At 69.6% G+C, this 55,794-nt stretch carries 50 protein-coding genes and 1 pseudogene (2 of these 51 only partly in view); 29 read left to right on the forward strand and 22 right to left on the reverse strand.

Annotated features, from left to right (window positions below):
* From AVAK2825_RS05570 to pbpC, 6 genes are all read right to left on the reverse strand, one after another.
* On the reverse strand, positions 1-114 hold the 5' end (the start) of the coding sequence (locus tag AVAK2825_RS05570; protein ID WP_284394963.1) for a response regulator transcription factor. Its footprint begins 573 nt before the window's first position; 114 of the gene's 687 nt are visible here — the first part of the coding sequence; it begins with the start codon at positions 112-114; the stop codon falls past the left edge of the window.
* Positions 115-169: 55 nt separating this feature from the next.
* Positions 170-679: a hypothetical protein gene (locus AVAK2825_RS05575; protein WP_284394966.1), complete on the reverse strand. Its 510-nt coding sequence runs from the start codon at positions 677-679 to the stop codon at positions 170-172.
* A gap of 1 nt (position 680) precedes the next feature.
* Positions 681-1,514 carry a MipA/OmpV family protein gene (locus AVAK2825_RS05580; RefSeq protein WP_284394968.1) on the reverse strand — a complete coding sequence of 278 codons (834 nt, stop codon included), beginning with the start codon at positions 1,512-1,514 and terminating at the stop codon, positions 681-683.
* Positions 1,515-1,769: 255 nt separating this feature from the next.
* Entirely contained in the window at positions 1,770-2,930 is a 1,161-nt protein-coding gene (locus tag AVAK2825_RS05585) for an alpha-hydroxy acid oxidase (RefSeq protein WP_284394970.1), read from the reverse strand.
* Between the two features lie 189 nt (positions 2,931-3,119).
* Positions 3,120-3,980: a DMT family transporter gene (locus AVAK2825_RS05590; protein ID WP_284394972.1), complete on the reverse strand. Its 861-nt coding sequence runs from the start codon at positions 3,978-3,980 to the stop codon at positions 3,120-3,122.
* A 94-nt stretch (positions 3,981-4,074) separates the two neighbouring features.
* Positions 4,075-6,384, reverse strand: coding sequence for a penicillin-binding protein 1C (gene pbpC / locus AVAK2825_RS05595; RefSeq protein WP_284395324.1), 2,310 nt, complete (start codon positions 6,382-6,384; stop codon positions 4,075-4,077).
* A gap of 624 nt (positions 6,385-7,008) precedes the next feature.
* Here pbpC and AVAK2825_RS05600 point away from each other — a divergent pair.
* Together AVAK2825_RS05600 and AVAK2825_RS05605 are read left to right on the forward strand one after the other, a co-directional pair.
* Complete coding sequence (locus AVAK2825_RS05600; protein WP_284394974.1) at positions 7,009-7,380, forward strand: Rap1a/Tai family immunity protein; 372 nt, start codon at positions 7,009-7,011, stop codon at positions 7,378-7,380.
* A complete protein-coding gene (locus AVAK2825_RS05605) occupies positions 7,377-7,871 on the forward strand; it encodes a T6SS effector amidase Tae4 family protein (RefSeq protein WP_284394976.1) in 495 nt (164 codons plus the stop codon). Before AVAK2825_RS05600 ends, AVAK2825_RS05605 begins: the two co-directional genes overlap by 4 nt.
* Positions 7,872-7,937: 66 nt before the next feature.
* Here AVAK2825_RS05605 and AVAK2825_RS05610 read toward each other — a convergent pair whose 3' ends face one another.
* Both AVAK2825_RS05610 and AVAK2825_RS05615 read right to left on the reverse strand, forming a co-directional pair.
* Complete coding sequence (locus tag AVAK2825_RS05610; protein WP_272564504.1) at positions 7,938-8,426, reverse strand: nuclear transport factor 2 family protein; 489 nt, start codon at positions 8,424-8,426, stop codon at positions 7,938-7,940.
* A gap of 173 nt (positions 8,427-8,599) precedes the next feature.
* Entirely contained in the window at positions 8,600-8,941 is a 342-nt protein-coding gene (locus AVAK2825_RS05615) for an HPF/RaiA family ribosome-associated protein (protein ID WP_284394981.1), read from the reverse strand.
* Positions 8,942-9,170: 229 nt separating this feature from the next.
* Between AVAK2825_RS05615 and AVAK2825_RS05620 the strand changes: the two genes are divergently transcribed.
* Together AVAK2825_RS05620 and AVAK2825_RS05625 are read left to right on the forward strand one after the other, a co-directional pair.
* On the forward strand, positions 9,171-9,347 hold the full coding sequence (locus tag AVAK2825_RS05620) for a hypothetical protein (RefSeq protein WP_284394983.1): 177 nt from the start codon (positions 9,171-9,173) through the stop codon (positions 9,345-9,347).
* A gap of 57 nt (positions 9,348-9,404) precedes the next feature.
* A complete protein-coding gene (locus AVAK2825_RS05625; RefSeq protein ID WP_284394985.1) occupies positions 9,405-9,836 on the forward strand; it encodes a TerB family tellurite resistance protein in 432 nt (143 codons plus the stop codon).
* A gap of 28 nt (positions 9,837-9,864) precedes the next feature.
* On the opposite strand, the gene AVAK2825_RS05630 is transcribed toward AVAK2825_RS05625, so the two are convergent.
* On the reverse strand, positions 9,865-10,755 hold the full coding sequence (locus tag AVAK2825_RS05630; protein ID WP_284394987.1) for a LysR substrate-binding domain-containing protein: 891 nt from the start codon (positions 10,753-10,755) through the stop codon (positions 9,865-9,867).
* A gap of 108 nt (positions 10,756-10,863) precedes the next feature.
* Here AVAK2825_RS05630 and AVAK2825_RS05635 point away from each other — a divergent pair, with 108 nt between their 5' ends.
* Positions 10,864-11,274 carry a hypothetical protein gene (locus AVAK2825_RS05635; RefSeq protein WP_284394989.1) on the forward strand — a complete coding sequence of 137 codons (411 nt, stop codon included), beginning with the start codon at positions 10,864-10,866 and terminating at the stop codon, positions 11,272-11,274.
* A 51-nt stretch (positions 11,275-11,325) separates the two neighbouring features.
* Here AVAK2825_RS05635 and AVAK2825_RS05640 read toward each other — a convergent pair whose 3' ends face one another.
* The 3 genes from AVAK2825_RS05640 to AVAK2825_RS05650 all read right to left on the reverse strand — a co-directional run bounded on the left by AVAK2825_RS05640 (position 11,326) and on the right by AVAK2825_RS05650 (position 18,925).
* The gene (locus tag AVAK2825_RS05640; protein WP_284394991.1) at positions 11,326-12,288 is read right to left on the reverse strand and encodes a TRAP transporter substrate-binding protein; all 963 of its coding nucleotides are present in this window, start codon (positions 12,286-12,288) and stop codon (positions 11,326-11,328) included.
* A 277-nt stretch (positions 12,289-12,565) separates the two neighbouring features.
* Positions 12,566-12,913 (reverse strand): STY0301 family protein, encoded by a 348-nt coding sequence (locus AVAK2825_RS05645; protein WP_502870487.1) that lies wholly within the window; start codon positions 12,911-12,913, stop codon positions 12,566-12,568.
* Positions 12,914-12,943: 30 nt separating this feature from the next.
* The gene (locus AVAK2825_RS05650; RefSeq protein ID WP_284394994.1) at positions 12,944-18,925 is read right to left on the reverse strand and encodes an alpha-2-macroglobulin family protein; all 5,982 of its coding nucleotides are present in this window, start codon (positions 18,923-18,925) and stop codon (positions 12,944-12,946) included.
* Between the two features lie 243 nt (positions 18,926-19,168).
* Here AVAK2825_RS05650 and opgC point away from each other — a divergent pair.
* A pseudogene (gene opgC, locus AVAK2825_RS05655) lies at positions 19,169-20,143 on the forward strand (OpgC domain-containing protein); the annotation flags it as partial.
* A gap of 194 nt (positions 20,144-20,337) precedes the next feature.
* On the opposite strand, the gene AVAK2825_RS05660 reads toward opgC, so the two are convergent.
* Entirely contained in the window at positions 20,338-21,171 is an 834-nt protein-coding gene (locus tag AVAK2825_RS05660; RefSeq protein ID WP_284394996.1) for an SGNH/GDSL hydrolase family protein, read from the reverse strand.
* Between the two features lie 113 nt (positions 21,172-21,284).
* On the opposite strand from AVAK2825_RS05660, the gene AVAK2825_RS05665 reads away from it, so the two are divergent.
* A complete protein-coding gene (locus AVAK2825_RS05665) occupies positions 21,285-22,622 on the forward strand; it encodes a tetratricopeptide repeat protein (RefSeq protein ID WP_284394998.1) in 1,338 nt (445 codons plus the stop codon).
* A 118-nt stretch (positions 22,623-22,740) separates the two neighbouring features.
* Here AVAK2825_RS05665 and AVAK2825_RS05670 read toward each other — a convergent pair whose 3' ends face one another.
* From AVAK2825_RS05670 to argH, 3 genes are all read right to left on the reverse strand, one after another.
* Positions 22,741-24,216, reverse strand: coding sequence for a rhomboid family protein (locus tag AVAK2825_RS05670; protein ID WP_284395000.1), 1,476 nt, complete (start codon positions 24,214-24,216; stop codon positions 22,741-22,743).
* Between the two features lie 83 nt (positions 24,217-24,299).
* A complete protein-coding gene (locus AVAK2825_RS05675) occupies positions 24,300-25,265 on the reverse strand; it encodes a Bug family tripartite tricarboxylate transporter substrate binding protein (protein ID WP_502870495.1) in 966 nt (321 codons plus the stop codon).
* A gap of 84 nt (positions 25,266-25,349) precedes the next feature.
* Positions 25,350-26,819, reverse strand: a complete 1,470-nt coding sequence (gene argH, locus AVAK2825_RS05680; protein ID WP_284395004.1) for an argininosuccinate lyase — start codon at positions 26,817-26,819, stop codon at positions 25,350-25,352.
* A 50-nt stretch (positions 26,820-26,869) separates the two neighbouring features.
* Here argH and AVAK2825_RS05685 point away from each other — a divergent pair, with 50 nt between their 5' ends.
* Both AVAK2825_RS05685 and AVAK2825_RS05690 read left to right on the forward strand, forming a co-directional pair.
* Positions 26,870-27,931, forward strand: coding sequence for a sensor histidine kinase (locus AVAK2825_RS05685; RefSeq protein WP_284395006.1), 1,062 nt, complete (start codon positions 26,870-26,872; stop codon positions 27,929-27,931).
* Positions 27,932-27,953: 22 nt separating this feature from the next.
* Positions 27,954-28,700 carry a LytR/AlgR family response regulator transcription factor gene (locus AVAK2825_RS05690; RefSeq protein WP_284395008.1) on the forward strand — a complete coding sequence of 249 codons (747 nt, stop codon included), beginning with the start codon at positions 27,954-27,956 and terminating at the stop codon, positions 28,698-28,700.
* Positions 28,701-28,811: 111 nt separating this feature from the next.
* On the opposite strand, the gene AVAK2825_RS05695 is transcribed toward AVAK2825_RS05690, so the two are convergent.
* Entirely contained in the window at positions 28,812-29,678 is an 867-nt protein-coding gene (locus AVAK2825_RS05695; RefSeq protein WP_284395010.1) for a ZIP family metal transporter, read from the reverse strand.
* 133 nt (positions 29,679-29,811) lie between these two features.
* Positions 29,812-30,720, reverse strand: a complete 909-nt coding sequence (locus AVAK2825_RS05700) for a dienelactone hydrolase family protein (protein WP_272564527.1) — start codon at positions 30,718-30,720, stop codon at positions 29,812-29,814.
* A gap of 189 nt (positions 30,721-30,909) precedes the next feature.
* Here AVAK2825_RS05700 and AVAK2825_RS05705 point away from each other — a divergent pair, with 189 nt between their 5' ends.
* The 5 genes from AVAK2825_RS05705 to AVAK2825_RS05725 are packed head-to-tail and all read left to right on the forward strand — an operon-like array spanning position 30,910 to position 33,758.
* On the forward strand, positions 30,910-31,458 hold the full coding sequence (locus AVAK2825_RS05705) for a GbsR/MarR family transcriptional regulator (protein ID WP_284395015.1): 549 nt from the start codon (positions 30,910-30,912) through the stop codon (positions 31,456-31,458).
* A 53-nt stretch (positions 31,459-31,511) separates the two neighbouring features.
* The gene (locus tag AVAK2825_RS05710; protein ID WP_284395018.1) at positions 31,512-31,982 is read left to right on the forward strand and encodes a thiol-disulfide oxidoreductase DCC family protein; all 471 of its coding nucleotides are present in this window, start codon (positions 31,512-31,514) and stop codon (positions 31,980-31,982) included.
* A gap of 35 nt (positions 31,983-32,017) precedes the next feature.
* Positions 32,018-32,920, forward strand: a complete 903-nt coding sequence (locus AVAK2825_RS05715; RefSeq protein WP_284395020.1) for an NAD-dependent epimerase/dehydratase family protein — start codon at positions 32,018-32,020, stop codon at positions 32,918-32,920.
* Positions 32,917-33,285, forward strand: a complete 369-nt coding sequence (locus AVAK2825_RS05720; protein ID WP_284395022.1) for a DoxX-like family protein — start codon at positions 32,917-32,919, stop codon at positions 33,283-33,285. Before AVAK2825_RS05715 ends, AVAK2825_RS05720 begins: the two co-directional genes overlap by 4 nt.
* A complete protein-coding gene (locus AVAK2825_RS05725; RefSeq protein ID WP_284395025.1) occupies positions 33,282-33,758 on the forward strand; it encodes a DUF2269 family protein in 477 nt (158 codons plus the stop codon). The genes AVAK2825_RS05720 and AVAK2825_RS05725 overlap by 4 nt, the downstream gene beginning before the upstream one ends.
* 7 nt (positions 33,759-33,765) lie before the next feature.
* Here AVAK2825_RS05725 and AVAK2825_RS05730 read toward each other — a convergent pair whose 3' ends face one another.
* Both AVAK2825_RS05730 and AVAK2825_RS05735 read right to left on the reverse strand, forming a co-directional pair.
* Positions 33,766-34,566: an aspartate/glutamate racemase family protein gene (locus AVAK2825_RS05730; RefSeq protein WP_284395026.1), complete on the reverse strand. Its 801-nt coding sequence runs from the start codon at positions 34,564-34,566 to the stop codon at positions 33,766-33,768.
* 35 nt (positions 34,567-34,601) lie between these two features.
* Positions 34,602-35,489, reverse strand: coding sequence for an amino acid ABC transporter substrate-binding protein (locus tag AVAK2825_RS05735; protein ID WP_284395027.1), 888 nt, complete (start codon positions 35,487-35,489; stop codon positions 34,602-34,604).
* A 273-nt stretch (positions 35,490-35,762) separates the two neighbouring features.
* Between AVAK2825_RS05735 and AVAK2825_RS05740 the strand changes: the two genes are divergently transcribed.
* Positions 35,763-36,986, forward strand: coding sequence for a D-amino acid dehydrogenase (locus AVAK2825_RS05740; protein WP_284395028.1), 1,224 nt, complete (start codon positions 35,763-35,765; stop codon positions 36,984-36,986).
* Between the two features lie 48 nt (positions 36,987-37,034).
* Here the strand turns inward: AVAK2825_RS05740 and AVAK2825_RS05745 are convergent, their stop codons facing one another.
* On the reverse strand, positions 37,035-37,961 hold the full coding sequence (locus tag AVAK2825_RS05745; protein WP_284395031.1) for a LysR substrate-binding domain-containing protein: 927 nt from the start codon (positions 37,959-37,961) through the stop codon (positions 37,035-37,037).
* A gap of 257 nt (positions 37,962-38,218) precedes the next feature.
* Here AVAK2825_RS05745 and AVAK2825_RS05750 point away from each other — a divergent pair, with 257 nt between their 5' ends.
* Genes AVAK2825_RS05750 through AVAK2825_RS05760 form a run of 3 tightly spaced genes read left to right on the forward strand, consistent with a single transcriptional unit; the run spans position 38,219 to position 39,885 of the window.
* Positions 38,219-38,761 (forward strand): hypothetical protein, encoded by a 543-nt coding sequence (locus AVAK2825_RS05750; RefSeq protein WP_284395033.1) that lies wholly within the window; start codon positions 38,219-38,221, stop codon positions 38,759-38,761.
* Complete coding sequence (locus AVAK2825_RS05755) at positions 38,751-39,407, forward strand: hypothetical protein (RefSeq protein ID WP_284395035.1); 657 nt, start codon at positions 38,751-38,753, stop codon at positions 39,405-39,407. Before AVAK2825_RS05750 ends, AVAK2825_RS05755 begins: the two co-directional genes overlap by 11 nt.
* 46 nt (positions 39,408-39,453) lie before the next feature.
* Positions 39,454-39,885, forward strand: coding sequence for a hypothetical protein (locus AVAK2825_RS05760; protein WP_502870488.1), 432 nt, complete (start codon positions 39,454-39,456; stop codon positions 39,883-39,885).
* 43 nt (positions 39,886-39,928) lie between these two features.
* On the opposite strand, the gene polA is transcribed toward AVAK2825_RS05760, so the two are convergent.
* The gene (gene polA, locus AVAK2825_RS05765; protein ID WP_284395036.1) at positions 39,929-42,739 is read right to left on the reverse strand and encodes a DNA polymerase I; all 2,811 of its coding nucleotides are present in this window, start codon (positions 42,737-42,739) and stop codon (positions 39,929-39,931) included.
* A 60-nt stretch (positions 42,740-42,799) separates the two neighbouring features.
* On the opposite strand from polA, the gene AVAK2825_RS05770 reads away from it, so the two are divergent.
* From AVAK2825_RS05770 to AVAK2825_RS05820, 11 genes are all read left to right on the forward strand, one after another.
* Complete coding sequence (locus tag AVAK2825_RS05770) at positions 42,800-43,153, forward strand: hypothetical protein (protein ID WP_284395038.1); 354 nt, start codon at positions 42,800-42,802, stop codon at positions 43,151-43,153.
* Between the two features lie 134 nt (positions 43,154-43,287).
* On the forward strand, positions 43,288-44,238 hold the full coding sequence (locus AVAK2825_RS05775; RefSeq protein ID WP_284395040.1) for a homoserine kinase: 951 nt from the start codon (positions 43,288-43,290) through the stop codon (positions 44,236-44,238).
* Between the two features lie 78 nt (positions 44,239-44,316).
* On the forward strand, positions 44,317-45,150 hold the full coding sequence (locus AVAK2825_RS05780; RefSeq protein WP_284395042.1) for a BPSS1780 family membrane protein: 834 nt from the start codon (positions 44,317-44,319) through the stop codon (positions 45,148-45,150).
* 324 nt (positions 45,151-45,474) lie between these two features.
* Positions 45,475-47,418, forward strand: a complete 1,944-nt coding sequence (locus AVAK2825_RS05785) for a PhoX family protein (RefSeq protein ID WP_272564549.1) — start codon at positions 45,475-45,477, stop codon at positions 47,416-47,418.
* Between the two features lie 496 nt (positions 47,419-47,914).
* On the forward strand, positions 47,915-49,114 hold the full coding sequence (locus tag AVAK2825_RS05790) for an imelysin family protein (protein ID WP_284395045.1): 1,200 nt from the start codon (positions 47,915-47,917) through the stop codon (positions 49,112-49,114).
* Positions 49,115-49,125: 11 nt separating this feature from the next.
* Positions 49,126-50,595, forward strand: a complete 1,470-nt coding sequence (locus tag AVAK2825_RS05795; protein WP_272564551.1) for a di-heme oxidoreductase family protein — start codon at positions 49,126-49,128, stop codon at positions 50,593-50,595.
* Positions 50,592-51,698 carry an imelysin family protein gene (locus AVAK2825_RS05800; protein WP_284395047.1) on the forward strand — a complete coding sequence of 369 codons (1,107 nt, stop codon included), beginning with the start codon at positions 50,592-50,594 and terminating at the stop codon, positions 51,696-51,698. Before AVAK2825_RS05795 ends, AVAK2825_RS05800 begins: the two co-directional genes overlap by 4 nt.
* 4 nt (positions 51,699-51,702) lie before the next feature.
* Complete coding sequence (locus AVAK2825_RS05805; RefSeq protein ID WP_284395048.1) at positions 51,703-52,905, forward strand: DUF1513 domain-containing protein; 1,203 nt, start codon at positions 51,703-51,705, stop codon at positions 52,903-52,905.
* 127 nt (positions 52,906-53,032) lie between these two features.
* On the forward strand, positions 53,033-53,938 hold the full coding sequence (locus tag AVAK2825_RS05810; protein ID WP_284395049.1) for a hypothetical protein: 906 nt from the start codon (positions 53,033-53,035) through the stop codon (positions 53,936-53,938).
* A 34-nt stretch (positions 53,939-53,972) separates the two neighbouring features.
* Positions 53,973-54,818 (forward strand): aspartyl/asparaginyl beta-hydroxylase domain-containing protein, encoded by an 846-nt coding sequence (locus AVAK2825_RS05815; RefSeq protein WP_284395050.1) that lies wholly within the window; start codon positions 53,973-53,975, stop codon positions 54,816-54,818.
* On the forward strand, positions 54,806-55,794 hold the 5' portion of the coding sequence (locus AVAK2825_RS05820) for a sulfotransferase family protein (protein WP_284395052.1). It continues 61 nt past the right edge of the window; the window shows 989 of its 1,050 coding nt (coding positions 1-989); it begins with the start codon at positions 54,806-54,808; its stop codon lies off the right edge, out of view. The genes AVAK2825_RS05815 and AVAK2825_RS05820 overlap by 13 nt, the downstream gene beginning before the upstream one ends.

A 55,794-nucleotide genomic window follows, 5' to 3' on the forward strand; every position in this document is an offset into this window, starting at 1 on the left:
CCAGGCCGATTCGATGTCGGAAAAGGCATCCACGGCAATGCCGGCCCCCGCCATGGCCTGGCGGATGAGATCGGCCAGCCGTTCGTGGTCTTCTACCAGTGCGATGCGGTTCATCCTCGGGTCCATCCAAAAATACCTGGCGGCCTGCGCGCGGCGCAGGCCCCGAAAATCAGCGGGCCGTCAGCGACAGCAGCCGGTCCACCAGGGGGCCGATGCTGCTGCCATCGCCGGACACCCGCCCCTGCACGAGGTCGAGCCGCAGGCCTTCGATGGCATACCGGCACACCCTGTGCGTGGCGAGGTCCACCGAATCCGTGGCGCACATCTCCTCGACGAAATCCGACCAGATCGCCGGATACTGCGGATCGCCGAGCACGGCAGCCACCGCCCGGCGCTGGTGGCTCCGCAGGGCCGCCAGGCTCGCCCCCATGGCGCGCAGGTAGGCCCGCAGATGCCGTGCCGGGCCGCAGGGCTCGGCGGCCAGGGCGTCGTCCAGGAAGCGGCGAAAGTCTGCCACGTAGTCGTCGAAGACCTCCTCGGAAAAGCCCTTCGGCCCGCCGCGCCGGCCCCGCCGCGCGCACGCCCGGCCAGGGGATCGCCACCAGGGCAGGCCGCTGCCCGGCCCGAAGGCCGGCCCGCCCGGCACGGGCCCGCCGAAAATGCGCGCAGCGCCACGCATCTCAGAACCGGTGGATGTAGCCGACGGTGGCGCGCGACATGCTCGAGCGCCCCACGATGGGGCTGTTCTTGATCTCGTCGGGCAGGCTCGTCGCGCTGACGTCGAGGAACACCATCTGCCGAGGCCGGATCGCGTAGTCCAGCCGCAGCCCCAGCTCCATCGTGGTGGCTGCCTTGCCGGTGTACTGCGCGCGGCCGGGCTGCGCCTCGTTGGGCCGCACGCCGAAGTAGTAGTCCACGTACTTTTCGTCGAGCCACTGCGCCTGCACCCGGGGCGTCAGCCCGAAGCTGCCGAAGCCGAACCGCCGGTCCACCTGCAGCTGCAGTTTCTGGCCCTTGCTTTTGCTGGACAGGTCGGACAGCCACTCGCCCGAAACGCGGGCGAAGCCGGTGTTCCAGGTGACGGCCGCGCCGCCCCACACACTGCCATCGCGGTCGGCCATGCCGGCGAGCCGGGGCGAATCGCCGGCCTCGTAACCGCCATCCTCGTACTTGATGCGCCCCGTCAGGCCGATGCTGCTCTGCGGGCCGAACTCCTTTTGCAGCAGCTTGACGTCGGCCGTAGCGCCGCTGACGCGAAACCAGCGGCTCTCGTAGAACAGCAGCGGCACGGCGATGTTCTTGCTCTCCGCCCCCGCGTAGGGGCGCCGCACGGCCGAGGCACCGATGCCGATGCCCCAGCTGGACGCAGCATCCGGCGCACCGGCGGCGGATGCGGCGTCGGTGCGCCGCTCCTGCGCGGCGGCTTGCGTCGCGGCCAGGAGGCACAGGGTGGCGGTGGCGGCGCCCAGGCAGGCGCGCGGGCATTTCTTGAGGGGCGTGAGAGAGAGGGTCATGGGCGGGAACAGGGTTGCTGGAAAACCGATGTTCGGCGCCCCCGCATTACCGGCGACTTACTGGGCGCCCTGCCCGCCGCGAAAAAGCCGGTGTGCCGGCACAAAACCAGAGAGGCCGGCGAGCGCCCGCCGGCGCAAGGGGGCATACAGCTATATTTTTTATAGCAATACGCCCTAGTAAAACATGCACTGGAGCCGTTTTTTGCTCCAAACGGCCCTGGCGAGCCCTACCGGCGGGCAGCGGCCCGCCGCGCCTCACACCGGATAGGTGCCCGGCAGCAGGATCGAGCGGTCCACGCGGTGGATGTCCGTGTGGCCGCAAAAGGCCATGGTCACGTCCAGTTCCTTCTGGATGATCTGCAGCGCGCGGGTCACCCCGGCCTCGCCGAAAGCGCCCAGGCCGTACAGAAAGCTGCGCCCGATGAGCGTGCCGCGCGCGCCCAGCGCCCAGGCTTTCAGCACGTCCTGCCCGCCGCGGATGCCGCCGTCCATCCACACCTCGATCTCCTGGCCCACCGCCTCGACGATGGCCGGCAGCGCGTAGATCGACGAGGGCGCGCCGTCGAGCTGGCGGCCGCCGTGGTTGCTGACGATCAGCGCATCGGCGCCGCTGGCCACGGCCAGGCGGGCGTCCTCGGCGTCCATGATCCCTTTGAGGATCAGCTTGCCGCCCCAGCGCTTCTTGATCCACTCCACGTCGCGCCAGTTGAGCTGCGGATCGAACTGCTCGGCCGTCCACGACGACAGCGACGACAGATCGCCCACGCCTTTGGCATGGCCCACGATGTTGCCGAAGCTGCGCCGTTGCGTGCCCAGCATGCCCAGGCACCAGCGCGGCTTGGTCGCCAGGTTGAGCAGGTTGGCCACCGTGGGCTTGGGCGGCGTGGACAGGCCGTTCTTGATGTCCTTGTGCCGCTGGCCGAGGATCTGCAGGTCCAGCGTGAGCTGCAGCGCCGACACGCCCGCCGCCTTGGCGCGGTCGATCAGGCGCTCGATGAAATCGCGGTCGCGCATCACGTACACCTGGAACCAGAATCCCGGCCCGGCGTGCGTGGAGACGTCCTCCAGCGAGCAGATGCTCATGGTGGACAGCGTGAACGGCACGCCGAACGCCTTGGCCGCGCGCGCGCCCAGGATCTCGCCGTCGGCATGCTGCATGCCCGTGAGCCCCGTGGGCGCGATCGCCACGGGCATGGCCGTCTCCTGCCCGACCATCCGCGTGCGCGTGGTGCGGCCTTCCATGTTGACCGCCACGCGCTGGCGCAGCTTGATGCGCTGGAAGTCTTCGCTGTTGGCGCGGTAGGTGCTCTCAGTGTAGGAGCCCGAGTCTGCGTAGTCGTAGAACATGCGCGGCACGCGGCGCTTGGCGACGACGCGCAGGTCTTCGATGCAGGTGATTTTGGACAGGTCGGCCAAGGGAAACGCTCCTGGGTGTTTTTATGGGATGGGGAGGCCACGCCCCTCCACGGCGAAGGGATAGCGCAGCGCACGGGCATCGTAGCGGCGGCCCCGCCGCATGGGTGCTGAAGACTTTTCCCCGGCCCCTGAGATTTTTTGACGGGCCGGACGCGCGGGCCCTGCCCGGCCCCTGCCCCGCCGGGTGGCCTACCGGCGCGCCAGCGCCACGCCCAGGATGGCGACGACGAAGCCCACGATCTGCAGGCCGGTGAGCGTCTCGCCGAAGATCCACCAGGCCTGCAGCGCCGACAGCGGCGGCACAGCCAGCACCAGCGCCGCGGTGCGCGTGGCCTCGCCGTGGCGCATGAGCCAGATCAGCAGCGTTGCGCCGCCGATGGACAGCACCAGCACGGCATAGGCCAGGTAGCCCCACAGCAGCGGCGAGCCGTCCCAGCGCGGCTCGCCGAAGACCAGCGCCATGAACACCAGCACCGTGACGGCCCCCACGTTCTGCACCGCGCTGGCACTGCGCAGGTCGCCAGCGGCCAGCGGCGACTTCTGCACCATCGATCCCACCGTGAGCGCCAGGATGCTCCCGGCCGCCGCCAGCAGCACCGGCAGCGTCAGCCCGGCCGCCCCGGCACTGACCGCCAGCCGCGGCCACAGCACCATCGCCACGCCGCTGAAGCCCAGCGCGAGGCCCGCCCAGGTGGCGGCCCGCAGGCGCCCACCCAGCAAGGTGACCGCGATGAGCGCGGTGAACAGCGGCTGCAGCGCACCGATCAGCGCCATCACGCCCGAGGGCAGGCCCTGCGCCATGGCCCACCAGCTCGGCCCCACGTACAGGCCGCTCATGAGCGCCCCGGCCACCAGATGCAGCGCGATGCGGCGCTTCCCGCGCGGCCAAGGCACGCGCGCCCACAGGGCCGCCGCGCCGAAGAGCACGGCCACGCCGATGAAGCGCACGGCCAGAAACCAGAACGGATCGGCGTGCGCCGACACGCCCCGCCCCACCAGGAAGCCCGTGGACCAGATGACGACGAAGAGCAGCGGCGCGATGGCGGTCATGCCGCCCTCCCGCACGCCACGGCCGGCGCCCGGCGGCGCCGCGCGCACCGGCCGTCGGGGAGCTGCGCACAGGCGCCGAACGCAAAGCATGGTTTCATTTCTTGAGTCCTGCGCCCCGCACTTCGAGGCTGATCGTGTCCAGCACCTGCCCGCCGCCGTCCAGCAGCTCCACGCGGTGCCGCCCGGGCCACGGGAGCCACGCCCACTGCGCGCCCCGGCCCTGCACCCGGCCGTCGATGCGCCAGCGCAGGCCGGCGTGCGCCTGGGGCTGCGCCGAGGTCGCCGCGAACTGCAGCCGCTGACGGTCGGGCGGAATGTCCGGGTCCAGCGCCACGATGGTGCCGGGCGCGGGCGAGAGGATGCGCGGCGACGGCGCCTGCAGGCCGTCTTCGGGTGCGCTGGAGGCCGGGTTGGGGCGATTTGGGCCGGACGCCAGGGCTTTCATTGGCTGTTCTGCTACGTTATCGATAGCAAAAAGGGGCTGCTGCGTGCCGGCGATGAACCACTCCTGCCGCGCGCTTTCGATCAGGCGCGCGCCGCCGGGCTCGGGGCCGAAGCGCACGGCCGCCTGCACCAGCCCCTCGGGCGGCGCGGGCGGGCGGCTGCGCACGCCCGCGCCGGCGCGGTGCAGCCAGCCCATGATCTCGGCCCACACGGGCGCGGCGCCGCTGGTGCCGCTCACGTCGTGCATGGGCGCGCCGCTCGCGTTGCCCACCCACACGCCCACCGTGTAGCGGCGCGACCAGCCCAGCGCCCAGTTGTCGCGCATGTCCTTGCTGGTGCCGGTCTTCACGGCGGTCCAGAAACGGGTGGCCAGCACGCTGTCGGTGCCGAAGGTGCGTGCGCGGGCATTGCCGTCCGACAGGATGTCGCCCACCAGAAAGGCCGCGCGCGGGTCCATCGCCGGCGCCGCTGGCGTGGCCGCGCGCGGTGCACCGGCGCCCTGCTGCACGGGCGTCACGGCCACCGGCCCGTAGGGCCCGCCGTTGGCCAGCGCCCGGTAGGCATTGGCCAGGTGCAGCAGCGGCACCTCGGCGCTGCCCAGGGCCAGGCTGTAGCCGAAATAGTCGCCGCTCTCGCGCAGCGGCAGCCCCAGCGCGCGCAGCTGGCGAAAGAAGGCATCGGGGGACACCATGACCAGCGTGCGCACCGCCGGCACGTTGAGCGACGCCGCCAGCGCCGTGCGCGCGGACACCCAGCCCTTGAACTGGCGGTCGTAGTTCTGCGGAATGTAGAGCCCGCTGGCCGTCGGGATGTGCGCGCTCGAATCCTCGATGAGGGACGCCGCCGTCAGACGCTGCTCGGCGAACGCCTGCGCATACAGGAACGGCTTGAGCGTGGAGCCCGGCTGGCGCGGGGCCAGCACGCCGTCCACCTCGCCGGCCTGGCTCAAAGCGCCGGACGACCCCACCCACGCCAGCACCTCGCCCGTGGCGTTGTCCAGCACCACGACGGCGCCGTCCTCCACGTTGCGGCCCCGCAGCTCGCGCAGGTGCTGGTGCAGCGTCTGCACCGCAAAGCGCTGCAGCGGCGCGCTCAGGGTGGAGGTGACGCGCTCGCGGCGCGCTGGCTCGGCGTCCGCGGCCGGGGTGTCCGAAGGCACCGCTTGCGCCGCCACGGGCTGGCGCAGCAGGTAGCGCGCGAAGTGCGGGGCTACGCCATCGGCGCCGTCGAAGGCCCGGCGCTGCAGCGCGGCGGTGGTGAACAGGTCCAGCGCATCGCAGGACGGCACCACCGGCTTTTGCATCTCGCGCAGCACCCCGCAGGCGCGCTGCGCGACCAGGGCGGGCCGGGCATTGGGGGCGCGCACCAGCGCGGCGGCCACGGCGGCCTCGCGCTCGTCCAACCCGTGCGCGGCCTTGCCGAACAGCGTGCGCGAGAGCGCGTCGATGCCCACGATCTCGCCGCGAAACGGCACCAGGTTGAGGTAAGCCTCCAGCACCTGGTCCTTGCGCCAGCGCCGCTCCAGCACCTGGGCGGCCACGGTCTGCCCCAGCTTTTGCACCACGCTGCGCCCGCCCGCGCCCTGGCGCCAGTCGCCGTCGAGCAGGCCGGCCAATTGCATGGTGAGCGTGCTCGCGCCGCGCGTGCGCTGGTTCCACAGGTTGCCCCAGGCGGCGGCCGACACCGCGCGCCAATCCACGCCGCTGTGCTCGTAAAAGCGCTTGTCCTCGCTGAGCACCAGCGCCGTGCGCAGCGCGGGCGAGACCTCGGCCAGGGGCACCCATTGGCCGCGCCGCACGGTGGCATCGGTGCGCAGGCGCTGCAGCACCTCGCCCTCGCGCGAGAGCACCAGCGTGTCGGAGGGGCGATAGTCCGCACGCACCTCGTTGAAGGTGGGCAAGGCCCACGCAGCCGGGGCGGCGATGCCGGCCAGACCCAGCGCGAGCAGCGCCCGCCCCACGGCCACTGCGCCATGGCGGACGGTGGCGGTTCCGATACCGGCGCAGACCTCGTGGCGGCCCCGCCCATTGCGACGCCAGGTGGCGATGCTGCGCACGACCGCGAGAAAATCCATGGGCATGGGAAGAAGGAGGATGGGTCGGAGAAAAAGAGAGTGAAGGCCGGCCCGCAGGCCGGCGGCGACCGGGGATTGTCGCCTCCTCCCGTGACGCCGTCCCACCCGGCGTTGCACCGGGCGATGGCCGCGCCCCGGATCGCAGACGCAGGGCGGGCCCTTCCGATTCTCGCGCAGAAGCCGCCCCGCGCCGCGCAGGACCCGAACGGACCCTGGGGACTTTCGCGCATCGCGCCGCACCCTCGTGTAACCTTTGGCGCAACGCCACTTCGCTCCGGCATTGGTCACGGAGCCAGCTGGCGGGTCCTCTCCGGCGGGCCTTGGTGCCATGCCCCAGGGGACCTCCCGCTTTCATGTTCGCCGTGCCCCGGGCCGCAGCCCGCGCTGCGCTGGCGGGCCCTCCATGCGCCCTTCTGAACCGTGCGGCACACGCCCCGCACCTGCGCACCACCCCATTGAAAGGCCACTGCTTTGCCTTGCTTTACCGCACCCCGCTTCCTGGCCGCTGCCATGGCAACCGCCGCCGGCCTGGCCGGCAGCGCCGCGTTCGCCCAAGCCATGCCGCCGCGCCTGTCGGCCCCGCTGCCCACCACGCAGAACGCGATGATCAACAACACGCAGATCACGACGGACGATTTCCGGCAGGCCTACGTCAGCCAGACTCCGCAGGTGCGGCAGCAGGCCGAGCTCTACCTCACGGGCGTGCTCGACGCCACCGAGGGGCGTGCGTGGTGCGGCTACCCCACGCTCAAGACCATCACCATCGACGAGCGCCTGTTCACCGAGCTGAAGAAGGTCGAAGGCCCGGCCCTGCAGCAGCGCGCCTCCAAAACCCTGGTCGCCATCCTGTCCAAGCAATTCCCTTGCCGGAGCCCGCGTTGACCAAGCCCATCTTCGAGAACCTCAAGTCCCACCACTATTCTTCCGACCGCATGCAGCCGACCCGATTCATGGACGGCGACAGCGTGTACCGCGAGATCGGATACGACATGGGCCAGCTGAAGCGGCAGAACGCCGGCTACGAAAACACCTGCGCGGTCCGCATGAGCCTGGCGCTGCTGAAGTCGGGCACCGGCATCACCGGGCGCCTGAAAATCAAGGAGGGCCCGCTCAAAGGCGGGTTCGTGGAGCCGGGCGCGAAACTGCTGGCCGACCAGCTCATGCAGCGGGGCGTACTGGGCTACCCGCAGATCCTCACGCCAGAGAACGTGCAGGCAAAGATCCAGGGAAAGCGCGGCGTGATCTTCTTCTGGAAGATGGCCAGCTACAACGGCGGCCACATCGATCTGGTGGAGTCCACCAACGCTGCGGCCGTCTGCAGCTCGGCCTGCTATTTCGACTCCAAGGAAATCTGGTTCTGGCCGCTGGACTGACGGGCCGCAGCGCGGGCCACTTTGCGTGGCCGCGCGCCGCGCTCGGGGTCCGTCGTGGCGACCGCGTCAGTTCTTGGTGGCCGCGTCCCAGTGCTCGGCGATCTTGCCGTTCTCGATGCGGAACATGTCGAACCAGGTCGTCGTGTATTTCTTGGTCGGGTCCTGCGGGTCCGTCATTTCGCGCACGAAGCTCAGGATGACCTTGTCGCCCTCGGCCGTGATCGCCACCAAAGGCGCCTTCACGCGCGGCTCGATGGGCGTGGGCGGCACGAACTGCGAGAAGAAGGCGATGAAGGCCGCGCGGCCCGTGGCCACCGTGGGGTTGTGCTGGATGTAGTCTTCCGCCATGTACTTGGGCGCCAGGTCCATGTGGCCCGCCTCGAACACCTCGCGCCAGAAGTTGTAGACCAGCCGCTTGTTCCACGCCAGCCGCCAGTCGTGGCTCATGAGCAGTTGCTCATGGTCCGGCTGCTCCACCACCGGCACCTGGGCGTGGGCCGCCACCGGCAGGACGATCGCCGCCGCGAGAACGCAGCGGGCCAATAGTTGCTTCATGAAACTCCCCTTCCAGAATCGATGGACACGGCGGATTTATATCTGCCGGCCGCGCCGGCGGCGCGGGCCCGCCGATCTTTGTGGTGAGGCAATGTTTCAATCCTCAAATTTGCTCAGTGCCCTGGCCAAACGTCGTGCGGTGGGGTATAGCCCCAAGGCTTGCCGGCAGGCCGTCATGGCCCGATCTCAGGCGCGCGCCGGCTCGGCCTGCGGGCCGCGTTCGCGCGGCGCCACACGCGCAGCACATGCCGGGCCGCGCGGGCCAGGGCTTCGTCGAGCGCAGTGCGCCAGTCCCTGGCCACCGACGAGACCACCACGGGGCTCGCGCCGTCGGTGCGCAGCTCGATCCGGCAGCGCTTGTCCACCCCGCCCCGGGGGCCGTTCACGTCGGCCAGCTGAATATCGGCACGCGGCACCTGCGCACTCAGGCGCCGGAGCACGAACCGCACGCGGCGATCGACGGTTTCGCGCATCGCGGTCGCTTCGGGATGGCGGGACTGGAAAAAAATCTGCATCAGCGTTCTCCTTCGTTGGAGCAGGCACCTTAGCCCGCGCGCCTGCAGGGGCACAGCAGTTTTCCTCTGCCGACACCCTCTGAAAAACCTGCTGCCTTGCAGCCAGCCCGTCGGTCGCAAGGCTTCGGTCAAACCGATGCAGCCATCTCAGAAAACCTGCTTCTTCCATCGGCCACCCGGCCGCACATTCAAGGCTGTCACCACCCCAGGAAACCCCATGAATCGCCCCATGAAGCCATTGCCCCTTGTCTCCCACCTGCTCTCCTCCCTGCGCGCCCGGGCCCTGCAGTGGCTGCAGCAGGTGTCGCACGGCAGCGGCGCGTTGCGTGCACCGGTGCGCGTTCCCGTGCGGATCGACGCCGCACGCCCTACACAGCCGGCGCGCCACCGCCGCTACCGCGACTGACGCGGCCTGCTCGCCCAGCACCGTTCGCCCCCACAACACTTCACAAAGGAACACCCCATGCGCAGCTACCCCACCAACAGCCCCGAAGCAGCGGCCCGGATCGTCGGCCTGCTGCTGATCTCGGACGGCCACGTCAGCCGTTCGGAAACGGATGCCCTGCAGCGGCTGGACATCGAACGCGAACTCGGCCTGGCGCCCGGCGACTTCGCCCAGGTGCTGCACGCGCTGTGCGAAGACCTCTTGATGGGGGCGCGCGAGCGCCGCCTGCTGACCGGAAACCTCGACGAAGCCGCGCTGGCCGCCCTGATGGCCGAGGTGACCGAACCGGAACTGCAGCAGCGCGTGCTGCACTTCGCCTGCACGGCGGCGACCGCGGACCACCACCTGGCGGCCGCCGAGGCCTGGATCATGGAAGCCGCGCTCAAACACTGGCGCATGGGCGAGGCATCCGATGCGCCCAAGGCCGCGCCGGTCGCGGCCGGCCTTTGAACAGGGCCGCGCACGGGCCCGCCGAAGGCTAGGCCGCCGCCGCGTGGGCCGCCGCGACCATCTGGCGCACCAGCGGATGGTGCTGCCCGCGCCGCGACCAGATGGCGTGCACTTCCTCGCCGATATCAGGGCAATCGCCCAGCAGGCGCAGGCCCCGCACCAGCCCCACGTCCTGCGCGCCCAGTTGGCTCACGGGGAACACCCCGAGCCCGCGGGCCGCGAAGACCGCGAGCAGCGCGCTGTCTTCGAACTCACCCACCACCTGGGGCCGCACGCCAATGTCCTCGAACCAATGGTCCAGCGTGGACCGCAACGGCGAATGGGACGTGGGCAACAGCACGGGAAGGTCCTGCAGCGACTGGGGGAACCGGTCGCGCGCGTGTTTCCTGACCAGCGAGGCCGGCCCATACCACTGCAGCGTGGACCGCGCGATCCGCTCGCTGGTCAGGCGCTGGGTGGGATTGCGCGGCGCGGCCTGCCCGGCCAGCACCACGTCCAGCTGGTGCAGGGCCAGCTCGGACAGCAGCTCGTCGAACTCGCCCTCGTGGCACACCAGGCGAAGGTGCGGTGTGGCGAGCACCGGCTCCAGCAGGGCATGCGCTGCCAGCTTGGAGATACCGTCCGACAGCCCCACCGACAGCCGGGCGACCTTGGCGCTCGCCGCCTCGCGCACCTCGTCGGGAATGCCCTGCCCCAGCTGGAAGATCTCTTCCGCCCGCGCATAGGCTGCCTGGCCCGCCTCGGTCAGCACCATCCCTCGGCCCGAGGGCTTGAGCAACTGGTGGCCCAGGTCCTTCTCCAGATCCCGCACCTGCGCGCTGATGGTCTGCACCGCCATCTCCAGGCGGTCCGCGGCGCGGGCAAAGCCGCCTTCCTTGGCGACCATCCAGAAATAGTAGAGATGGCGGTAGTTCAACATGCAGCCTCCGGATCGGAAAAACCGAATGCTATGTTCGATAAAAGCTGGTGTCCATCGAATGCCGCCTTGGCCATACTGGGCGCTCGCCCATTCGAAAGGACAACCTCCATGTTTTATGCCATCAGCTGGTTTCTCTCTCTATCGCTTCTCGCCCTTTGGTCGCTGGCCTGCTGGGGCATGCATGCCATGGCGGTCTGGGCAGTGTCCAGCGCAGGCGCGCTGGCCGGGGGCACGTCTGCCATGAATGCCATGGTGGTGCCCGACTGGATCAGGGGCTGGATACCGCCCGAGCTGGCCCGAGAGCTCGCGGCCATGATCGCTTCCGCCGGCCCGATGGTTCAGGCGGCGCTGGACACCGTGCCCGCCTTGGCCGGCGCCGTGACCGTGCTAGCCTGGGCCTTGTGGGGCCTGGGCGCCGTGATCTTGCTGGCGGTTGCCTTCGGGGTCCACGTCCTGATCGCGCTGCTCAAGGGCCGGCGGACCGTGCACGGCACGCCGCGCGCCACGGTCGTCCAGTAACAGGCCCGCTCCCGGCCCCCCCGCGCGCCCTGCGCCGGGGCCGGGCGGTGCTCACTGATTGGAGATGATGGTGAGCAGATCGCCCCGCACATCAGGGTTGTCGGTGTATTTCTTGTACAGCGGCGCCATGCGGCGCACATAGGGAGAGAAGTCGGACACAGTCACGAACTGCACGCCTTCCTTGGCCACATTGGCACGGGCCGAGACCACGCGCTTTTCCCATAGGTTGCGCATCAGCAAGGCAGAGGCCTTGCCCGCTTTTTGAAAGGCCTGCTGGTCCTGCGCACTCAGCCGGTTCCAGAGCTTGGTGGACACCACCAGGGCCTCGGGAGAGATGGTGTGCTGGTCCAGCAGCATGTATTTGGCCAGCTTGTAGTGGCCGGTCGATTCGTAGGAGACCAGGTTGCCCTCGGCGCAATCGATGGTGCCGTTGCGAAAGCTGTCGAGCACTTCCTTGTAGGGAACGACCACCGGCGTGGCGCCGAGCAGTTTCACCATCTCGATGTAGGTGTCCGACTGCTGCACGCGCACCCGCTGGCCGGCCAGGTCTTCGCGCCGGGTGATCGGCTTGTTGGCGCAGTAGAACGAGCGCGCGCCGCCGTTGTACCAGCCCAGGACCACGAAGCCGGAGGCCTTGAGCTTCTCGGACAGGCGCTCGCCCATGGCGCCGTCGAGGTATCGGAACATGTGGGCGGCATCGCCGAACAGGAAGGGCAGGTTGAACGCCTGCAGGCCGGGTGCGGCCTCGGCCAGCGGGCCCAGGTTGAATTCGGCCAGGTCGATCTCGCCGGCCTTCATCATCGTGACCGCCTTGCCCTGGTCGCCCAGCACCGCATCGGAAAACAGCTTGATGGTGTAGCGGCCCTGGGTGGAGGCTTCCACCTCACTGATGAAGCTCTTCATCGCCTCGGTGACCGGGTAGCCGTCGGGGTGGGTGTTCCAGGCCCGCAGCGGCGTCTGGGCCCCCGCGGGTACCGACGCCGCCATGGCCATCACCGCCGCCGATGCAAGCATCGGAAAATTCATCTTGCGCATCGTGTCCCCCAAGTGTTCGAAAAATGCCTGTCCGCCAGCACGGCATCGTGCCCTGGCAGCGCATTTCGCTGGGGGCGCGCCGACATGGCCTGCGCATTCTCCGAGGGGGACTCAGCCGTAGCAAGCGCTTCTCACGGGAGGTGCGACGGGCAAACCACAGCCGCTCGAAAGGAGCAGTTGGCGAGCGGAGCGGGATGTGATAGCCCGGGCGCTTACCGCTGCCGCGCCGGCTTCTCGAACGGCTTCATGGAACGGCTTACTTGCAGCGCAGATCGAGCATCTTGCGGGCGTCGATGCGGTAGTCGCAGCGTTCCACTTTCTGGGTCAATTCAACATCCACCGTGCGCGCATCGGCGTAATGGCAGCGCACGTTGACGGTGCGCCCCGCCGCATACACGTACCCGAGCTGCCAGTGCCCCGCGCGCTCCTTGGCGACGTCGGGCACCAGGGTTGCCAGGTCTTCGACCGGGCCGTCGAACACATCGACCTGCCGCAAGGGCTGGCCGGGTTGCGCTGGACAGACCCCGGCGGCCTGCGAGGTCGGCATGCCGCCGTTGGCTGCGGCGAACAGCAGCACACCCAGGATCGGCCGGGCCCATGGCATGGGCAATCGTGTGCAGCGCGCACCGCCCGCTCAGCGGGCGGCGGCTTCCACCTTCACCCGGGCGTTGGGCGTCTCGCCGAACATCTCGGGCGCGTACATGGCTTCCACGCGGCTCGGGGGCAGCGCGAAGTCGCCCACGTTGTTCAGCCGCACGGTGTATTCCGCCTTGATGGTGCCCTTGGGCAGGTACTCGTAGTAGCTGCGGTAGGCCTCGAAGCTGCGCTCCTCGAAGGCCGCCCAGGCGCTGCCAGAGCGCTTCTCGCCCTGCGTGGCGATCTCGGAATCGCGCCCCAGGCCGCTGCCCAGGATGGTGGCGCCGCCCGGGATCGGGTCGGTCAGGGCCACCCAGGTCATGTCGGCGCTGGCGTTCACCTCCAGCGTCACGCGCAGCACGTCGCCGCGCGTGTACTTGCCAGGCACGGCCTGCTCGACCGGGGTGATGGTCTTCTTGATGGCGTAGCCGGCCGCGAACGGCGCCTTGAGCTGAATGGCCGCGACCGACTGCAGCGTGAGCCACGGTTTGCCGGTGCCCTGGTGGGTGACCGCCAGGTTCTCCTTGCCGCCCGTGGCCGACCAGGGCAGGAACATGCTGTTGTTCTTGAAGTTGCCGGGCGATGCGGGTGCGCCGAACCAGGTGGTCTGGTGCGCCGCGCCCGTGGCGTCGCTCGCCTTCACGCGCTCGACCTTCGCCCAGTCCACGCTGGCGTTGCCGCTGCCCAGGGCCGCGCGGGTGACGCCCGCGACGGGCGTGGCCTCGAACTTGGCGCTGAATTTCTCCAGCGCCAGGCCGCCCCACAGGTTGGCGGTGGTGGTGTGCCATGCGCCGTTCTGCTGGCGGCTGATGAAGCCGTTGGCCAGGCGGCCCATGTCGTCCTTCCAGGCCGGGTCGTCCATCACCGCGAGCATGAGGCGGGCGGTGTTGACGTCACCGTTCTGCATCAGCCACCACCAGTAATCGTCGCGCTCGGTGCTGAAGATGAGCTTGGTGCCCTGGTAGCTCAGGCGGGCCTTCAGAACCTGCGTGGCCTCGGCCAGCCGCTGGTCGCGCTGGGGCACGTCGTTCACGCGCTTGAGGATGTTCAGCCAGTCGATCACCGTGTGCGTGGGCCACTGGTTGGGCGCGATGGTGACGCTGCCCAGCATGCGGCCGGAGGCCTTGCCGTAGCGCGACAGCGCCTCGATGGCCGCGATCTTGCGCATGTCCAGGTCCTTGCGCGGGCTCCAGAAGTCGCGCTGGATGCGCCCTTCCACGAACGCGGTCAGGCCGCGCTCCATGGCGGCACGGGCTTCGTCCGGCAGGGCGAACTCGGGATGCAGGCTGGCGGCTTCGTGCGCCGCCGACAGCAGGTAGGCGGTGAGCGTGTCGCTGCCCCGGTTGGCGCTGCCGGCCTGGGGCGGGAAGTAGTTGGCCAGGCCATCGGCGTCCAGGTAGGTGGGCAATTGCGCCACCACGGTCTGCCAGAGGGTGCCGTCGCGCAGGCCCACGGCCTTGCTGGTCTTTTGCTCCAGGCAGGCGAAGGGGTAGTTGGCGAACCAGTCGCGCACGCCCGGCAGGCCTTCGGCCAGCTTGGGCTGCAGCGACATCTTCAGCCCACCGCGGCCCGGCAGCGCATCGGCCGGCGGGTTCACGTCCAGGTTGAAGCTGCCGTCCACCTGCACCAGCGTGGCCTGCTGCACCGTGAGCGGCACCGCGGGGATGATGCGCTGGGTGGCCTTGAGCGCGTCGCGCGCGCCGTTGGCGCCCGCCGTGTCGCGGGCTTCGATCTCCCACAGGATGGCCTCGGTGCGCGTCTGCGCCAGCTGCGCGGGGGCGGTCACGGTCCAGGCCACCTCGCGGGATTCGCCGGGCGGGATGTCCACGCTCTGCTTGTCCAGCTGCAGCAGGGTGGCGCGGGCGGCCACCTCGACCTTCATCGCGGCCTGCGTCGTGTTGCGCAGGGTGATCTGGGCTCGGAACTGATCGTCCTCGCGCACCAGCGGCGGCAGGCCGCTGATGATCTGCAGGTCCTGCGTGGCGCGGATCTGGGTCGCACCGGTGCCGAACAGGCCCGTGCCGGCATCGGCGACAGCCACGATCTTGAACGTGGTGAGTGCATCGTTGAGCGGCACGGTCACCTTGGCCTGACCGTTGGCATCGAGCTGGATCGCGGGCTGCCACAGCAGCAGCGTGTCGAGCAACTCGCGCGCCTGGCTGTGGCCGCCCCCGCCACCCGCTGGCACGGCCTTGCGGCCGTAGTGGCGCCGGCCGATGATTTCCATCTGCGCGGTGGAGGTCTGCACGCCCCAGGAGCGGCGCTGCAGCATGGCATCGAGCAGGTTCCAGCTGGTGTTGGGCATCAGCTCCAGCAGCGCCTGGTCCACGGCGGCCAGGGCCACCTCGGCGCCGGCCGCGGGCTTGCCGCCGGGCAGCGTGGCGGTGATGGTGACCTGCGCCTTGCCGCGCACGGGGTAGCTTTCCTTGTCGGCCACCACCTTCACCTGGATCTGGTGGGCCTGCGTGCCCACGCGGATCTCGGCCACGCCCAGGCGGTAGGCGGGCTTGGACAGATCGACCATGGCGGTGGGCGCGACGTATTCCTTGCCCTCGTACCAGAAGGCGCTCCACCACTCGGTCGGCGCCTTGAAGCCCCAGGTGAAGAAGCTGTACCACGGCACCTCGCGCAAGCGGCCGCGCAGGGCGAGCACGCTCACGTAGACGTTGGGGCCCCAGCCCTCCTCGATCTTGACCTGCACGGTCGGGTCCTGGCCGTTGAGCTGCACCACGCGCGTGTCGATGATGCCTTCGCGCTCCACGCTCACCAGCGCCGTCGCGTGGCGGAACGGCATGCGCACCTGCAGCTTGGCGGTCTCGCCGGGCTGGTAGGTTTTCTTTTCGGGCAGCAGGTCGATGCGGTCGTGGTCTTCGCCGCCGAACCAGATCTCGCCCTGGCGCGTGACCCAGACGGACGAGGCCGCCTCGGACGTGTTGCCGTCCTTGTCGCGCGCGGTGGCCACGAGCTCCACTTCGCCGGCTTCTTCGAGCTTGGTCTCGCACAGCAGCAGGCCGCGCGAATCGCTCTTGCCCGTGCAGACGGTGCCCAGGTCTTTCGTCTCGGTCTTGTTGTCGTAGCTGTAGAAGCCGCCCACCATGCGCTTGCGGCTGGTGGTGGTGATGCGGGCGATGGCCTGCACCTGCAGCGGAACGCCCTCCTGCACCTTGCCGTCCAGCCCCAGCGCGAGCGCCTGGAAGCGGATCTTCTGTGCGGCGGAGACCCAGCCTTCGGTCTTGATGCCCGCCACCACGGCAGCGGGCCACAGGGTCTGCGTGCTTCGCAGCGTCTGCACCTCGCCGCTCGGGTCGGCGTAGGTGGCCTCCAGCACCAGCTCCTGCGGCCGGCGCGCCAGGGGCACGTTGTCGATGGCCAGCTTGCCGGCCCCGTTCTTGTCCAGTGTCAGCGCGAGCTTGTCGGCGATGACGCGGGCGTCCTGGCCGGCGGCCGCTTCTTCGTCGTCGCTATGGCTTTGCGATTGCGCGCCGCGCTGGTTGGGCGGCATGAAGCTGAAGGCGTCGAAATCGCTCCACTGGGCGGATTTTCCGCGCACCAGCGCCGACACGCGCACGGGCAGGTTGGCGGCGCCGCCACCGGCCACGTAGTTCACCTGCACGTCGGTGGGCACCGAGCGCACGCGCACCAGGGGCTTCTTGTCGGTGGGCGTGATGCGGCCTTCCAGCACGGGCAGGCGGAACTCCTCGACCCGGAACTGGCCCGACTCGAAGCTGTTGCGGCTGTGCGAGCCGCCCTGCAACTGCACCTGGTACACGCCGAGCTTGGCGGCGGGGGGCACGGCGAAGGTGTTCTCGGCGCTCAGGCCCCCCGTGGCGGTTTTGCGCCAGGTGAGGTCCTGCGTGTATTGCTGGCCGCTGCCCACGTGGGTGATGACCAGGGTGTCGGGCTGCTCGTCCGGCAGGCCGAAGCCCTTGCGGTTCTCGGTGCGCAGCAGGTGCTTCATCGACACGGTTTCGCCGGCACGCAGCAGGGTGCGGTCGAACACGGTGTGGGCGCGCTCGTCGGGGCGGGGTTCCATGCTGGTGGGCAGGTTGAAGCGCCAGGGCTCGATGCCGCGCTGCCAGTCACTCCAGGTGAAGGCCATGTCCTGCACGCCATCGGCGCCCGGAGCGCGCGCGCTCACGAAGTAAGCCTGCTCGCCGCCATCGTCACCCTGGCAGGACGGCGGCTCGGGCGAGAGGCCGTCGAACAGCGCCACGCCCTGCGCGTTGGTCGTGCCCGTGGCCAGTTCGCGGCCGTTGCAGTCGGACACGCGCACCTTGGCGCCCGCCACCACCTGGCCCTTGTCCAGCGTGGTCACCCAGGCGGCCGAATTCTCGCGGCCGAGCTTGAAATGCACGCCCAGGTTGGTCACCAGCGCCGAAGTGCGCACGTACATGGTGCGGCCTTCGCCGTGGCGTTCGTCCAGCAGCGACTTGCCGAGCAGCGGCGAGGCGATCTCCACCACATGGAAGCCCGTGGGCAGCGGAATGCCCACCACCTCGAAGGGCCGCGGGTCGTTGTTGACCGGCTTGGGCAGGTCCAGCGTCTTCACTCCGCCCTGGCCGGACAGCAGCGAGACCATGCGCGACTGCACGTACTCGCTGCTGTCGCTCTCCAGCGCAGCAGGCAGCGCGCCCTTCACGTCGCGGCGGGCGCTCTTGCGACTCACGAGGTAGCCGTCGTAGCGGCGCACCTTGCGGTACCAGGCAATGATGTCGGCGTCGCTGCCGGGCTGCAGGGTGCTCACCTTGGCGGGCGCCGCGCCATCGGCGGGCTTGCCGGCTTCCAGGCCCTGGATCTTGAGCGCGGCCTCGACGTTGCGCAAGGTCACCGGCAGCAAGGCGGGCTCCTTGGGGCCCTCCGCATAGCGCTCGACCACGCCGAACGGCGAGGCGGCGAACTTGGCCAGGGGCGGCATGGCCCCCGTTCCCACCTTGAGCGGGAAGCTGTCGGCATTGCGCAGCGTGCGGCCCGAAGCGTCCTTGAAGTCCTTGGGCAACTGCACCGTGAAAGCCGTCTGCGCCGTGAAGGGCGGGTCGAAGCGCACGCCGTTCACCACGGTGTCGCCATCGCCCTCGCCGTCGATCCGGGGCTTGAGCGTTTCCTTGTCCGAGCGCAGGCGCACCGCCTCGGCCAGCTTGCGCGGCACGGGTGCGTTGAACGACAGGAACATCGGGCGGATCGGCAGGCAGGCCGACTGGGCGTTCTCACGCTCGCAGCGGAAATCGGCGGCGAAGGGCTCGCGCACCTTGTACTCGTAGCGCTTTTCGATGGTGTTGCCGACGCCGCTCGGCGTGGCCACGCCCTTGCCGAAGACGAGTTGCACCCGCCCGCCCGAGGTCAACCGCCGGTTGCAGGCCAGGGTGACGTATTTGAGCGGCTCCTTGGCGGCTGTCTTGTCCAGGCCCTGGGAGGCCAGCAGCCCCTCGCGCTGGGCGCCTTCGATCAGGCGCACCGGAACCCGCTCGCCCACGCCGTCGGCCACGCACCAGACGTTGGCCTGCACGCTGGCCAGGGTCGCCGGGCCATTCAACTGCAGCATGAAGAACTGCTCTTCGTCGATGGGCTGGTAGGTGCCGGGGCGGATGTTCTGAACGTACGGGCCGCCGGTATTGAATGCATAGCTCTTCGTGCCCGACAGCTCGGCGCCGGCCGCCGATTTGAACCCCGACTTCACCTGGGCCGTGCAGCGCACGCCGGGCGGCAGGTCGCTCTTGAAGTCGTAGACCCATTCGCGCTCGCTGGTCCAGCGGCCCGTGCCCTGGCCGGCTTCGGCGTCGGAGCAGCTCACGGAGAGCGGGGCCGGGGCCTTGGGATCGCCGAAATTGACCGCTGGGCCATCGAACTTGGCCACCGCCTGCCGGACGCGGGACACCTCGCCCTGGGGCGAGAAGCTGATGATGGACAGGGCATGGGCCTGGGCGGCCGCGCCCAGGGCCAAGGCCAGCGCCAGGGCGCGGAAGGAATGCGTTGTTGTTGTCATGGCTTTTGCAAAAACGGCGACGGGCCCGGCCCAACGGACCGGCACCCTTTCGAACCCGGCAGCGTAGCCCATCGGCAGGCGGCGAACCACCAGCGCAGTGACGCAGTTGTAAATGGCCTACACCGCCCGCCCCCCTCGCTCCGTGAGAATGGTTTCAATTCCACCCCGGGCGCGCCCATGCCCCCCCCCTCCTCCACCCGCCGCTGGGAAATCGATGCCGTCCGGGGCCTGATGCTCGCCCTGATGACCGTCACGCACCTGCCCACCCGGCTCACGCAGCCGCTGGGGCAGCCGTTCGGCTTCGTCTCGGCGGCCGAGGGCTTCGTGCTGCTCTCGGCGTACATGGCCGGCATGGTCTACGGCCGGCTCGCCTGGCGCAAGACCGTGGCGGACATGCGCCAGGCCTTCTGGCGCCGCGCCCTCAAGATCTATGGCTGCCAGGCGGCCACGCTGCTGTTCCTGTTCACGGTGATCGCCTTCATCGGCATCCGTGTGGACGAGCCCGCCATCAAGGGCATGATGACCTTCTACCTGCTGCACCCGCTGGAGGCCCTGGTGGGCGGGCTGCTGCTGGTGTACGAACCGCCGCTGCTGGACATCCTGCCGCTGTACGTGCTGTTCATGCTGGCCAGCCCCTGGCTGATGACGTTCGCGCTGCGCCGCGGCTGGGCGCCGATCATGGCCGGCAGCGTGCTGCTGTGGCTGCTGGCGCAGTTCGGGCTGTCGCGCTGGTTCTATGACGGCTTCGCGGCGGTGCTGCCCATGCCGATCCCCTTCACCGAAACCGGCGCCTTCGTGATGTGGAGCTGGCAGTTCCTGTGGGTGCTGGGCCTGTGGATGGGCGCGAGCCGCAACGACCCCGAGGCGCCGCCGTTCGATTTCCCGCGCTGGTCGCTGTGGGTGGCCGGCGCCATCGCCGTGGTGTGCATGGTGTGGCGGCATGTGGTCGGCCAGGTGCCGTTCGGAGACGCCAACCCGCAGCTCAACCTGTTGTTCGACAAATGGGCTCTGGGCCCGCTGCGCCTGATCGACCTGATGGCCCTCACGGCGCTGACCATCCGTTTCGGGCCGGCGCTGGCGGCGAAGCTGCCGCGCCAGCACTGGCTGGAAACCCTGGGCGCGGCTTCGCTGCCGGTGTTCTGCGCCCACCTGGTGGTGGTGCTGCTCACCCTGGTGTTCATGGGAGCGGACTACGAGCGGCCCTGGCCGCAGGACATCGCCCTGCTGATCGCCTGTTTTGCTACCCTCTATGCCGTGGCCCGCGTGAGCCTGTGGGTGGACAAGCCGCCCAACGACGATGGTCGCCCGGTGCAGCCCGCACCCGATGCCGGCGGCGGCCCCTCAGCCGCGGGGGCCAGCGGCGCACTGCCGCCAGGCGGCGCCGGTGCCGGCCGGGACGACCCGAGCGCGGCTCAGCGCCCGGTGCTCACCCGCACCAGTGCGGGGTTGCCGGTGGCCACCGTGGCGGCAGGCATGGCGGCCGTGGCGGTAGTGGGCGAAGCGCCGCCCGCCTGCATCGCGGGGGCCGGCGCCACGAACGCGCCGATCACCGTGCGCCACAGGTCGTAGCCGGCATCGTTCATGTGCAGGCGGTCGGGGCCGAAGAGTTCCGCGCGCGGCTGGCCGGAGGCATCGAGCATGGCCGAGAAGACGTCGATGTAGTCGCTGTTGGGCACCGTGCGCACGTACTGCGCCAGCAGGGTGTTGGCCTGCTGCATCTGGGGCATCAGCGCCACGCGCGAAGGGCTGGGCTTGATGGAGATGTAGCTGATGCGGGTGTCGGGAAGTTCGGTGCGTACCGTCTGCACGAACGAGCGGAAGCTCTCCAGGATCTGCTCGGGCGTGCGGCCCTCGGCCAGATCGTTGTCGCCGGCATAGACCATCACATGGCGCGGGCGGTACTGGAGCACCAGGTTTTTCACGAAATGGTTGCAGTCCGCCATGGTGGAGCCGCCGAAACCGCGGTTGATCACCACGGGCAACTGGCGGAAGTCCTCCGCCACGTCGGTCCAGAAACGAATGGTCGAGCTGCCGACGAAGAGAACGCCGCCGGCCTGCGGGAGCCGTTCCTTGTCGGCTGCGGCGAAGGCGTCCATGCTGGACTGCCAGCGCGCATAGGCCGAGGGCGACGTGGCAACCGCCGATGGAGCGGTAGAGTCGGCGGGGGTCGCCTGGGCGGCGAATCCCGCACAGGCCAGGGCCAGGGTCACGAGGGAACGCGTCGGGAAAGCCCGAAGAGAATGCATGGCGACTCCAAAAAGGACTGCAGCGGCGTGTGAGCGATTGTGCTGGCCCGCGTTCCGCAAGCATACAATTTTTACAAATTTACACCAACACCGGCCGCCGGGTTTCCATCGACATGTCTTCCGCTTCCCAGGCCCCAGCGGGCCCTGTGCCGTTCTGGCACCGGCTCAACCAGTTCTTCGCTTTCCCCCTGCAGCGCAAGCCGCTGTTCTACAGCACCGTGCTGGCCGTGTGCAGCATGCTGTACGGCGTGCTGTTCTTCCTGCCGGACGTGCTGGCCGTGCTGCTCATCGAGGTCGGCATCCTGCTGGCCGCGTCGCGCTACGGCTTCAAGGTGGTGGCGATGGGCTCGCGCGGCCTGCAGCGCGCCGAGGATTTCCCCGACCGGCTGGACGACGAATGGACTGCCCTGCCCTGGAAGCTGTTCGGCATCCTGCTGGTGCAGGGCATCGTGGTGGGCTGGCTGCAGCGGGTCAGCACGGGCCTGGCGGAACTCGCCTGGCTGGCCGTGAGCTTCCTGCTGCCGGCCACCATGATCCTGCTGGTGCAGACGGGCAGCCTGTTCGCGTCGCTGAACCCTGCCGCCGCCTGGGGCGTGGTGCGGATCATCGGCTGGCCCTACGGTCTGCTGTGCTTTTTCCTGTTTCTGCTCAGCCAGGGCGCAGCCATCGCGCTGGCGCTGCTGATGCCGCTGTTCAAGGGCTGGCTGCTGCTGCCGCTGGGCAACTGGCTGTTCATCTATTTCGGCTGGGTGATGTGCAGCCTGCTGGGCTACGCCATGTACCAGAACCACGAGGCCTTCGGCATCGACCTGCTGCCCGGCGGCGGGCTGGACGACGATGCCCCGCCCGACCGGCGCACGCCCCGGCAGATCGCGCAGGAGGCGACCGACGCGCTGGTGGCCCAGCAGATCACCGACGGCGACCTGGCCGGTGCCCTGGGCACGGCCTACGAAGACCAGCGCATGCATGGGGATGAATTGCCCGCCCAGCGCCGCTACCACCGCGTGCTGGCGCTGACCGACAAGACCGACACCCTGCTGCTGCATGCCCAGCGCTTCATCCCGCTGCTGCTGAACGCGGGCCAGACGACCGAGGCGCTCAAGGCGTTCCTCACCTGCCGCGAGCGCGACGCGCAGTTCGTGATCACCGACGCGGGCCACACCCTGGCCCTGGCCAACACCGCGTGGAACGGCGGCGATGCCAGGCAGGCCATCGCGCTGCTGGGCGGGTTCGACCGGCGCTTCAAGGGGCATGCGCTGGTGCCCAAGGCCTACGAACTGGTCGCGCGCGTGCTGCTGCAGGGCATGAACCGCCCCGACATGGCCCTCAAGGTGCTCGCCACCCTGCAGGCGCGGCATGCGGACAGCCCCTCGGTGGCGGAGGTGCAATGGCTGCTGCGCGCCCATTTGCCGCAGCCGGCGGCAGGCGGCGAAGCGCCCTCCACGCCTTGAGGCGACGCAGGCAGGCGCCATCGATTTGCTACTGAATTAATAGCAATACGCCCTAGTACTGATTGTGCTGGAACGGGTTTTTGCTTCAAATCCAGGGTTGCCTGGCAGGCGGCCCGCCCTACCGGCCTTCGAGCAGCCGCAGCGGCGCGCTGCCGGGTGCCAGTTGCTGCAACTGCGGCAGCCAGGCCATGGCCTGCTCGCGCCGCCCGGACTGCAGCAGCGCCGTGACCAGCATGCCCACCAGTTCGCCCAGCGCCGCATGCTGCGGCGCGGTGCGGTGCAGGGCCGTGAGCAGCTTCTCGGCGTCGCTCCACTGCCCCGCACGCACGAAGCGGCGCGCCAGGCCCGCCATGTCGTCGGGCACCAGGCGGGCGCTGGGCCGGGCATGGTCCAGGTAGGTGCGGTAGCTGGCGTGCTGGAAGTCCAGCGTGGCGGCGTCCTGCCCCGGCAGCCGAAAGATGCGGCGGGCAGCGCGGTGAAAATCCTCGCCCGCCGGCCACAGGCTGGCGGTCTTGAACCAGGCGCTCAGCACCGGCACATCGCGCGGGCGCAACTGCGCCGCCGCCCGCCACTGCACCAGGGCGCGCTCGAACTGCATCGCCTGGGCCGACTGCCGGGCCTGGGCCACATGGGCATCGAAGCCGTCGTCCGGCGCGGCGGCTGCCTCGGGCGGCGGCGCCTCGATCGCCTTGCGCCGTAACAGCCCGGCGCCCCACATCAGCGCGGCGCCCGTCAGCAGCCCGCCCAGGTGGGCCATGTAGGCCACGCCCCGGCCACTGAGCCAGTGCTGCAGCAACTCGTTGGCGATCCACGCCGGCAACAGCAGCAGCGCGGGCGCGGTGACGTAGTTGAAATAAAAGAACAACTGGTAGAAGAACCGCACGCGGCGCAGCCGGTACAGCACCGCGTACATGCCCATGAGGGCCGACACCGCACCGGACGCTCCCAGGCCGTAGCTGCCTTGGCCTGCATACGCCCACCCGGCCATCAGCGACCCGCCCACGGCCCCCAGCAGGTAGAAGGCCAGGTACCGCCACCGCCCCAGGGCCAGCTCGACGGAGCAACCGAACAGGAACAAGAACACCATGTTGCCCAGCAGGTGGCCCGTGCTGGCATGCAGAAAAGCGGCGGTGATCCAGGTCACGGGCCGCGGGGGCGCGTCCTTTTCGTAGCTCTGCGCCCAGCGGCGGGTGAAAGGCTCGGGCAGCGCCGCCTCATACCGGGCGCGGGCGGCCTTCCAGTCGGCGTACTGCGGGTCGTCCGCGCGCACGACCAGGCCGGCGTGCAGGCGCTTTTGAAAGCCCTCCTCGTGCTCCATCCACCGCAGCAGTGCGTGCTCCCGGTGCGTCGCCAGCATGCGCTGCGCGCGCTCGGCATCGCGGTGGCCGGTGTCCTTGAGCCACTGCACGAAAGGCGGCAGTTCGATGCCGGGCAAGGGACTGTCCAGATAGACCTGCGCCGCCCGGTCCACGGCCTTGGCCTCCCAGCGCTGCGGGCCCCAGAAGACCAGCAGGTTCACCACAATGATCAGCACCGTCATCCATGGCGGGTTGCGCCAGGTGGGGCGGTTGTCCAGCGGGATGGCATAGAACATGGCAGGCCTGCGTCACCTCAAGGCAGGCAACGCCGGGCCCCGCGGGCCGGCCTGCGGCGCCGCGGCAGGAAAGCACGCAACCCTCACTGGGGCACGAAGCCGCTGCGCTGGATGATGCGCGTCCAGGCCTGGGTGTAGGCCTGCTGGCGCGCCGCCAGTTGCTGGGGCGTCATCGACGCCACCGTGAGCCCCAGGGCCGTGAGCTGCCGGTTCACGTCGGGCTGGGCGACCACCTTGGCCAGCGCCTGCGAGAAGCGGGTGACGAACGCAGCCGGCGTACCGGTGGGCGCGTAGAAGCCGTAGTAGGGCAGGTCTTCGAAGCCTTTCAGCCCCAACTCGTCGAACGTGGGCACATCCGGCAGCGCGGCCTGGCGCTGGGTGCCCAGCACGGCCAGCACGCGCACCTTGCCGCCCTTGTGGTTTTCGATGAAGTCCTGCACCGAGGCCACCCCGGCGGGAATCTGGTTGCCCAGCATGTCGGCGATCATGGGCGCGCTGCCGCGGTATGGCGCCGCCACCAGGTCGATGCGGTACTTCTCGCCGATGAGCTTTACCAGAAACTCCGGCGTGGAGGCCGGGGCCGGGATGCCCACCGCGCCCTTGCCCCCGCCCTGGGTGGTGACCCACTGCACGTAGTCGTTGAACGACCTGGCCGGCGACGCGCCGGACACGGCAAAGGCATTCACGAAGGTGGCCACGCCGCCGACCGGCACGAAGTCGTGCACGGGGTCGTAGCCCGGGTGCTTGACCACCTGCGGCAGGATGGAGATGGTGTGGTCGTGCGACAGGAACACGGTGTGCCCGTCGGCCGGCGCGGCCTTGAGGGCCTGGGCGGCGATCTGCCCGCCCGCGCCGGGGCGGTTGTCCACCACCACCGGGGCGCCCAGCTCGTCCTTGAGCTTGTCGGACAGCAGCCGCGCGATCGCGTCGGTGCCCCCGCCCGGCGGAAAGCCCACCAGGATGCGGATCGGCGGGCCGGCCGGCGGCGTCTGGGCCGAGGCCACGGCGGCGACCGCCGTGGCGCCCAACCAGACCGCGGCGCGGGCCATGCGCAAGACCCAGTGGCGGCGCGAGGAAGAACGATGCATGGTGGGCTCCGTGAAAGTGTGCAGACGGGGGGAGGTGAGCAGCAATCAGGCCAGGCGGGCGCGGTGGCGGGCCAGCTGGGCGCGCACCTGGGCCGGCGCGGTGCCGCCCAGCGTGTTGCGGGCGTTGAGCGAGCCGCGCAGGCTGAGGGCGTCGAACACGTCCTTTTCGATCTGCGGGTGAAAGCCCTGCAGCACGGCCAGGGGCAGCTCCGACAGGTCCACGTTGTGCGACACGGCGGCCTTCACGGCATGGGCCACGGTCTCGTGCGCATCGCGGAACGGCAGCCCCTTCTTGACGAGGTAGTCGGCCAGGTCGGTGGCGGTGGCGTAGCCCTTGAGCGCGGCCTGCTCCATGGCCGGCGCGTTGACGGTGATGCCGCCTTCCTTCTTGCCCGTGGCCGGGTTCGGCTGGCCGCCGACCATCTCGGCGAAGATGCGCAGCGTGTCCTTCAGCGTGTCCACGGTGTCGAACAGCGGTTCCTTGTCTTCCTGGTTGTCCTTGTTGTAGGCCAGGGGCTGGCCCTTCATCAGCGTGATGAGGCCCATCAGGTGGCCGACCACGCGGCCGGTCTTGCCGCGCGCCAGTTCGGGCACGTCGGGATTTTTCTTCTGCGGCATGATCGACGAGCCCGTGGTGAAGCGGTCGGCGATCTTGATGAAGCCGAAGTTCTGGCTCATCCAGATGATGAGTTCTTCCGACAGGCGGCTCACGTGCACCATGCACAGGCTGGCGGCGGCGGTGAACTCGATGGCGAAGTCGCGGTCGCTCACGGCGTCCAGGCTGTTCTGGCACACGCCGTCCATGCCCAGGGTTTTTGCCACGCGCTCGCGGTCCAGCGGGTAGGTCGTGCCGGCCAGGGCGGCGGCGCCCAGCGGCAGCACGTTGACGCGGCGGCGCACGTCCTGCATGCGGTCGGCATCGCGCGCGAACATCTCCACGTAGGCCAGCATGTGGTGGCCGAAGCTCACCGGCTGCGCCACCTGCAGGTGGGTGAAGCCGGGCAGGATCACCTCCACGTTCTGCTCGGCCACATCCACCAGCGACACCTGCAGCTCTTTCAGCAGATCGGCGATCAGGTCGATCTCGCCGCGCAGCCACAGGCGCACGTCGGTGGCCACCTGGTCGTTGCGGCTGCGGCCGGTGTGCAGGCGCTTGCCGGCGTCGCCCACCAGTTGCGTGAGACGCGCCTCGATGTTCAGGTGCACGTCTTCCAGGTCGAGCTTCCACTCGAAGGCGCCGGATTCGATCTCCTCTTTGATCTGCGCCATGCCGCGCTGGATGGAGGCGTGGTCGGCGGCCGAGATGATGCCCTGCGCGGCAAGCATGTCGGCGTGCGCGAGGCTGCCGGCGATGTCGGCCTGCCACAGGCGCTTGTCGAAGAACACGCTCGACGTGTAGCGCTTGACCAGGTCGCTCATGGGCTCGGAAAACAGCGCCGACCAGGCCTGGGCCTTGGTGTCGAGCTGGTTGTGGGAGGGGGCGGACGCTGGGCTGGAGGCGGGGCTGGTGGACATGGAGGGCAATAATCCGGTGGTTCAGACACCCGGAACACCCGGATGCCGCAATGCAAGAGACGCAAATTTTATCGACCCGGCCGCAGGCCCTGACCGAAGACCCCCGCCAGCCCCTGGGCCGGCGGGTGCTGGTGTTCGACGCCTGCCATGTCGGGGTGATCCTGCGCGCGGTGCTTTTCGTGGAGGCGGTGTTGGGCGTGGGCGCCCTCTTCAATACCGCCACGCCCCTGGAATGGCTCGGCCGGCTGTCACTGCTGACGGGCGGCGCCCTGCCCGCCACGCTGGCCTGGCTGGTCACCGCCTGCAGCCTGAAGACCGTGCTGCAGCGCCTGCCTGTGGCCTTGCAATACGCGGCGGGCGTGGCGCTGGGCACCCTGTCCGGGCTGTATGCCTGCGGCATGCTCGCGCTGGTGGGCGTGGCGGCCGATCCGCCCTGGCTGGCCAGTGCCGCCAGCGGCGCCCTGCTGTCGGCGGCGCTGGTGGCGGCGCTGGTGCTGCGCGCCCGCGCCCGAACGCCCGCGGCCACCACGGCGCGGCTGTCGGAGCTGCAGTCGCGCATCCGCCCGCACTTTCTGTTCAACACGCTCAACAGCGCCATCGCCCTGGTGCGGGCCGAGCCGGCCAAGGCCGAGGCGCTGCTGGAGGACCTGAGCGACCTGTTCCGCCATGCGCTGGTGGACCAGGGCGAGTCGGCCACGCTGGGCGAAGAGATCACCCTGGCGCGCCGCTACCTGGACATCGAGCAGGTGCGCTTCGAGGAACGGCTGCGCGTGCAGTGGTCGCTGGACGCCCGCGCCGACGGCGCCCGCCTGCCCCCGCTGCTGCTGCAGCCGCTGGTGGAAAACGCGGTCAAGCACGGCGTGGAGCCGAGCGCCACGGGCGGGCGGCTGCGCATCGTGACCGAGCTGCGCGGCAGCCGCGTGATCGTGGTCATCACCAACACCGTGCCCGCCGCGCCGCAGCGCGAGGGCGGCAGGCCGCGCGGCCACGGCATTGCGCTGGCCAACGTGCGCGACCGCCTGCGGCTGCTGCACGACGTGCAGTGCGAGTTCAGCGCCGGCATGCAAAATGGCCGCTACCAGGTGCGCATCTCGTTGCCCGCGCGGTCCTGACCTTTCCCCTTCGCCTCCTGCCATGCACATCCTGATCGTTGACGACGAAGCCCTGGCCCGCAGCCGCCTGCGCACCCTGCTGGCCGACTGCGACGCGCGGCACACCGCCGCCGAGGCCGCCAACGCCGCCGACGCGCTGGCGCAGCTGCAGCCCTCGGGCGGCCGCGCCTTCGACACCGTGCTGCTGGACATCCACATGCCCGGGCAGGACGGCCTGGCCCTGGCCCATGCCATGCGCACCCTGCCCTACCCGCCGGCCATCGTGTTCGTGACGGCCCATGCGGACCACGCCGTGAGCGCGTTCGAGCTGGACGCGGTGGACTACCTCACCAAGCCCGTGCGGCGCGAGCGGCTGGAAAAAGCCCTGGGCAAGGCCCTGCGCGCCCGGCACCCGGGCGCCCCGCCCGCGCCCACGGCGCCCCTTCCCGATGGCGAGACCCTGCTGATCCAGGACCGGGGCCGCACCGAGCGCGTGCCGCTGGCCGAGGTGCTGTACTTCAAGGCCGAGCAGAAATACCTGACGGTGCGCACCGCGGTGCGCAGCTACATCCTGGACGGCTCGCTGAGCGAGCTGGAGGCGCGCCACGGCGACCGATTCCTGCGCATCCACCGCAACGCGCTGGTGGCCCGCCGCGCGGTGCGGGCGCTGGAAAAGCACTACGACCCCGAGGAGGGCGAAGGCTGGGCCGTGCGGCTGCACGGGCTGACCGAATTGCTGGCCGTGTCGCGCCGGCAGGTGGCGGCCGTGCGCGAAGAACTGGCCGGCTGAAGACCGAAGGTGTTTTGGGCCGCGAGCACAATCAAACCGCCGGCATATCGCTATTGATTTGATAGCAAACCCAGACCCTGACGCGCCGCCGCACCGGGGCCCCACAGCCGGTCAGTGCGCGTGGGCCATGCCGCTCACCAGCGTGACCACCGTCATCCCCGCCACCAGCCAGGCGATCTGCGCCACCGTCTGGCCCGCGCTCAGGCGCTTTTGCAGCTGCGGGATCAGGTCGGCCAGCGCCACGTAGATGAAGCTGCTGGAGGCGATGGCCAGGAAGTAAGGCAGCCAGTCCTGCAGCTCGCCGACCAGGAAATACCCCACCACCCCGCCCAGCGCGGTCACCGCGCCGGCCAGCGATACCTTCAGCAGCGCCATGCGGCGGTTGGCGCTGGCCTGGCGCAGCACCACCAGGTCGCCCATGTGGTGCGGCACCTCGTGCGCCAGCACCGACAGGGCCGCCACCACGCCCAGGCGCAGGTCGGCCATGAAGGCCGAGGCGATCAGGATGCCGTCGCCGAAGCAGTGCACGCTGTCGCCCGTGAGCAGCGCCCAGCCGCCGCCACCGCGCCGCGCTTCGCCTTCGGCATGGGCGTGCGCATCGCCGTTCGCGTGGTCATGGGCGTGGCCGTGCCCCTGCGTATGGCCATGGGCATGCCCGTGCGAATGCGCATGGCCGTGTCCGTGGCCATGCTCGTGCCCGTGGTGCCACAGCTCGGCCTTGTCGAGCAGAAAGAAGAACACCAGCCCCACCAGCAGCGTGGCGAACAGGTCGTGCGCGCCGGCGTGGCTCTCGAACGCCTCGGGCAGCAGGTGCATGAAGGCCGTGGCCAGCAGCGCGCCGGCCGCCAGGCTCAGCAGGTGCTGCGGCCCCACGCCGCGCCGGCCGTCGCCCAGCCCCGCGCGCATCAACAGGGCGGCCACCCACACGCTGCCGATGCCGGCCGCCAGCGTGGCCAGGATGATTGCTACCAAAGTCATGGCTTCTCGTGCTTTCCCTGCAAGGCCTGTCGGCCTTTTGTATCGAATCGATTCGGCGCGCACGGCGCACAAAAAAAGCCCCGAAGGGCTTTGGCGGGACCGCTGGGGCAGGAACGCCGCCGGCGATGGTCTCTCAGGCCACGCCGTGTGTCTTGAACCACTGCAGCGCCCGCTTCCATCCGTCCTCGGCCGCTTCCTTGCGGAAGCTGGGCCGGTAGTCGGCATGGAAGGCATGGGGCGCGTCGGGGTACACGACGAACTGCGACGCCTTGGCGGCGGCGGAGCCGGTCTGGAGAGCCGCTTTCATCTTATCAATCGTGTCAAGGGGGATGCCGCTGTCTTTTTCGCCGTACAGGCCCAGCACCGGCGCCTTGAGGATCGGGGCGATGTCCACCGGGTGCTTGGGCGTGAGCTCGCTGGCCTGCCCCACCAGCCGGCCGTACCAGGCCACGCCCGCCTTGACGGGGCCGTGGGCCGCGTACAGCCAGGTGATGCGGCCACCCCAGCAAAAACCGGTGATGCCGACCTTCTTCAGGTCGCCGCCGTTCTCGCCCGCCCACTTCACGGTGCCGTCCAGATCGGCCAGCACCTGCGCGTCGGGCACCTTGGAGACCAGCTCGCTCATCAGCTTGGCGGCTTCGGTGTACTGGAGCGGATCGCCCTGGCGGGCATACAGCTCGGGGGCGATGGCCAGGTAGCCGGCCTTGGCGAAACGGCGGCAGGTGTCGGCGATGTATTCGTGCACGCCGAAGATCTCCTGGATCACCAGCACCACCGGCAGGTCGGTCTTGCCGGCGGGCGCGGCGCGGTAGGCGGGCACCTTGAAGCCGTTGACCTCGATGCTGACCTTGCCCGCCGTGAGCCCGTCTGCGGGCGTCTGGATCGCGGTCTGCGCCATCACGGGCATGGCCGCGGCGGCATAGCCCACGCCGAAACCGGCGCCCAGGGCCACACGCATCGCGGTTCGGCGGGTGGCTCCCGCCTCGGTGCTCTGGCCCGGCAAGAGGGCGTCGAAATCGGTCTTGAGGTCATCACGCAGCATGGTCTGGCTCCTGGTTGGGTGAAAGGATCGGCAGCGCAAGAGTCTAGGGCCTGCGGCGCGTGGCAGCATGACCCGCAGGGCTGAACGGGTTTGCCGCCGTTCGCCCAGGGCCGGTGCAGCGAAGGTGTAGTGATGGCGTGGCTTTTATTTCTGTCTTGACAGAAATAAAAGAAAACCTAAACTGCCCCCATGCAACTGACCGACATCGCCCAACGCTTCGTGGTCCACTGGGGAGAGATGGGAACCGCCTGGGGCGTGAACCGCACCGTGGCCCAGATCCACGCGCTGCTCTTCTTCCATGGCCGCCCGCTGCATGCCGAGGAAATCTGCGAGACGCTGGGCGTGGCCCGTTCCAACGCCAGCAACAGCCTCAAGGAGCTGCTCAACTGGAACCTGATCCGCACCACCCACGTGCTGGGCGACCGGCGCGACTATTTCGAAACCTCCACCGACGTGTGGGAGCTGTTTCGCACCGTGGTGCGCGAACGCAAGGAACGCGAGTTCGACCCCACCGTGCGCATGCTGCGCGAACTGGTGGCCCGCCCCGACTTCGCCAGCGAAACCGCCGATGCCCAGGACCGCGTGCGCGAGACGCTGCACCTCATGGATTCGCTGGGGGTGTGGGCCGACGAAATGCTGCGCCTGTCCCCCGCCACGCTCGACAAGGTGCTGCGCCTGGGGGCCAGCGTGCAGAAGTTCGTGCGCGGCGGAGCGGCCGACAAGGCATCCCCTGACTAGGCTTTTTTTGCCCTGATGTTTCTGTTTTGAATGAAATTTCGGAAGGATTGAACATGAATGCCGCAGCCACCCCCAACCCCGCCATCTATCCCCTCACCCTCTATTACGACTCGCGCTGCCGCCTGTGCGCTGCCGAGATGGGCAACCTGATGCTGCGCAACACCGGCGGCCTGCTGCGCTTTGCCGACGTGTGGGCACCGGACTTCGAAGGGCCGCCGGCAGGCACCACGCGGGACGACCTGCTCACCCTGATCCATGCGCGCCAGGCCGACGGCCGGCTGCTGCGCGGCGTCGCGGTGTTCCGCGCGGCCTACGAGGCCGTGGGCCTGGGCTGGCTGACCGCCGCCACGCGCTGGCCCGTCATCGGGCCGCTGGCCGACCGGGTGTACCCGGTGCTGGCACGCAACCGCTATCGCCTGCCGCAGTGGCTGGTGCACGGCCTGTTCGAGAAGGCCAGCGGCGCGGCCGCCCGCCGGGCCGCTGCCCGCCGCTGCGGGCCGGGCGACGACCAGTGCCGGCTCTGACGACAGCCACCCTTCCCCCTTCACGGAGCAGTTCCATGCACATCCTTCTCACCGGCTCCACCGGATTCATCGGCCGCGCGGTGCAACGCGCGCTCGAACGTGCGGGCCACACCGTGCACGGCGGCGTCTCGCCGCGCCGCGCGGCAAGGCACCCCGGCCAGGTCGCCATGGATTTCGCGCACGACACGGCGCCCGCCGCGTGGCTGCCGCGCCTGGCAGGCATCGACGCGGTGGTGAATGCCGTCGGCGTGCTGCGCGACACCCGCGCACGCCCCATCGACGCCTTGCACCAGCACACACCGGTGGCCTTGTTCGACGCCTGCGCCCAGGCCGGCGTGCGACGCATCGTGCAGATCTCGGCGCTGGGCATTGCCGGCAGCGCCACACGCTACGCCACCACCAAACGCGCGGCCGACACCCACCTGCTCGGTCTGACCGCACAAGGGGCCGTGTCGGGCGTGGTGCTGCGGCCCAGCATCGTGTTCGGCCGGGGTGGCGCCAGTAGCGCGCTCTTCATGAACCTGGCACGCCTGCCGGTGCTGGTGCTGCCCGGGCCGGTGCTGCAGGCCCGCGTGCAGCCCGTGGCGGTTCACGATCTGGCCGATGCGGTGGCTGCGCTGATGGGCACCGCGCTGGACACGACCGGACTCATCGAATGCAGCGGGCCCGAGGCGGTGCCCATGGCCGAACTGATCGCCAGCCTGCGCCAGCAATCGGGCCACGGGCCCGCCCGCGTACTGCGCCTGCCGGATGCGCTCAGCCACCTGAGCGCCCGCCTGGGCGACCAGGTGCCGGCCCTGCCCTGGTGCAGCGAAACGCTCGCCTTGCTGGGCAGCGACAACACGGCGGACCCGGCCGCGCTCCAGCGCCTGCTGGGCCATGAAGCGACGCACTACCGCCATCTGCTCGAAAGCGCCTGGGCGCCGTCCGCACGATGAACGCCGAAACCACCCGCTGGCTGCGCGCCAGCCTCGTCCTGGTGTGGCTGGGCACCGCACTGGCCAGTGCCATCGAATCGCAAGGCCAGGGCCGCGATCTGCTGGTGCGTGGCGGGCTGCAGAGCGAAGCCTGGATCCAGGCGCTGGTGTGGGGCGGCATCGCTGCCGACACGGCCATCGGGCTCGCGCTGTGGCTGCGCCCCGGCCGGGCCACCGATGCCCTGGCCCTGGCCTTGATGGGCGTGATGACGGTGGTCGCCACGGTGCTGCTGCCCGCGCTGTGGCTGGACCCGCTGGGGCCGCTGCTCAAGAACCTGCCCATTGCCGCCATCCTCGTCGTCCTCCTGAAAGCACCACGCACATGAACACCTATCTCGCACTCAAATGGATCCACATCCTGTCCAGCGTGCTGCTGGTGGGCACCGGGTTCGGCTCGGCGTTCTACCTGTTCTTCGCCAACCGCAGCGGCAGCGTGGCCGCCCAGGCCGTGGTGTCGCGGCTGGTGGTGCGGGCCGACACGTGGTTCACCACACCGGCCGGCATCGTGCAGCCGGTGACCGGCGTCGCCATGGCGATGATGGCCGGCTGGCCGCTGTCCACGCCGTGGCTGGCCACCTCGATCGCGCTGTACGCCCTGGCGGGCCTGTGCTGGCTGCCAGTGCTGTGGCTGCAGTGGCGCATGGCCGCCATGGCACGGGACGCCGCCGCGCAAGGCACGCCGATGCCGGCGCTCTACACCCGCTATGCGCGCTGGTGGGAGGCGCTGGGCTACCCGGCTTTCGTGGCCATGCTGGCCGTGTTCTTCCTGATGGTGCACAAGCCCGCGCTGTGGGGCTGATGGTTGTTCAGGCGATGGCGTCGGCGCCCGCACGCGCGGGCGTTCGCGGCTCGATCCCGGCATAGGCGCAGCGCGCCAGTGCCTCGGCCAGCACCTGCGACGGGTTGACCAAGCGAGCGCCCGCCGCGGCCTCATCCAGGGCCAGCGGGATTTCGGTGCAGCCCATGATGAGGGTCGAAACCCCATCGCGTTCGCGCAGCGCCTGTGCCACCGCCGCGAAGCGGTGACGGGCCAGTGCATAGTCGCCGGCCTTCACGCCGTCGTAGATGCCCTGCATGAGCTGCTCGCGCTCACCAGGCTGCGGCAGCACGCAGGCCACCCCGTGGCGCTGCAGTTCGGCCTGGTACAGCCCGCTGTCGTACGACCCTTGCGTGGCCAGCAGCGCCACGCGCGGAACCTGCGCAGCCGCGAGCCCGGCCGCCACTTCGCGCATGCCGTGCAACACCTGCAATTGCGGAAACCGCTGCTGCAGCTCCCCATGCCAGGCATGGGCCGTGTTGCATGCGATCGCCACGGCCTGCACCCCCAGCGCCACCAGCCGGCCCGTGGCCTGCGCCATCGGCTCTGCCGGCTGGTGGGCGCCGGACGTGCGGTCGCCCAGGGCCGCCGTGCGATCGGGAATGGGCACCTGCGCCAGCCAGTGCTCCGGATAGGCCTGATCCCGCACGGGAATGCCGAGCGAGGCCATGCGCCGCGTGCACGCCTCCACGAAGAGCCGCACGAAGTCGGCCCCGGCGGCCGGCCCCATGCCGCCCAGGATGCCCACCATGCGGGGCACCGGGAAGATCGCGGGGATCGACGGCGTCATGGACAACCTCCGAAAAGCGCTGGCGCGGGGGACGATCAGTTGGCGGGCTTGTCGCTCTGCGCCACCAGGTTGTCGCGCAGTTCCTTGGACATGGGCAGGCCCAGGTTCTGGCCCTTGGGCGGCACGGGCGACATGAACCACTTGGTGTAGAGCTTCTCGAACTCGCCGGACTTCATCATCCCGCCGATCACGCCGTTCACCAGCGCCTGGAACTGCGGATCGTCCTTGCGCAGCATGCAGGCATAGGGCTCGACCTGCAGCGAATCGCCCACCACCACCCAGTCCGCGGGGTTGCGCGCATTGCCCTTCAGGCCGAACAGCAAAATGTCGTCCATGGCGAACGCCTCGGCACGGCCCGAATCGACCAGCAGCATGGAATCGTCGTGGTCCTTGCCGAGCACGATGTCCATCTCGAGGTTGTTCTCGCGGCTGTACTTGCGGATCACCTGCGCATTGGTCGTGCCGCTGGTGCTGGCGACCTTCTTCTTGGCCAGGTCGGCGTAGTTCTGCACGCCCGAGGTCTTCTTGGTCAGCAGCCGGGTGCCGGTGTAGAAATAGTTCACGGCGAACTGCACGTCCTTGCCGCGCGCGGAGTTGTTGGTGGTGGAGCCGCATTCGAGGTCCACCGTGCCGTTGGTGATGAGCGGAATGCGGTTCTGCGACGTGACGGCCTGCAGCTCCACCTTGATCGCCGGGTTCTTGAGCTTGGCGCGCACCGCATTCACCACCGCGTTGGAGATGTCCACCGAGAAGCCGATCGGCTCGCCCGGGCCCGCCAGGTAGCTGAAGGGTACCGACGATTCACGGTAGGCCAGCGTGATCTTTCCCGAGTCGGCGATCTTCTGCAGGGTGTCGGCGTGGGCCGTGGTGGCCGCAGCGCACACGCCGCAAGCGAGGACGGCGGCAGACAGGAATGGCTTCATGGGGAACTCCTTGACGGAAACAAAAAGGGATTGGAACGGTGCAGGTGCCCAGGCACTTTAGGAACTCGGTGCGGCTTTGAACAATTCATTCGGCAGCATGTGCCATGACGAAAAGTTATGCCATCCGCATCGGCCAGAGCGTCCCCATGCAATCTTCGCGCCCGGCGCCGGCGCATAACTTCCTGGCATGCCTGCCCCGCGGTTTGGCATTGTTCAAAGGCCGCGCGCGTCCCTAGAGTGCCCAGGACGGACAACCAACGGGAATCGAGCGATATGGATGCATGTGTGATGGGTGCGGGCATCGTGGGCCTGGCCACGGCCTACGCGCTGCAGCGCCAGGGGATGAGCGTCACGGTGATCGACCAGGGCCCCGTGGGCGGCGGCGCCAGCGGCGGCAATGGCGCACAGCTGAGCTACAGCTACGTGCAGCCCCTGGCCGACCCCGGCCTGTGGGCGCAACTGCCCAAGCTGCTGCTGTCGCGCGAATCGCCGCTGCAGGTGCAACTGCAGCGGGACCCGCACCAGTGGCGCTGGGCCCTGCAGTTTCTGGCGGCCTGCAACGGCGCCACCTCGCGTAGCACCACGGCGCAACTGCTCGCGCTGGCGGCCCACAGCCGCGCCGGGTTCGAAGCCATGCGCGCCCGCGAGGCGCTGGAATGCGACTTCTCCAGCACCGGCAAGCTCGTGCTGTACGGCACGCGCGATGGCCTGGCCGCGGCCGAGCGGCAGATGGAACTGCAGCGGGCCTGGGGCAGCGAGCAGGCCTCGGTGTCTGCCCAGCGCTGCGTGGAGCTGGAACCCGCGCTCGCCCACCATGCGCCCCACATTGCCGGTGCGATCCACACGCCCAGCGAGTGCGCGGCCGACTGTCAGAAGGTGTGCGATGGGCTGCATGCCCTGCTGGCCCAGCGCGGCGTACGCTTCGAACTGGGTGCGCAGGTACAGGGGTTCGACCGGACGCAGGGGCGCATCGCGGCGGTGCGCACCAGCGCCGGCACCATCGAGGCCGACCGCTTCGTGCTGGCGCTGGGCAGCGGCAGCGTGGCGGTGGCCCGGATGGTGGGCGTGCACCTGCCCGTCTATCCGATCAAGGGTTACAGCATCACCCTCGACGCCCCGGCCGATGCCCCCTGGGCGCCCCGCATGAACGTGACGCACGCGGGTCGCAAGGTCGTGTTCGCCCGCTTGGGCCAGCGCCTGCGCGTGGCCGGCATGGCAGAGCTGGTGGGCAACGACCGCCGCATCCGCACCGAACGCATCGACAGCCTGCGCGCCACGGTGCGCACCGTGCTGGGGCACGAAGCGCCCGCCGCATCGCTGCACCCCTGGACCGGCATGCGGCCCGCCACGCCCACGGGCCTGCCCATCGCCGGCCGCGCCGCCGAGGCCGACAACCTGTGGCTCAACACGGGGCACGGGGCGCTGGGCTTCACCTTGGCGTTCGGTACCGCGGCCATCGTGGCCGAGCAGATGCTGCAGGCCTGCGCGCCCGCCTGAGTCACGGCGGAGGGAGGCCGGCGCGCGTTCGCCGCCGCGTTCGGCTTGTCATTCGCTCTCTGCCAAGCCGGCGGACGCCAGCGTCTGCGCCACCGCATCGCGCATGCAGCGCACCATGGTGTCCGCCAGCAGCGATGCAGGCCGGTTCACCATGCGCAGCGCCTTGACGGGCACCGCGATGCGCGGCGCGAGCGCCAGCACGTCCACCCGCGCGCGGTCGGCCGACGCCGCGGTGCACACATCCACCAGCGCCACGCCCAACCCGTGGTGCGCAAGCGCGAGCGCCGCGTGGTAGGTCTGCACCGTGAAGGCCGCCTGCAGGCCCACGTCGGCCTCGCGGCTGGCGTGGTTCACCATCGTGCCGAGCGGGTCGTTCGCCTCCAGTCGGATCACCGGCGTGTGGGCCAGATCGGCCAGGTGCACCACGCCGGCCTGCACCACGTCCGCATCCAGCGTGCCCTTGGGCGCGATGCACACCACGCGCCCTTCCACCAGCGTCTCCTGCGCCAGCGAGGGGTGCACCAGCGCACTGAACACGAAGCCGATGTCGGCCTCCTGCAGCACCAGGGCCGAGACGATCTGCGGCGAGTGCAACGCATCGATGCGCACCACCACGTCCGGGTGCTGCGCACGGAAGGCCTGCAGCGCGCGCGGCATCACTTCGTGGCTCAGGGCCAGCACGCTCAGCACATGCAAGTCGCCCTCGCGCTGCTGGCCGCGCAGGCTGTTGGCCAGGCGCTGCACGTCGTCGAGCTGGTTGAACAGCCGCTCGATGTGCGGGTACAGGGTCTGCGCCTCGCGCGTGGGCACGAGCCGCCCCTTCATGCGGTGGAACAGCGCGAACCCCAACTGCAGTTCGGCATGCGCGAGGATGCGGCTCACGGCCGGCTGGGTGACGTTGATGAGCCGCGCGGCCGCGCTCACGCTGCAGGTGAGCATCACCGCATTGAAGACTTCGATGTGACGCAGGCGCATGGCAAAGGCAGGCTTTTCGGAAGAAGCGAAGCCGGTCATATTGCATCAAAAAGCATCCACCCTACTGGCAGGAAGATGCAATTGGAAACAAATGCCACGGTGCGGTCTTGGTGCGCGGATAGGCTCGCCGCCGTGCGTGACACCCAAGGCCCTGGCGGCGATGCGGGGCCTGCCCCACCTGACCCGTGGTATGCGGTGTTACCCAACCCTCTGGATTCCATCCAGCCCCTCCACTTCCCCTCAGAAAGAGACAAGGCATGGCAGATTCAAGTGGCAGCGCGTGGGTTGCCCGGTTCCCGACCAGCACCTCCACCAGCGATCTGATCGCCAGTTTCCGCACCAAGGTGGACTCGTTCATCGCCGCGCTGGAAGCCGGTGGCGCTTCGGTCTCCATCTCCGCCACGTTGCGCCCGCCGGAGCGGGCCTACCTCATGCATCACGCCTGGCGCATCGCCCGCGAAAACGCGGACGCCGCCACGGTGCCCGCGATGGCGGGCGTGGACATCGAATGGGTCCACCGCGGTGCCACGGGTGCGGTCAATGCAGGTGCCGCCCGGGTCGCGGCCAACCAGATGGTGGCAGGCTATGGCATCGTGTATGCGCCCGCACTCACCTCGCGTCATTCCGAGGGCCGCGCCATCGACATGACGATCACCAACTATTCAGGGAAGGCCTTCAAAGATGCCACAGGCACCAGCACCACTGTCACCACCGCTGCGCAACTGCATGCCCTGGGCGCGACCTACGGGGTCTACAAGCTCACGTCCGACCCGCCGCACTGGTCCGATGATGGCCACTGAGCGCATCACCACCCGCCGCCGCTTGAGCGGTACGGCAGGCCAGATACCCGACGGCCGTTTTTTCAGCCGGTCCACGGCCTCGGTCCTTCTGGCGCTGGCGGGGCTGCTCCTCGGCGGCACCAGCGCGCAGGCCGACACCGCGCAGCCCGTGCCTTCGGCATCGCCCGTGTCCTCGCGCGTGGGCCTTCTCGACGCCCGCCGGCCCGACGCACCCCGGCTGGTGCTGGGCCAGCCGCAGCCTGAAGGCGAGGCACTTCACTACCTTCGGCTGTCTCCGCCCATGGGCAAAAAGCCGGAGTGCTGCGTTCAGGCCGGCGCGGCCGTACAGGACGCTTCCATCCTGCAATACCGCGGCGAAGACGCGGTCCCTGCGGATGAACGGGATGCGAAGTTCCAGAAGGCGCCCGAAGAAGGCTTCGTGGGCCTGCTGCTGGCGAAGAACGCCGTGGTCTCGCGCACCCATGCGCACCGCGTGGTACTGCGATGGCCGGACCGCAAGGCCCGCCTGCGCGTGGACCATTGCCTGTCCAGCGAAGGCATGCACGTGAAGGTCGCAGAGAGCGGCGCCAAGGGGCAATGGGTGCCGAAGGCGCATTACTACCTTCCGCTGGGAGCGGACGTGACGCCGGACTGTCCAGCCTCCTGAAGCGGCTTTCGACCTGATATGGAAAAGAAACGCTCCGAGTCGCACTTTGCCCGTGAACGTCTCAAGACTCAGCGCCATTGGCATGCTCGTCTGCGCGGCCGTCGGTTTGGGCGCGCTCTGGGCGACTTTGCCGAGCCCCCGTGCGCAGCCGCTACACGTGGACACTGAAGGCATTCAGAGGCATGAGGACAGCGGAGCAGCCGACACCCTGGGCTGCGAAACGCTATCCCTCACGCCAAAAGACGTAGCCACCTATTTCTCGACCGCCACGGAAGTCTCTGCCGCGACATTCCATGCCGAATCGATCATCCTTCCGTGCAGCTTCTCCGGCACGCTCATGAAAGGCGGGGCGAAATACGCGTGGCGCGTCCACGCAGCAGGAGCGGGTTACCTGACGGCCGAGGCCACCGGCCAGACGCAGCGGTTTCTCTGCCAGGCCGCGTGCGAAAAGGCACTGCCTGCGTTGATGGGGCAGTAAAGCCGGAGTCGGGCCGGCCCTGACCGGCCCCAGCCCGCCCGCGTCAGTGCGCCTTGTCCCAGTTCGGCCCCACGCCGACTTCGGCCAGCAGCGGCACCTTCAGGTCCGCCACGCCCGCCATCAACCGGGGGATCTCGCGGCGCACCCAGTCCACCTCGCTCTCGGGCAGCTCGAACACCAGTTCATCGTGCACCTGCATGATCATGAGCACGCCCGGCTTTTCGGCGTCCAGCACGTCCTGCACGGCGACCATGGCCTTCTTGATGAGGTCGGCGGCGGTGCCCTGCATGGGCGCGTTGATGGCGGCGCGTTCGGCGCCGCTACGGCGCGGGCCGTTGGGCGAGTTGATCTCGGGCAGGTACAGGCGCCGGCCGAATACGGTCTCCACGTAGCCCTTGGTCTTGGCCAGGGCCTTGGTGTCGTCCATGTATTGCTTCACGCCGGGATAGCGCTGGAAATAGCGGTCGATGTAGGCCGCGGCGGCTTTGGTCTCGATGCCCAGGTTCTTGGCCAGGCCGAAGCTGCTCATGCCGTAGATGAGCCCGAAGTTGATGACCTTGGCGTAGCGCCGCTGCTCGCTGCTGACCTGGCCGACCTCGACGCCGAACACCTCGGCCGCCGTGGCGCGGTGAACGTCCAGCCCTTCGGTGAAGGCATGCAGCAGCGAGGCATCACCGCTCAGGTGGGCCATGATGCGCAGCTCGATCTGGCTGTAGTCGGCGCTGGCGATCACACGCCCGGGCGGCGCCACGAAGGCCTCGCGCACGCGCCGCCCTTCCGCCGTGCGGATGGGAATGTTCTGCAGGTTGGGGTCGTTGCTGGACAGGCGCCCCGTCACCGCCACGGCCTGGGCGTAATGCGTGTGCACGCGGCCGGTGGAGGGATGGGCCAGTTGCGCCAGCTTGTCGGTGTAGGTGCCCTTGAGCTTGGACAGGCTGCGGTGCTCCAGCAGCTTGGCGGGCAGCGGGTAGTCCTCGGCCAGCTTTTCCAGCACCTCTTCGTCGGTGCTGCGCGCGCCGGTGGCGGTCTTCTTGACCACCGGCATGCCCAGCTTGTCGAAGAAGATCTCGCCCAGTTGCTTGGGGCTGCCCAGGTTGAAGGGCTGGCCCGCGATCTCGTACGCCTCGGTCTCCAGTTGCAGGATGCGCTGGCCCAGCTCATGGCTTTGCTGCGCGAGGATGGGCGCGTCCACCAGCACGCCGTTGCGCTCGATGCGGTAGAGCGCCTCGCTGCTGGCCATCTCCAGTTCGTAGATGCCGCGCAGCTTGTCGTCGGCCTGCAGTTGGGGCCACAGCACGCGGTGCACGTCCAGCGTCTGGTCGGAGTCTTCGCACGAATACTCGGCCGCCAGTTTGATCGACACCTGGCTGAAAGGAATCTGCTTGGCGCCCTTACCGCACAGGTCTTCGTAGTGGATGCCGCTGCGCCCCAGGTGCCGCTCCGCCAGGCTGCCCAGGCCGTGCGGCCGGTGCACTTCGAGCACGTAGCTCTGCAGCATGGTGTCGTGTTCGTAGCCCTGCACTTCGATGCCGTGGTTGGCCAGCACATGTCGGTCGTATTTGACGTGCTGGCCGAGCTTCTTGCGCGTGCCGTCCTCCAGCCAGGGCTTGAGCCGCGCCAGCACTTCGTCGCGGGGCAGTTGCGCCGGGGCGTCGGGGTAGTCGTGCATGAGCGGCACGTAGGCGGCCGTGCCGGCCTCCACGCTCCAGCTGATGCCGACGATCTCGGCGCGCATCTCGTCGAGCGAGGTGGTCTCCGTGTCGATCGCCACCAGTTCGGCGGCCTGCAGGCGCGCGAACCAGGCATCGAACGCCTCCCAGGTGAGCACGGTGTCGTACTGCAGGTTGCTCACCTTGGCCGCGGCCACTTCGGCGGGCTCGTCGAACAGGCCGGGCGTGGGGTCCATGGCGGCGCCACGTCCCCTGGACGCCTTGGCGGCCCCTTCCTCCAGCAGTTCGGGGGCGGTTTCCTGGATGTCGATGGCCCGGGCCAGGCCCTTGAATCCATACTGTTCGTAGAAGGCCTTGAGGGCCGCGGCGTCCTGCGCGCCGGTGGTCAGCGCGTCCAGCGACGGCAGGCCGGCCACATGCCCTTCCAGGTCGCAGTCGGTGCGGATGGTGACCAGCTGGCGCCCGGTGGGCAGCCAGTCGCGCGCGTTGCGCAGGTTCTCGCCCGCCACGCCCTTGATCTCGGTGGCGCGCTCCATCAGCGCATCGAGCGAGCCGTATTCCATGAGCCACTTGGCGGCCGTCTTCGGGCCCACCTTGGGCACGCCGGGCACGTTGTCCACGGTGTCGCCCACCAGGGTCTGGTAGTCCACCATCAGGTGCGGTGGCACGCCGAACTCGGCCGTCACGCCGGCGATGTCGCGCTTCTTGCCGCTCATGGTGTCGATGATGGTGATGTGCGCATCCACCAGCTGGCTCATGTCCTTGTCGCCGCTGGAGACGATCACCTCCACGCCCTGCCGCGCCGCGGTGACGGCGAGCGTGCCGATCACGTCGTCGGCCTCCACGCCCGGCACGTCGAGCACGGCCCAGCCCAGCAGGCGCACGACCTCGTGGATCGCCGGGATCTGGCTGCGCAGGTCGTCGGGCATGGGCGCGCGCTGCGCCTTGTATTCGGGATAGATGTCGTCGCGGAAGGTCTTGCCCGAGGCGTCGAACACGCAGGCCGCATAGTCGGCGCGCACTTCGCGGCGCAGGGCCTGCATCATGTTGACCATGCCGCGGATGGCGCCCGTGGCCGGGCTGGCGGGGTCGCCCGGCACGGCCCGCAGGTCGGGCATGGCATGGTAGGCGCGGTACAGATAGCTGGAGCCGTCCACCAGCACCAGGGTCTTGGGTTTGCTCATAGCCGCAGATTGTGCCCCGCGCTGCGCGCCACCCAGGTGCTGCGCTCTACAATCCGCCCCATGCGCGCTGCCCACACCCTCCTCCTGCTGGCCCTCATCGCCGGCCCCGCCCTGGCCCAGACCCCCGATCAAAACGCGGCCCAGCGCACGACTGATCAGCGAGAGCAGCTACCAAATCAGGAGCAATCGGCAGGCCGCCAGAACCAGCGCGTCGAGCGCATCCAGGTCGAAGACGAAGGCAGCCGCGTGAACGAGCTGCGGGTGGGCGGCCAGACGCAGAGCATCACCGTGCAGCCCAAGACCGGCAGCATGCCCGAATACGAAGTGCAGCCCGGCGAAGGCGCCCGCACCCGCCCACGCAACGGCGCCGAGACCAACACCGCACCGCGCGTGTGGAACGTGATGAAGTTCTGAGCCCCCGGCCGGCCGCCACGGCGCGGCCATCGGGCGATCCGGCGCGCGGCGGCTTCGGCTGCCTTCCCTGCATTCGCACTTCCGTGTCTTTTTCCTCTCCCCTTCCTTTTCCTTTTCTTCGTTTGCGCTGAGCGATGGCCGTCTTCACCGAAGTCTCCAAGAAAGAGGCGCGCGACCTGCTGCGCCGTTTGCAACTGGGCACGCTGGTATCGCTGCGCGGGATCGAGGGCGGGATCGAGAACACCAACTACTTTCTCACGAGCGACCAGGGCGAGTACGTGCTCACGCTGTTCGAGCGGCTCACCGCCGAGCAGTTGCCGTTCTACCTGCATCTGATGAAGCATCTGGCGCACGCCGGCATTCCCGTGCCCGATCCGCGGGCCGACAAGCACGGCGACATCCTGCACAGCGTGGCCGGCAAGCCGGCCGCGGTGGTGAGCAAGCTGCGCGGCAAGAGCCAGCTGGCGCCCGAAGCCTCGCACTGCGCCGCCGTGGGCGCCACGCTGGCGCGCATGCATCGGGCCGGGCACGGCTACGAACGCCGCCAGCCCAATCTGCGCGGGCTGGCCTGGTGGAACGAGACCGTTCCCGCCGTGCTGCCCCACGTGGGCGAGGAACAGGCCGCACTGCTGCGCTCCGAGCTGGCCTACCAGAACCACGTGGCGGCCTCCGCCGGCTATGCCGCTTTGCCCCGCGGGCCGGTGCATGCCGACCTGTTCCGCGACAACGTGATGTTCGACGGCGAAGAGCTGACTGGCTTCTTCGACTTCTACTTCGCGGGCGTGGACACCTTCCTCTTCGATCTGGCCGTGTGCCTGAACGACTGGTGCATCGACCTGCCCACGGGCGCGCACCACGACGTGCGGGCCCGCGCGATGCTGGACGCCTACCAAAACGTTCGCCCGCTCACCGCCGACGAGCGCACCCTGCTGCCCGCCATGCTGCGCTCCGGTGCGCTGCGTTTCTGGATCTCGCGACTGTGGGATTTCTACCTGCCGCGCGAGGCCTCGCTGCTGACGCCGCACGACCCCACGCACTTCGAGCGCGTGCTGCGCGAACGCCTGGCACACCCCGTGCATGCCTGAACGGACGCGGGCGGCCCGCCGCCGGCCGCATGTCCCTGGCCCGTGCACGGCTTGGGGCCCCTCCACCACAATCCACCCATGAAACTCCACATCGTTCCCGCCCGTGCCGGCCTTGACTGGGTCCGGCTCGGCATCCGCGTCTTCTGGCGCCAGCCGATGGCGCTGGCGGCCCTGTTCTTCATGACCATGGCCGCGATGTCGCTGGCCACCCTGCTGCCGCTGATCGGCCCGGCCGTCGCGCTGGCCCTGCTGCCCTCGGCCACGCTGGCCATGATGGTGGCCGCGGGCGAGGCCACGCAGGGGCGCTTTCCCACGCCAGCGCTGCTGCTGGTGGCGTTTCGCACCGGGCGCCAGCGGCTGCGCGACATGCTCATCCTGGGCGCCCTCTACGCCGTGGGCTTTCTGGCGGTGATGGCGATTTCGGCCCTGGTGGACGACGGGCAGTTCGCCCGCGTGTACCTGGGTGGCGAGCAGCTGACGCGCGAGGTGGCCGAGGCGGGGGATTTCCAGGCCGCCATGTGGCTTGCCCTGGCGCTGTACGTGCCGCTGTCGCTGCTGTTCTGGCATGCGCCGGGCCTGGTGCACTGGCACGGCGTGCCGCCCGTGAAGGCATTGTTCTTCAGCATGGTGGCGTGCCTGCGCAACTTCAGCGCCTTCACCGTTTATGGCCTGGTGTGGACGGGCGTGTTCCTGGGCGCGGGCATCGTGGTCAGCATCGGCGTCACGCTGCTGGCGCTCCTGGGCCTGGGCAGCGGCGTGGCGGGCGGCATCATGGTGGCGACGGCGCTCATGCTGGCGGCGATGTTCTTCACCTCGGTGGTGTTTTCGTTCCGCGACTGCTTCGAGCCACCGGAGCGGCGCCTGGTCCCGACTCCGTCCGAAGCCGCCGCCGAGCCGCCCGGCCCGCTCTGACGCGCATGCCCTTCGGGGCCAGGCCACGGGGCCAAAGCCCCCGGGCCACCGCCGACCGGACGAGCGCAGTCCGGTCCGGCCGACGGGCCCGCACCCGCCCGTCGATCGCTCCGATCCCCTCCATGGGGCCCGAGGCAGCGGTCAATGCGGCCGCCAGCGTCACGCGGCTGTCACCATTCCTTCAAATCGCTGTCACGGGCGATTCCTAGCATCCGGGCAGTGGAAGCGGCATTGCGTCGTTTCCGCGTTTGGCTCGCCGGCCTGCCGCTCCCCACGGCCGTTGCCGGCGGCGTATCGCACCCCTCTCCTTTCCGGAACAAAACGATGTCCCACACCCCGATGCCCACCCGCCGCAAGGCCCTGCAATTCCTCGCCGGCGTGCCAATGCTGCCGCTGGGCGCCAGCGCCTCCGCATCCTTCCTGACCGCCTGCGGCGGCGGCAGCGATGGCGCCACGTTCGCATCGGCCAGCTTCAGCTCGATGGCCGCGCCCACGCTGTCCAACCCGGCTGCCATGGCGACCACGTCCGTGGGCTCCACGATGAGCGTGAAGTTCAGCGACAACTCGGTGCAGAACTACCAGCTGGCCTACCAGCCCTTCTTCGTGACGGGCGACATGGTGTCCGACGGCAAGGGCGGCAAGATCCTCGCGGGCGGCTATGTGGACATCAACAACAAGGCCATCACCGACACCACCGTGGCCGGCAAGGAACGCCAGTTCTTCTCCGACTCGCCGGACGGCACCTCGCTGCTGACCGTGGCCAATGCCAAGGTGGACGGCGTGAAGGGCAACCCCGTGTTCGCCGTGGTGCAGTTCGAATACACCACCTGGGCGCAGGATGGCAAGACCGACATGTACGGCAAGCTGCCCTCCCCCATCGCCGTGCTGAGCCTGGACCAGGACCCCGCCACCGGCAAGCTGTCGCTGGTCAAGTACCACAACGTGGACACCTCCAAGGTGCACGGCCTGTGGATCACCTGCGGCGCGAGCCTGTCGCCCTGGGGCACCCACCTGTCCAGCGAAGAGTACGAGCCGGACGCCTTCACCATCGCCTCCAACGCGCAGTTCAAGGCCTACAGCAAGAACCTGTACGGCAGCGAGACGGCGGCCAACCCCTACCACTACGGCCACATGCCCGAAGTGACGGTGAACGCCGACGGCACGGCCAGCATCAAGAAGCACTTCTGCATGGGCCGCATCTCGCACGAGCTGGTGCAGGTCATGCCCGACCAGCGCACCGCGCTCATGGGTGACGACGCCACCAACAGCGCCTACTTCGTCTTCGTGGCCGACAAGGAAAAGGACCTGTCCTCCGGCACGCTGTACGCCGCCAAGGTCGGCGCGGGCTTCTCCATCGACCCCGCCGCCACCACCGCCGCGCCGCTCACCTGGATCAAGCTGGGCTCCGCCACCAGCGCCGAGATCGAGGCCCTGGCCGGCAAGCTCAAGCCCACGGACATCATGACCGTGGCCAGCGCCGACCCCAAGGACACGACCTTCACCAAGATCGTCGCCAACGGCAAGACCGAGTGGATCAAGCTGAACGCCGGCATGGAAAAGGCCGCCGCCTTCCTGGAAACCCACCGCTACGCCGCCCTGCTGGGCGCCAGCCTGGGCTTCACCAAGATGGAAGGCACCACGGTCAACGCCAAGGACAAGATCGCCTACTCGGCACTGCAGAACATCCAGACCTCGATGGTGGCGGGCAACGCGGCCAACGTGCCGGGCAACGGCATCTCGGTGCCCAAGCAGCTCGTGGCCGGTGCCGTGATGGCGCTGAACCTGCGCGGCGGCCAGAAGGACACCACCGGCGCCGCGATCAACAGCGACTGGATGCCCGTGGACACCAAGGCCCTGCTGGCCGGCGAAGACATCACGGCCGACGCGCTCGGCAACACCGCCAACCCGAACAACATCGCCAACCCGGACAACCTCAAGTTCTCGGAAAAGCTGCGCACGCTGTTCATCGGCGAGGACAGCAGCCAGCACGTCAACAACTTCCTGTGGGCGTACAACGTGGACACCAAGCAGCTGTCGCGCCTGATGTCGGTGCCCGCGGGCGGCGAATCCACCGGCCTGCATGCGGTGGACGAGATCAACGGCTTCACCTACATCATGAGCAACTTCCAGCACGCTGGCGACTGGGGCAGCATCCACAGCAAGGTCAAGGACACGCTGGACCCGCTGGTGCGCGCCAACTACAAGGACAAGTTCGGCTCGGCCGTGGGCTACCTGACGGGCACGCCGTCGCAGATGAAGCTGAGCTGAGCGCAGCCGCTCTCCCGGCATCGGAGCCGTGCCAGCGCGGCACGGCCGGTGCCCACCCAAAAGCGAGGCCCTGGCCTCGCTTTTTTCATGGGATTGGCACACGGCAGCGCCCATGGCGCACCGCCACAGAAGATTGGAGCAAAAACCGGCTCCAGCACATATTCTTCTAGGGCATTAAGCTACAAAAATGATAGCAAATAGCCTCTCCCATGGAGACCCGCCCCTTCCGGCCGCTCCGCGCATGGCGGTACGGGGCGAAGGGTTGTCTTCAAATGATAATAAATCGCATTCTTATAATGCCCGCTCACTCAGGCGCACCCCGGGCGCCGTGCTGCCGACCGGCGGCCGGATGCTCCCACCTTGCCGCCTGTTCCCGCTGCCGCTTCCACCGGCCGCTGCCCCGGGCCCGAGCCCGGCGGCACGCGGCCCGGCGCCCTGCCTCCGGCAGGCCGGAAAGCGTCCGCCCGGTCCGTTTTTACCCAACCTGGAGATGCCCATGACGACCCCCTTGTTCAGAACCGCCGCCCTCGCCGCCCTGCTGGCCGCCAGTCCGCTCGGCGCCGTGGGCGTGGCCCAGGCACAAGGCACCGCCGTCCAGGCTTCCCAGCCCGCCACCGCCAATGCCGTGGCCGCCCACTACGCCACGCTGGTCCACGCCAACTACGAAGACACGCTGAACGCAGCCAAGGCCATGCAGGCTGCCATCAAGGCCTTCACGGCCAAACCCTCGGTGGAGACGCTGGCCGAGGCCCGCAAGACCTGGCTGGCCGCGCGAGAGTTCTATGGCCAGACCGAGGCGTTCCGCTTCTACGGCGGCCCGATCGACGACGACAAGGGCCCCGAAGGCCAGATCAACGCCTGGCCCATGGACGAGTCGTACGTGGACAGCGTCGAAGGCAAGCCCGACGCCGGCCTGGTGAACAACCGCCGATTCGCCATCACCAAGAAGAACCTCGCCGCGCAGAACGAGCGCGGCGGCGAGGAGAACATCGCCACCGGCTGGCACGCCATCGAATTCTTCCTGTGGGGCCAGGACCTCTCTGAAACCGGCCCGGGCGACCGCAACTTCGAGGACTTCGTCGATGGCAAGGGCAAGAACGCCGACCGCCGCCGCCAGTACCTGACCGTGGTCACCGACCTGCTGATCGACGACCTCACCTTCCTCGTCAAGGCCTGGGACCCCAAGGCCAAGAACAACTACCGCGCCAAGTTCGCCAAGGGCGGGCAGGAATCGGTGCGCAAGATGCTGGTGGGCCTGGGCTCGCTCTCGCGCGGTGAACTGGCCGGCGAGCGGCTGGAGGTCGCGCTCAACAGCCAGGACCAGGAAGACGAGCACTCCTGCTTTTCCGACAACACGCACCGCGACGCGGTGACCAATGCCCAAGGCATCCAGAACGTGTGGCTGGGCCAGTACCGGCGCGCCGACGGCAGCCAGGTGCAGGGCCCCTCGCTGCGCGACCTGGTGGCCGCCAAGGACGCGGCCCTGGCCGAAAAGACCACGCAGCAGATCGCCGCGTCGGTGAAGGCGGCCGAGGCGATCCAGGCGCCGTTCGACCGCGAGATCATCGGCGAGAAGGACGCGCCGGGCCGCCAGCGCATCCAGAAAACCATCGACAGCCTGAGCGCCCAGTCCAAGGACCTGGTCGCCGCCGCCAACGCCATCGGCATCACCCGGCTGACCCTCGTGCAACCCTGATCGATCCCGAGATGCGTTTCCTGAAAGCCTTCCACCGCCGCCGCACCTGGCGCCTCGCGACCGCCAGCGCAGGCCTGGCGGCGGCCGCCACGGGCCTCGTGGCCAGCGGCCACCCGGACCCGCTGGGCGAGAAGCCCGGCGGCGACACCACCGTGTTCGCCACCGGGCGCAACGCCTTCTCGTTCCCCGCGGCCAACCTGCCGGACGACGAGCGCACGCGCTTCGTCATCGGCAACTCGTTCTTTCGCCGCAACTGGGTGGAGGCACCCGCCTCGACCAAGGCGCGCGACGGCCTGGGGCCGCACTTCATCGCGCGCTCGTGCGGCGGCTGCCATGTGCAGGACGGCCGCGGCGCGCCGCCCGAGATCTTCAACCGCCTGGGCGAGACCAAGGACCCCACGGTGGCGCTGCTGATCCGCCTGTCCATCCCCGGTGCCGACGGCCACGGCGGGCCGCTGCACGAGCCCGTGTACGGCGACCAGTTCAACAACGCGGGCATCACCGGCGTGAAGCCCGAGGGCCGCGTCACCCTGCGCTACCAGACCATCCAGGGCCAGTTCGCCGACGGCACGCCCTACACCCTGCTCGACCCGAAATACGGCTTTGCCGACTTAGGGTACGGGCCGATGCACCCGGACGTGATGGTCAGCCCGCGCATCGCGCCGCAGATCATCGGCGTGGGCCTGCTGGAGGCCATCGACGAGGCCGACATCCTGGCCAATGCCGCCGACCAGGCCAAGGCGCCCGGCCCCATCAAGGGCGTGCCCAACCGCGTGTGGGATGCGCCATCGGCCCGGATGATGATCGGCCGCTTCGGCTGGAAGGGCAACGTGGCCACCATCGCGCACCAGACCGGCGGCGCCTTCGTGGGCGACATGGGCATCACCTCGCGCCACTTCCCGCACGAGGCCTGCACGCCCGCGCAAAAGGACTGCCTGGCCGCGCCCAGCGGCAAGAGCGCGGGCCGCCAGGGCCAGCCGGGCGTGGAGATCGACGACAAGACCTTCGACGACGTGGTGTTCTACCAAGCCACGCTCGCCCCACCCGCCCGCCGCAAGGTGAACGACGTGCAGGTGCAGCGCGGCCAGGCGCTCTTCGCCCAGGCCCAGTGCGCCGCCTGCCACCGCCCCAGCTACGTCACCAAGGAAGGGCCGTTCCCGCGCCTGACCAGCAAGGCCGTCTCGGGCCAGCGCATCTGGCCCTACACCGACATGCTGCTGCACGACATGGGCGAAGCCCTGGCCGACCACCGGCCCGACTTCGCGGCCAACGGCCGGCAGTGGAAGACGCCCCCGCTGTGGGGCACGGGCCTGATCCAGGACGTGAACGGCCACACCCGCCTGCTGCACGACGGCCGCGCGCGCGGCGTGCTCGAAGCCATCCTGTGGCACGGCGGCGAGGCCGAGGAAGCCAAGCAGAACGTGCTCAAGATGAACAAGGCCGAGCGCGATGCGCTCGTGCAATTCGTGGAGTCGCTATGACGAAATTCCCCGCTCTGCGCCCCCTGCCCCGCCTGGCCGCGGTGGCGCTGTGCGCCCTGGCCGGCGCTGCGGCCACCGCCACCGCGCAGACCAACTGGCGGCACGACGCCGTGCCGTTCTACGACACCACGCACGCCCTGCAAAGCCTCTACGGCCATTGGGCCCTGCCCCGCGCGGGCGACTTCGCCACCGCGGCGCAGGCCCTGCCGCCCGCGGTGCGGGCCCTGTGCGATGCGCCCCCGGCACAGGCCGGCGCGGCGCTGGACGCCGCCCGCGGCGCCTGGCGCAGCACCATGCTCGCGTGGGAGAGCCTGGGCGCCGTGGCCGTGGGCCCGGTGATCGCCCGGCGCACGCAGCGCCAGATCGACTTCGCACCCACCCGGCCCCCGCTCATCGAGCGCGCCATCAAGACGCAGCCGCAGGGTACCAAGGCGTTCGAGCGCGTGGGCACGCCCGCCAAGGGCCTGCCCGCCCTCGAATGGCTGCTGTGGACGCAGCCGGCCCAGCCCGCCACGCCGGCCTGCCGGTACGCGGTGGAGGCGGCGCTGGACGTGGAGCGCGAGGCGGTGGCCCTCAAGGCGGCGTTCGACGGCGCCGCCACCACCGACTGGGCCGCCGAGGACGAGCAGGAGCGCTCCACCCAGGCCATGGGCGAGTTCATCAACCAGTGGGTGGGCGGTATCGAACGCCTGCGCTGGGCCCACATGGAAAAGCCGCTGCGCGCCGCCCAGGGCAGCCGCACGCCGGACTACCCGCGCGCCGCCAGCGGCCTCACGCCCGAAGCCTGGGCCGCCGAATGGAAAGCCTTGCGCACGCTGGCCGTGCTGCCGCAGGGCGCCGCGCTGCCCAAGCCGGGCGAGGCCCTCGTGCCGCTGGAAACCTACCTGCGCGGCCGCGGCCTGAACCCCCTTGCCGACCAGCTGCTGCAGGCCACGCAGCGCATCGACACCGCCTTTACCGCCCTGGCGCAGCCCGGCAAGAACACCGGGCCGCAGGTGCTGCAGGCGGCCAAGGAACTGACCGCGCTCAAGCGCCTGGCCGAGGCCGAGATCGCACCGGCGCTGCAGGTGAGCATCGGGTTTTCGGACGCCGACGGGGACTGACGCCATGCCAACCAAGCGACCGGAACCCATCCCTGCCGCCTCGGCATCGCTGTCGCGCCGGCAGGCGCTGCGGCTCGGCGCAGGCCTGGGGCTGGCCGTGCCGCTGGCCGCCGCCTGGGCCGGCCCGGCCGCGGCTGCGGGCTCGCTGCGCCTGGCAGCGGCATGGCAGCAGGAAGACGGCAGCTACCGCATCGGCGTGCTGCAGGCCCGGCCCGGCCAGGACGCACCGCTGCGCGCAACCCACACCCTGGACATTCCCACCCGTGCCCACGGCCTGTGCCCCCTGCCGGACGGTAGCATCGTGGCGGCGTCGCGCCGGCCCGGCGACTGGCTGGTGCGCTGGTGGCCAGGCACCCCGCGCGAACCCGTCTGGCAGTGGACGGACGGCACCCGCTCGTTCAACGGCCACGTGATCGCATCGCCGGACGGACGCCTGCTCTACACCACCGAGACCGATGCCGACACCGGCCAGAGCCTGGTCGTGCAGCGCAGCGCCGAGCGGCTGGAGGCGGTGAGCGAATGGCCGACGCAGGGCATCGACGCGCACGAACTCCTCTGGGACCGCCACACGCTCGCCGATGGCGCGCCCACCTTGATCGTCGCCAACGGCGGTGTGCCCACCGCACCGGAGACCGGCCGCGTGAAACGCGCGCTGGAGACCATGGACTCGTCCGTCGTGCGGCTGCATGGCCGCACCGGTGGCGTGCTGGGCCAATGGCGGCTGGACGACCGGCGGCTGAGCCTTCGGCACCTGGCCTGGAACACCGACGGCCGGGTGCTGGGCATCGCCCTGCAAGCCGAGCACGACGGCCAGCCGGACCGGGAGGCGGCGCCCGTGCTGGCGCTCTTTGATGGCAAGGCGCTGCGGGCCGCCGCGCCTGTCCCCGCGCAGGGGCCCGGCGGCCCACAGGGCGGTTTGCAAGGCGGTTTGCGGGGGTATGGCGGCAGCATCGCCGCCACCCCCCAGGGATGGGCCGTGAGCTGCCCGCGCGCCCAGGGCATCGCCACCTTCAGCCCACAGGGGGACTGGCAGCGCCTGGTGGCGCTGCCCGAGGTCTGCGCACTCGCCGTGTACGGCACCGCACTCTGGGCTGCCGGGCTGGACCACACCCTCGAAGACGCCTGCGGCGCCGCACCGCAGCCCCATCTCCACCGCAGCGGCCTGGCCAAGGCGCGTGTGGACAACCACTGGTACATCACCGGGTAAACCCTGCACACGCCCTCTTGAGAGATGTTGCATCGCGGAACACCAAAATAAAAACTATCGGAGTCATTACAAAATGGCAAAAATTTAGGACTTTTCCTTACACTCCGCCGGTTATCACGGGGTGCCCATGTCCTTTCTTCCTCCGCAACGCAAACACCTGATCGCGGCCCTGGTGGCTGGGGCCCTGCACTGCCATGCAGTGATGGCGGCGGACATCGTGCTTGCACCGCCGCCCAATGGCGGCTTCACGGTGACCAACACCGACAAAACCCAGATCCGCCTGCGCGTGGACGAGGCGTCAGGCTCCGTCACGGTGCCCGGACTGGCGTCGGCGCCGTCGCAGGCGACGCCGGTGTGCCATGGCCCCGGGGGCGCCCTCGGCAACTGTGCGGGCGTGGTGGGGGCCACCGGCGCGACAGGTGCCACGGGCGCTACGGGCCCGGCCGGCGCCACCGGGGCGACCGGCAGCGCGGGCCCGACCGGCCCCACGGGCATCGCCGGCCCGACGGGGACCACCGGCCCGTCCGGCGCCACCGGGGCCACGGGCAGTGCCGGGCCCACCGGGCCCACCGGGGCGACCGGCGTGACAGGCTCCACGGGCACCACCGGAGCGACGGGGGCCCTCGGTCCCACGGGCAGCGCGGGAGTGGCCGGGCCCACGGGCCCTACGGGATCGGCAGGCGCCACGGGCGCCACAGGCTCCACCGGTGGCACCGGCCCTGCGGGCCCGACCGGCGCGGCAGGCTCGGTGAGCACGGGAGTCACCGTGCGCGAGATCACGCTGCAACCGGTGAATGCACAGGCCTGCGCCGTCACCTCCTGCTGCAATGCGGGCGAGAAGGTGCTGGGCGGTGGCCATTCCGCAAGCACCGGCCAGACGTCGCCCGAAGACATCGGCGTCTATCTGGGCGAGAGCCGCCCGGTGGCCAATTGCGGCGGCAATGCGGGCACCTTCGGTTGGACGATCCGCGCCCTCAACTCCTATCGCTCGGACCTGCAAAGCTGCACGGCCTACGCGATCTGCGCCCAGTAACGGCGCTGGCTTCACCCACGGCCCGCATCGCCCCATGACCGCCCAGCCCACCGTGGCACCCCTTGCGCCCAACGACTTCCCGCCCATGCGGCGGCTGGCGCACGGCATGGCCGAAGTGGCTGCGGCGCTGCAAGAGGTCCATGCATTGCCGGACAGCCTCTGGGGCCCGCATTTCAATCTGGCGAAGCACAACGGCGGCTGGCACGTGGCGGCCCTGCGCAGCACATCCCGCTCGCCGCTGCCTGCCGCGCCAGGCGAGTTCGCCGCGGACTTCTTCCAGGACGAAGCCACGATGGCGCAATGCCCCGCCATTCGGACCCTGGTGGCCGGCATCACGGAAGGCGCGCCGCTCAAATCGGTGCGCGTGCTGCGCCTGGCGCCCGGTGGCACCATCCTGGAACACGCCGATGCCGGCGTGGGGCTGCGGGATGGCGAGGTGCGCCTGCACCTGCCGCTGCAGACGCATGACGAAGTCTTTTTCCATGTGGGTGGCCAGCGGGTGCCCATGCGCACGGGCGAGTGGTGGTATGCCGATTTCTCCCTGCCGCACCGGGTTTGCAACCGGGGCACGGTCGAGCGGCTGCACCTGGTGGTGGATTGCGAGGCGACGCCCCGCCTGCGCCAGGCCATCGCCGCGGGCGATGCCGGGCGGCCCTACCCGCCCGAACAGGACCCGCAGTGGCGGTTCGCGCGGTTTCGGGACCAGGTCTTCGACGAGCCGGCGCTGCAGGACCGCCTGCTGGGCATCCACTCCCGGGAGGCATTCGCGCAGGCCTGCATGGAAATGGGCCAGGCCCGTGGATGGGCCTTCACCGAGGCGGAAGTCCTGTCCGCCATGGCCTCCGGGCGGCAGGCATGGATGCAGCAATGGGTCGTCTGAATTTCGAGGGCTGGTCGCCCATCCGCATCTATCCCGGGGCCGGCGGCGAGACGCTGGTGGACTGGATGCGCGCGCCGCCCGAAGTCACGCGCGCGCCCTTCTTCTCGGACGGGGTGCAGGATGCGATGCATCACCCCTTCCACCAGGGGTTTCGCCGGCAGACACCGCTGTCCGATCTGCTCGACTGGGCCCAGGCCTCGCCGGGCCTGGCGCCCTCGGGCATCGTCTTTCACGTGTCGCGCTGCGGCTCGACGCTCGTGACGCAGGCCTTCGCGGCGCTCGACAGCCACGTCACCCTCTCGGAGCCTCCGCTGCTGGACGATCTGATGCGCGCGAACGCCCTGCTGCCCGGCATGGATCGGGCACTGGCGGTTCCCGCGGCCAGGGCGGTGGCCAGCGCTTGGTCGCAGCCGCTGCGGCCGGGCCACGGGGCAAGGCGCAGCCACCTCCTCATCAAATGCGATTGCTGGGCCACAGGCTATGCGGACCAGATCGCGCAAGCCTGGCCCGACACCCCGTGGCTTTTCCTGTACCGGGACCCGCTGGAAGTGCTCGTGTCCCAGTGGCAGCAGCGCGCGGCCTACCTGATCGCGGGCGGGCCCCTCGGCGTCAACCCCGCCGGCATCGCGTTCGACGATGCCTTGCACATGGGGCCCGAAGCCTATTGCGCCCGCAGCCTGGGCGCCCTCTACGAAACCATGGTGCAGCAGTTCCGGCCGGAGCGCACGCTGCTGCTGGACTACCGGCAGCTTCCATCGGCCATCGTCACCGAGATTGCACCCCATTTCGGCATGGCGCTCGACGCTGCGGCCACCGAGCAGGCCGAACTCACCTTCGCTGTCCATGCGAAGCACCCCAACCACCCGTTCGCACCCGACGCGCAGCGCAAGCACAGCCAGGCTTCGCCTCGCCTGCACGAACTGGCCATGCAATGGATCGATCCCCACTACCGCGCTTTGGAAGCCATGCGTGCGGC

The organism is Acidovorax sp. SUPP2825, assembly GCF_030158995.1.
Taxonomy (GTDB): domain Bacteria; phylum Pseudomonadota; class Gammaproteobacteria; order Burkholderiales; family Burkholderiaceae_C; genus Paracidovorax.

Excerpts from the sequence above, each read along its gene's own strand:
- AVAK2825_RS05575 (WP_284394966.1), bottom strand. The coding sequence starts at position 679 with ATGCGTGGCGCTGCGCGCATTTTCGGCGGGCCCGTGCCGGGCGGGCCG.
- AVAK2825_RS05580 (WP_284394968.1), bottom strand. The coding sequence starts at position 1,514 with ATGACCCTCTCTCTCACGCCCCTCAAGAAATGCCCGCGCGCCTGCCTG.
- AVAK2825_RS05590 (WP_284394972.1), bottom strand. The coding sequence starts at position 3,980 with ATGACCGCCATCGCGCCGCTGCTCTTCGTCGTCATCTGGTCCACGGGC.
- AVAK2825_RS05600 (WP_284394974.1), top strand. The coding sequence starts at position 7,009 with ATGGCAACCGCCGCCGGCCTGGCCGGCAGCGCCGCGTTCGCCCAAGCC.
- AVAK2825_RS05610 (WP_272564504.1), bottom strand. The coding sequence starts at position 8,426 with ATGAAGCAACTATTGGCCCGCTGCGTTCTCGCGGCGGCGATCGTCCTG.
- AVAK2825_RS05615 (WP_284394981.1), bottom strand. The coding sequence starts at position 8,941 with ATGCAGATTTTTTTCCAGTCCCGCCATCCCGAAGCGACCGCGATGCGC.
- AVAK2825_RS05620 (WP_284394983.1), top strand. The coding sequence starts at position 9,171 with ATGAAGCCATTGCCCCTTGTCTCCCACCTGCTCTCCTCCCTGCGCGCC.
- AVAK2825_RS05625 (WP_284394985.1), top strand. The coding sequence starts at position 9,405 with ATGCGCAGCTACCCCACCAACAGCCCCGAAGCAGCGGCCCGGATCGTC.
- AVAK2825_RS05630 (WP_284394987.1), bottom strand. The coding sequence starts at position 10,755 with ATGTTGAACTACCGCCATCTCTACTATTTCTGGATGGTCGCCAAGGAA.
- AVAK2825_RS05635 (WP_284394989.1), top strand. The coding sequence starts at position 10,864 with ATGTTTTATGCCATCAGCTGGTTTCTCTCTCTATCGCTTCTCGCCCTT.
- AVAK2825_RS05640 (WP_284394991.1), bottom strand. The coding sequence starts at position 12,288 with ATGCTTGCATCGGCGGCGGTGATGGCCATGGCGGCGTCGGTACCCGCG.
- AVAK2825_RS05645 (WP_502870487.1), bottom strand. The coding sequence starts at position 12,913 with ATGCCATGGGCCCGGCCGATCCTGGGTGTGCTGCTGTTCGCCGCAGCC.
- AVAK2825_RS05650 (WP_284394994.1), bottom strand. The coding sequence starts at position 18,925 with ATGACAACAACAACGCATTCCTTCCGCGCCCTGGCGCTGGCCTTGGCC.
- AVAK2825_RS05660 (WP_284394996.1), bottom strand. The coding sequence starts at position 21,171 with ATGCATTCTCTTCGGGCTTTCCCGACGCGTTCCCTCGTGACCCTGGCC.
- AVAK2825_RS05665 (WP_284394998.1), top strand. The coding sequence starts at position 21,285 with ATGTCTTCCGCTTCCCAGGCCCCAGCGGGCCCTGTGCCGTTCTGGCAC.
- AVAK2825_RS05670 (WP_284395000.1), bottom strand. The coding sequence starts at position 24,216 with ATGTTCTATGCCATCCCGCTGGACAACCGCCCCACCTGGCGCAACCCG.
- AVAK2825_RS05675 (WP_502870495.1), bottom strand. The coding sequence starts at position 25,265 with ATGGCCCGCGCCGCGGTCTGGTTGGGCGCCACGGCGGTCGCCGCCGTG.
- argH (WP_284395004.1), bottom strand. The coding sequence starts at position 26,819 with ATGTCCACCAGCCCCGCCTCCAGCCCAGCGTCCGCCCCCTCCCACAAC.
- AVAK2825_RS05685 (WP_284395006.1), top strand. The coding sequence starts at position 26,870 with ATGCAAGAGACGCAAATTTTATCGACCCGGCCGCAGGCCCTGACCGAA.
- AVAK2825_RS05690 (WP_284395008.1), top strand. The coding sequence starts at position 27,954 with ATGCACATCCTGATCGTTGACGACGAAGCCCTGGCCCGCAGCCGCCTG.
- AVAK2825_RS05695 (WP_284395010.1), bottom strand. The coding sequence starts at position 29,678 with ATGACTTTGGTAGCAATCATCCTGGCCACGCTGGCGGCCGGCATCGGC.
- AVAK2825_RS05700 (WP_272564527.1), bottom strand. The coding sequence starts at position 30,720 with ATGCTGCGTGATGACCTCAAGACCGATTTCGACGCCCTCTTGCCGGGC.
- AVAK2825_RS05705 (WP_284395015.1), top strand. The coding sequence starts at position 30,910 with ATGCAACTGACCGACATCGCCCAACGCTTCGTGGTCCACTGGGGAGAG.
- AVAK2825_RS05710 (WP_284395018.1), top strand. The coding sequence starts at position 31,512 with ATGAATGCCGCAGCCACCCCCAACCCCGCCATCTATCCCCTCACCCTC.
- AVAK2825_RS05715 (WP_284395020.1), top strand. The coding sequence starts at position 32,018 with ATGCACATCCTTCTCACCGGCTCCACCGGATTCATCGGCCGCGCGGTG.
- AVAK2825_RS05720 (WP_284395022.1), top strand. The coding sequence starts at position 32,917 with ATGAACGCCGAAACCACCCGCTGGCTGCGCGCCAGCCTCGTCCTGGTG.
- AVAK2825_RS05725 (WP_284395025.1), top strand. The coding sequence starts at position 33,282 with ATGAACACCTATCTCGCACTCAAATGGATCCACATCCTGTCCAGCGTG.
- AVAK2825_RS05730 (WP_284395026.1), bottom strand. The coding sequence starts at position 34,566 with ATGACGCCGTCGATCCCCGCGATCTTCCCGGTGCCCCGCATGGTGGGC.
- AVAK2825_RS05735 (WP_284395027.1), bottom strand. The coding sequence starts at position 35,489 with ATGAAGCCATTCCTGTCTGCCGCCGTCCTCGCTTGCGGCGTGTGCGCT.
- AVAK2825_RS05740 (WP_284395028.1), top strand. The coding sequence starts at position 35,763 with ATGGATGCATGTGTGATGGGTGCGGGCATCGTGGGCCTGGCCACGGCC.
- AVAK2825_RS05745 (WP_284395031.1), bottom strand. The coding sequence starts at position 37,961 with ATGCGCCTGCGTCACATCGAAGTCTTCAATGCGGTGATGCTCACCTGC.
- AVAK2825_RS05750 (WP_284395033.1), top strand. The coding sequence starts at position 38,219 with ATGGCAGATTCAAGTGGCAGCGCGTGGGTTGCCCGGTTCCCGACCAGC.
- AVAK2825_RS05755 (WP_284395035.1), top strand. The coding sequence starts at position 38,751 with ATGGCCACTGAGCGCATCACCACCCGCCGCCGCTTGAGCGGTACGGCA.
- polA (WP_284395036.1), bottom strand. The coding sequence starts at position 42,739 with ATGAGCAAACCCAAGACCCTGGTGCTGGTGGACGGCTCCAGCTATCTG.
- AVAK2825_RS05770 (WP_284395038.1), top strand. The coding sequence starts at position 42,800 with ATGCGCGCTGCCCACACCCTCCTCCTGCTGGCCCTCATCGCCGGCCCC.
- AVAK2825_RS05775 (WP_284395040.1), top strand. The coding sequence starts at position 43,288 with ATGGCCGTCTTCACCGAAGTCTCCAAGAAAGAGGCGCGCGACCTGCTG.
- AVAK2825_RS05780 (WP_284395042.1), top strand. The coding sequence starts at position 44,317 with ATGAAACTCCACATCGTTCCCGCCCGTGCCGGCCTTGACTGGGTCCGG.
- AVAK2825_RS05785 (WP_272564549.1), top strand. The coding sequence starts at position 45,475 with ATGTCCCACACCCCGATGCCCACCCGCCGCAAGGCCCTGCAATTCCTC.
- AVAK2825_RS05790 (WP_284395045.1), top strand. The coding sequence starts at position 47,915 with ATGACGACCCCCTTGTTCAGAACCGCCGCCCTCGCCGCCCTGCTGGCC.
- AVAK2825_RS05795 (WP_272564551.1), top strand. The coding sequence starts at position 49,126 with ATGCGTTTCCTGAAAGCCTTCCACCGCCGCCGCACCTGGCGCCTCGCG.
- AVAK2825_RS05800 (WP_284395047.1), top strand. The coding sequence starts at position 50,592 with ATGACGAAATTCCCCGCTCTGCGCCCCCTGCCCCGCCTGGCCGCGGTG.
- AVAK2825_RS05805 (WP_284395048.1), top strand. The coding sequence starts at position 51,703 with ATGCCAACCAAGCGACCGGAACCCATCCCTGCCGCCTCGGCATCGCTG.
- AVAK2825_RS05810 (WP_284395049.1), top strand. The coding sequence starts at position 53,033 with ATGTCCTTTCTTCCTCCGCAACGCAAACACCTGATCGCGGCCCTGGTG.
- AVAK2825_RS05815 (WP_284395050.1), top strand. The coding sequence starts at position 53,973 with ATGACCGCCCAGCCCACCGTGGCACCCCTTGCGCCCAACGACTTCCCG.